This is a genomic window from Psychromonas algarum (assembly GCF_004376845.1).
GTDB lineage: Bacteria > Pseudomonadota > Gammaproteobacteria > Enterobacterales > Psychromonadaceae > Psychromonas.
The window spans coordinates 1-40,752 of sequence record NZ_SNUW01000016.1 but is presented as its reverse complement, the minus strand read 5'-3'; the positions used below and the strand labels follow the sequence as shown (position 1 = coordinate 40,752).

Here is a 40,752-nt window from a genome sequence, read left to right as displayed (position 1 = left end):
TTTTATGCTTGGCGACAATAGCGCTGTGGTACCACCTGATCCCATGCCGAACTCAGAAGTGAAACGCAGCTGCGCCGATGATAGTGTGGGGTCTCCCCATGTGAAAGTAGGTCATCGCCAAGCGCCTGATTAAATGAACCCTGTTGATTAACATCGACAGGGTTTTTTTATATCTAAAATTTAGTGATGTGCTAGCATCGTCTCATAAGCGGCGGAGCTCTGCGAACCCTTTCAATCAGCAATCTTGCAATATATTCAGAACAATTCCTGATGATACCAATTCCGTTAATTATCTTATCAGGTTCATCCAATCTCTAGTGCCTATCTTCTTTACTCTTTTAACATCACTTACAAACTCATACCAAGCAATACTGATGGTATTAATCCGTCTGCAGGTTTTTTTCGTAAATGATAGCCTGAATACGGTAGGTGAAGCTTGTAGGCTAGAACCCTCTACTTTATGTAAATATAGTTGCAGTGATTTAATATTCAGGCATTATTTAATATTTTCTACTCACCAATGAATCATTCATGTGGATATTTTATGTCTAAGCAAGCCACTAACGGCGCTTTAACTCGCCAGACCTTTCTCATTTTCTTTTCTGCTGTATTTTTACCAATGTTTTTAGCTGCTGTGGATCAAACTATTCTAGCAACGGCTACCCCAAGTATCGTTGGGGATCTTGGACAATTACATTTATCATCATGGATTGCGATAGGTTATTTATTAGCCACTGCTGCATCAGTTCCTATTTATGGTTGGTTAGGCGACCGTTATGGACGACGTAATGTTTTAAATTGGGCATTGATTATTTTTTGTATTGGTTCAATTGCAGGTGCATTAGCTAATACTATGCCTGAAATGATCATGGGACGCGTTATCCAAGGTCTTGGCGGCGGTGGGTTAATGAGTTTATCTCAGGCTTTAATTGCTGAGTTGATCCCACCTAGAGAGCGAGCTAAATACCAAGGCTATTTTGCTGCTATGTTTGCCTGTGCAAGTATAGGTGGACCTGTGATTGGTGGTTTTGTTGTTACTCACTATTCGTGGCATTGGTTATTTTGGGGGAATATTCCATTGGCTTTGATTGCAGTTTTGCGTTTATTAAAACTAACTTCTACACAAACCGCTGAAAACAGAAGTAAGCCTATAGATTGGATTGGCTTGATTGTTTTTCCAATGTTGTGCACTGTATTTTTATATTGGGCTTCCGTTGGCGGACAAAGTTTTGATTGGTTCTCTTTAACAAGTAGCTATTATGTGTTCCTTGTTATGATATTAGGGGGTATTTTTCTTTATAATCAACGCCATCATTCATCACCATTTTTGCCTAATAAATTACTCACCAATAGAGCTATTTACATCCCTTTGACGACTTCAATGTTATTTGCCGCTTGTATGTTTGCTTTGATATTTTTTCTACCTATCTATTTACAATTAGGTTTAAAAACTAATGCGGCAACTTCTGGCTTATTATTATTACCTGTTACTGCAGGGAATATAATTGGTGCATTATGTAGTGGGCGTATTATGGCAAAAACAGGTATTCCCAAATGGATACCTGTCGTTGGTATGTCCTTATCAACAATAGGTTTTATTGCTTTAGGTAGTGTCTCACCATCTCCAGTATTAATAAGTGTGCTAGGTATGTTGTGCGGTATTGGTTTTGGTACCGTAATGCCAACAACTCAATTGGTAATACAAACTGTTGGTGGGAAAGCCAATGTGGGAACGGTTACTGCGCTTGCGTCTTTATGTCGTAATTTGGGGGCTGCGATAGGAACGGCTTTATTTGGTGTGCTTATATATAGTTTATTACCTCACTTTGATCATAATACAAGTATTGAAACTCTTTTAAATGGTCCAAAAGAGCCTATTATTGATGCATTTCAAACTAGTTTTTATGTTGCGGCTATCTTTGCTGCGTTAGGTGCTATTAATGCTGCTCGTGCACCTATTATCTCTCTTGGTAGTGAATGATCTGCTCGTAAATTTTAGTTAAAAAAATGCCGCTCATCATTGAACGGCACTTAATAATTTTGTTTGGGGTATTTTAACGAGTACCGAATACTACGATAGTTTTACCATGAGCAGAGATAAGACCCTGTTCTTCCAACATTTTTAAAATTCGGCCAACAGTTTCACGTGAACAACCAACAATCTGTCCAATTTCCTGACGAGTAATTTTAATTTGCATACCGTCTGGGTGAGTCATTGCATCTGGTTGTTTTGCTAAATCTAATAATGTATTAGCAATACGTCCTGTTACATCTAAAAATGCTAAGTTACCTACTTTTTGGCTTGTAACTTGTAATCTATTTGCCATTTGACGTGAAAGGCGCATTAAAATTTCTGGGTTCACTGTGATTAATTGAGTGAATTTTTTATATGAAATTTCAGCTACTTCACATGCTGATTTTGCTTTTACAGATGCGCTACGAATAGGGTTTTCTTCTTTGTCGAATAGACCTAATTCACCAATGAAATCACCTTGGTTCAGGTAAGATAAAATCATCTCCTTACCATCTTCATCTTTAATCACAACTGCAACAGAACCTTTAACGATAAAATATAGCGTATCGGCTTTTTCACCTGCATGGATAAGCATACTTTTTGCTGGGTACTTATGTGTATGGCAGTGTGATAAAAACCATTCTAACGTTGGATCGGTTTGAGGTTTGGTAATGATCATAAACTTCCCTTAATCTGTAGTGAATAGCTAGACGCTATTACTTTCCTATATTATACGAGTAAAACTTTGTATGTGAATTGTATCGCTTTTTCAAACATATCTATAATCTTTATAGGCAATAGTTCTGTTATAAATATGACCTTGGTCATAAACAAGCTTTAATTCTATTTGTGTTGATTATTTAAGTACTAAATTTTTTTAAAAAATAAAATTAGAAATGCTTATTCAACTTTTCTTTGTTGAAACTCGTGTTTACTAATTAAAGAGACACTTTCAGTTAATTCTGAATAAATAATATAGACTTCTTCATTTTGTAATTGTAGTAAAATTTGTTGTGTTTTTTGCTGTAATGAATATTCAACTTCACCATAATCAGTGCCTTCTCTCAAAGCATATTGCTCAATAATGTTATTTAGTGTTATTTCGTCGAGCTCTTGATAGGGTATGATCATAAAAAATTCCATGTAATAGTTTATTTAACGATACAGTAATTTATAGGTGATGTATGAGTTTGTTAGAAGACTTATTAGAAAATAATGAACAATGGGCAGCTGATCTTCTTAAAGAAGATCCTTCTTTTTTTGCTCATTTAGCAGAGCAACAATCACCTGAATACTTGTGGATAGGTTGCTCTGATAGCCGCGTTCCTGCTAACCAATTACTGGGGTTAATGCCTGGAGATGTTTTTGTACATCGTAATATCGCTAATTTAGTAATACATACTGATTTAAATTGCATGTCAGTCATTAAATATGCCGTTGATGTTTTAAAAGTGAAACACATTATTGTGACGGGGCATTATGATTGTGGTGGTATTAATGCTGCAATGCAAAAACAGTCATTTGAGTTAATTGATGGTTGGTTAAGAAACATTAAAGATATTTATGTAAATCATTTAGACCATTTTAATGAATCAATGACGGAAAAAGAGAAGTTAGATTATTTAACGGAGCTTAATGTTATAGAGCAAGTTAAAAATGTATGTCATACAACCTGCGTTCAACAAGCATGGGGGAAAGGACAAGAATTGACGATACATGGTTTAATCTATTCAGTAAAAAATGGCCGCTTAAAAGACTTAAAGGTTAATTTTAACAATATAGATAATATTAATGATTTGTATCATATTAGCTAGCTAACCTTGTACTAGACTATCATCTTACTTAAATTTAATACTTAAAAGGAATTAAAATGAATAAAAAACTAATAGGGCTCTTATTGTTAGGAATGCCATTATGGGCTAATGCTGGTGATATTGCTGCTGGTAAAGCTAAGTCTGCTGTTTGTACCATGTGCCATGGTGCTGATGGTATTGGTACTGCACCTATTTATCCTAACTTAAAGGGTCAGAAAGAAGCTTATCTTAATGCTTCGTTAAAAGCTTATAAAGCATCACAACGAAAAGGTGGTATGGCTGCTCTTATGAATGCACAAGCTGCCGCATTAAGTGATGAAGATATTGCTAATCTTGCTGCTTATTATTCTTCTTTATAATAAAGCTATAAGATCAAGAATGGCCTCAATGAGGCCATTTACAATTTTTACTTCTAAAAGTAAAAAATTATAGGTCGTCAGAATGACCAGATAAGTATTTAGCAACACCCTCAGGAGATGCTTCCATACCTGCTTTATCTTTAGCCCACTGTGCTGGACAAACTTCACCGTGCTCTTCGTGGAATTGTAATGCGTCAACCATACGTAACATCTCATCTATGTTACGACCCAGAGGTAGATCATTTACTACTTGATGACGTACAACACCATTTTTGTCGATTAAGAAAGAACCACGTAATGCTACGCCAGCTTCTTCTAGTTCAACATCATATGCTTTACAAATTTCATGTTTTACATCAGCTACTAGTGGGTATTGAACTGCACCGATACCGCCATCATTGATCGCAGTGTTACGCCATGCGTTATGAGAGAATTGTGAATCGATTGAAACACCGATTACTTCAACACCACGTGCTTGAAAATCACCAAAACGCTTATCAAAAGCAATAAGTTCAGAAGGGCATACAAAAGTAAAATCTAATGGGTAGAAGAAAATAACTGTTTCTTTACCATTAGTGAATTCTTTTAAATTAAAGCTATCAACAATTTCGCCGTTTCCTAATACTGCTGCTGCTGTAAAGTCGGGAGCTTGCTTGCCTACTAATACCATGTAATGTTCCTTTATTTTATCTAGTTTAAGTACTGCGATTGTTTGCTTTTTCATTCAGAATAGCAAAGACAGAATGCGTTAAATTACCTATTTATACGAATTGTTTATATCAATCAAATTGATAGTCATAGGCTATTAATAAGTTGCATCTTATCTACTAAAACATAACCTTAATATTCTATTTAGTAAACAAACAACGCTCTATTTTGAGTATTCAATACTGTTAATTTTTTATTATGGATTTCTAGAGTATTTACTAAAGTCTGGTTTGCGTTTTTCATTGAATGCGTTACGGCCTTCTTGACCTTCTTCACTCATATAAAATAGCATGGTTGCATTGCCGGCCAGTTCTTGTAAACCTGCTTGTCCATCACAATCTGCATTAAGTGCAGCTTTAAGGCAACGTAATGCCATCGGGCTATTTTGTAATATTTCACGACACCATTTCACTGTTTCTTTTTCAAGATTTTGTAATGGTACGACAGTATTTACTAATCCCATATCAACAGCTTCCTGTGCATCATACATGCGGCAAAGAAACCAAATTTCGCGTGCTTTTTTCTGTCCGACAATACGAGCCATATAACTCGCACCCCAACCACCATCAAATGAACCAACTTTAGGCCCTGTTTGACCAAATTTTGCATTATCAGCTGCGATAGTGAGGTCACACATCATGTGTAAAACATGGCCACCACCAACAGCATAACCTGCAACCATAGCAATCACTGGTTTTGGACAAGTTCTGATCTGACGTTGAAAATCTAGTACATTTAAATGATGTCCACCTTCTTCATCTTTATAACCTGAATCGCCACGTACGCTCTGGTCTCCACCTGAACAAAATGCAAGATCTCCTTCGCCTGTTAAAATAATGACACCAATTTTTTGATCATAACGAGCATCATTCAGTGCTTGCATCATTTCATTCACTGTTTGTGGACGGAAGGCATTGCGAACTTGGGGACGATTAATGGTGATTTTAGCGATACCATCTGCTTTGTGATAATAAATATCTTCAAATGCTAAGCTGCTGCTTTGCCATTCTATTGCTGAATATAAGTCTGCTTGGTTCATAATATTTCTCGTGTTAAATAATATTGATTAAATAAATATTTTTTTAATGTTATTCGCATAATTTACTGGGGCATGTTGATGCGTATTGTGTCCTAATCCATTAAAACAATGAAAATTTAAGGTATCGGTTGCAGGAATAGATTCTGCTAATTGCTTAAATTTTATATCCTTTTGTCCATAAAAATAGGTAATAGGCAACTTGGTTTCTGCTAAAAATGTACTTGCACAAACTTGATGTGCGAGACTTGTTGAGAGCAGCATACTTGCAAGCGGTACTCCATAATTATGGCTTCGTTGTTCAATAATAAAATCTTTTCGTTCATAGTTTAGGTCATCAAAAATAGCTTGCTCATACCATTGGTATAAACTTTCTTCTACAGATTGTGTTGCAAAGCGTTCAGCCCAAGCAAGATCAAATTGGTAACGATTCGTTTTATCTGTTTCATTATCTAATCCAATATGAGATGACTCTAGGATTAAATGTTGTAAACGAGGGTCGTTTTGACTACGGGCATAATCTAATGCGATACGACCACCTAATGAGTAACCTATTAAACTATATGCTTGAATATTTAGTTGTTCTAAAGTGAAGGCTATTAATTTATGGCAATTTTCAAAACCATTAGTAATAGATGCAGTTGTTGCAACAGAGCGGCCATGCCCGGGTAAATCAATAGTTACACAGTGAAATGAGTCTTTTAACTGATCAATGGTAGTTTGCCAATCTTTACGGTTACCTAGAAAACCGTGTAAAAATACAAGGGTAGGATTTTCATTTGAACCTTGTTGTTCACTGTATAGCGGCATTTTTTACCTCATCTTTTATCTTGGATAATTGTATTGGTGTTAGTTGATTGTCTACACACACTTCAATCAAGGTCACTTTATTGTGCTTATTTTTTATAATCGCATTTTGATATTGTTTCTGAAATTCAGAAAAAGTCTTAGGTTGGTAATAATTAATTGAAAACTGATCGCAGATCTGTTGAAAATTTAAGCCGTGCGGTAATTGATAGAACTGTTGTTGATGTGCTGCAGGAACGGGTAATAAATTGAAAATACCGCCACCATCATTATTAAGTAATACAATCACAAAAGGTTGTTGTAATTGATTCAGTAGGGTTAAAGAATTTAGGTCATATAAAAAGGATGTGTCACCGATCAGTAGATTGGTTATCGCAGAACTATTTTTTGCGATACCAGCAGCCGTTGCTATTAAACCATCAATACCGCTCGCTCCTCGGTTGCTAAATATTGTTGCATTTGATTGCGCGAACATATCCGCTAAACGGATCGCTAAACTGTTCCCTAAAACGATATTACCCTGACTTTGATTAAGTAAATAAGTACTACTATTAATTTCACTTATTTTGTTATCTATTAAATAAGGTTTTATTACTTTTTCTAATGTCGCTTGATAAGTTTGAATTGCTTGCAACCAATCGTTGTAGATCTTTTTGCTATTAATCACTTGTTTGATAAAAGTCGCTGCACCACAAACAAAACGTTGTTTGATGCAATGTGAAGCATCTATTCTGTTTTTATGTTCAGATATTAACCAAACAGGTCGCGTACTTTTTTTAATAAACTGGTTTAACCGTTTACTAATTAAATGGTCTGAAAATTGTAAAATAAGATCAGCTTGTTGGATCAGATTTTTAAATTGCTCGTTTTCTAATAATAAGTCATAACCATGACTATTTACTTCTGTACCTTGTAAATGGGATTGCACATCAGCAAATAAAGGAAGTTGAAATTGTTGGCAGAATTGTTGAATTTCCAATGCTTCTTTTTTATCTTTAATACGCCCGACAATAACTAATACTTTGGTTGCAGCTATGTCTATTGGCTGATTATTCAGCTGCGTTGTTGTTGAATGATAAATAGTGAAAGGGGTATCTTGTATCAGCCAATCTTTTAAACTGCTTAAATAATTTGTGAAGTTAGTTTTTTCTGCTGCGGGATAAAATGGCTCTGGTATCGCCATATTAAAATGGATCGGTCCAATATTTGATTGTTGTTGAAATAGACCTTGGTCAAGTGTTGTTAATAAAAAATTACTTTCGACCGATATACTTGGGCTAGGTATCTGAGCAAAAAACACTGGATAATCTGCAAAAATTTTATATTGTTCGATTGCTTGGTTAGCGGCACAATTAATTAATTCTGGCGGTCTATCTGCAGAGATAACAATTAATGGGATATGGCTTTGTTTGGCTTCAATGACTGCGGGATATAAATTAGCCACAGCAGTCCCGGAAGTAGTGATGATCACAACTGGTTTTGATTTTGCTTTACTTAACCCGAGTGCTAAAAATCCTAATCCTCGTTCATCAAAGTGGATATGTGTTTTTGCTTTAGGATGATTAGCGGCAGCTAACGTAAAAGGTGTCGATCGAGAGCCAGGAGCGATACAAAAATCATCTATATCATGACGAATTAATTCTTCAATAAATAAGTTTGCCCATAATAAATTAATATTATGGTGTTGATCAGGGAAGGCATATTGTTTATCTACCTGAGTCATTTATTATCCTTTATCGTGCGCCTAAAATAGTTAATATAGTTTGTATTTTATTATCGAGTTCTTGCCATTCTTGCTCTGCAATGGAGCCGGTGACAATACCTGCTCCAGCAAATAATTTAATATTGTTTTTACTGACCAGTGCACTTCTTATTGCGACGCTAAAATCACTTTCTTGCTCACTTATACAACCAACTGCTCCTGCATACCAGCCTCTATTATAGGGCTCATTATCATTGATGAATTGTAAAGCAGGTAGTTTTGGGGTGCCGCCAACCGCAGGAGTAGGGTGTAGTTTGTATAATAAATCAGAGTCTTTTGTTTGTTGTGTTAATTGAGCTGTAATAGGTACGCATAAATGTTGTACATGCTGTAGCTGTAATACATGGGCAGGTGAAAAACTGACTTCAGCTTTAAGTTGTTTTAAATTAGCGATGATAAATTCTTGAACAAGATAGTTTTCACGATCTATTTTTTTATCGTTAAGCAAACTTTGTAAGAGTAAATTATCTTCTCGTTTATCACGACCTCTGTTTACTGTGCCAGCTAATGCTTCTGTTGTTAATTGCTGTTGTCGGCGAGAATACAGGCGCTCAGGAGAGCAGCTAATAAAACTATGTTCTTGAGAAAGCTGAAATACATAATGGAAACTATTAGGATTTGCTTGCTGCCATAACGCCATAATATCCCAAGTATTTAAAAGACCATCAAAGGTTAACTCTGTTTCTCTCGATAATACAACTTTTGGCAATAAGGCTTTATATTCTATCGCTAATTCAACTAAACTTGCCCACTGTGTCTGATTTGGGCTGTCATGGCGTTTTATTTGTTGCTGTGTAAATGCAGATAAAGCTTGAGGAGGTTGCAGAGCTTGTATTATATGGATACTTTTTTCTACTGAATTGGTCCCATTAAAATGAAATACTGCTTGCCATTGCTCACTGGTATTATCGGTTTGATTGAATAAGGACGATGATTGAATGTGTTGAAATACAAGCAATGGACGAATGAATAAAGTCGCAGGAAAATCAGACCATTGCTCGCCTTGCTGTTGAAAAGCTAGCCCCCCTAAATACAATGCATTATTATCTGCTTTTGGAATATGCTCTAAAGTTTCAATTGCTCCAAAGCTTGCTAAGGTTGTCGTTTGCTCTTTATTTTGCCAATAAATGGTCGGTAATAAACAACAATTTTTTGGCTGGGCTGTTGTTTGTCCTTTTAATAAAGGTAACAATGGCAAGGAATCAATAGTGACCGTTAAGTTTTTTGTTGGAAATAGTCCATGATCAAGGCTAAATGATTGTAATTGCTGTACTAATATTTTTTGTAATTGTTGAAATTGGTGCATATTTTCGAGCATAAGTCGGTTATATATTTATCCATCCATATTGGTTAATGTAACGCGATCTTAACCTTATTCCTAGTACTGTTAACAACAATCATCATTTTATAGGATTTTTAGTGAAGTTATTTACCGTCTGGATCGAAGCGTTACGTTTACGCACCTTACCATTAGCTGCTGCATCTATCATAGTTGCTGCTGGTTTAGCTGTTCAATATCAAGTTTTTAATCTTGGCATCTTTTTGTTATCGCTAACTACTGCTTTGCTATTACAAATTTTATCTAATTTAGCGAATGATTATGGTGATGCAATGACAGGAGCGGATGAGCAACGAGTTGGACCACAAAGGGCTATGCAAAGTGGTTTAATTACCGCCGTGGCGATGAAAAAAGCAATTATTATAGCGGTCATTGCTTGTTTGATTTCAGGGATCACTCTGCTAAGCATTTCATTTACTAATGATATTGCTCGCTGGTTAACCTTTTTAGGGTTAGGCATTGCCGCTATTATTGCTGCCATTACTTATACCATGGGAAGACTACCTTATGGTTACCGATCAATGGGAGACCTTGCCGTATTCATTTTCTTTGGTTTATTAGGTGTTTTAGGAAGTTTTTACTTACAAGCTTTGGTTTTGCCTGCTGTGCTTATTTTACCTGCTATTAGCGTTGGTTTATTAAGTGCTGCGGTTTTGAATATCAATAATATGCGTGATGTTTACCACGATAAAGCGGCTAATAAAATTACCTTAGTTGTATTATTAGGCCGTGAAAAAGCATTTAAATACCATTTATTATTATTGACCGGTGCGATGCTATGTAGTTTTTTATATATTTATAGCTTGGAAGATAGTCAAGTCTGGCAATATCTGTTTTTATTGATTGCTAGCCCACTTATTAAAAGCTGCATACAAATTTCTAACGCGATTAAAGGTGATGATCGAAAAGGGACTGTATTTAATGAACAACTCAAAAATACAGCAATAAGTACCTTTGTATTTTCATTATTATTCTCGATTGCACTTATTGCTTAAAGCGTTTAAATATTACACTGACTACTGTTTTTAATTGCAGTGGTTAGTGTTTTTACCTGCCTTTTTATAAAAAATGATGAAATAAAGCCGAAAAAAACAACATATTTGCCATTTTTTCCAAATTCTGTGTTCTGTTTAACTACAAAAATTGTATAATGCCGCGGGAATATAGCCCCTAATTTTTTACATACAGAGTATAAAAAATGACAGATTTAAGTAAATACAGAAACATTGGTATTTTCGCGCATGTTGATGCGGGTAAAACCACTACTACAGAACGTATCCTGAAACTTACTGGCCAGATCCACAAAACTGGTGAAGTACATGACGGCGAATCTACAACGGATTTCATGGAACAGGAAGCTGAGCGCGGTATTACTATCCAGTCTGCTGCTGTAACTTGTTTCTGGAAAGATCACCGTTTTAACGTTATCGATACTCCTGGACACGTTGACTTCACAGTTGAAGTATATCGTTCACTTAAAGTACTAGACGGTGGTGTTGGTGTATTCTGTGGTTCTGGTGGTGTTGAACCTCAATCAGAAACTAACTGGCGTTATGCGAATGACTCAGAAGTTGCACGTATTATCTTCGTAAACAAATTAGACCGTATGGGTGCTGATTTCTACCGTGTTGTTAAGCAAACTGAAGACATTCTTGGTGCTAACCCACTAGTTATGGTTCTACCAATCGGTATCGAAGATGATTTCTGTGGTGTTGTTGACCTATTAAGTCGTCAAGCATACGTTTGGGATGACACTGGTCTTCCTGAAAACTACTCTATCCAAGATGTTCCTGCGGACATGGTTGATCAAGTTGAAGAGTACCGTGAAAAATTAATCGAAACTGCTCTAGAGCAAGACGAAGATCTTCTAATGGAATACTTAGAAGAAGGTACTGAACCTTCAATTGAAGAACTTAAACGTTGTATCCGTGCTGGTACTCGTACAATGGACTTCTTCCCAACTTACTGTGGTTCTGCATTCAAAAACAAAGGTGTTCAACTTATCCTTGACGCTGTTGTTGATTACTTACCTTGTCCTACAGACGTTGATCCTCAACCTCTTACAGATGAAGAAGGTGAGCCAAATGGTAAATTTGCACTTGTTTCTGCTGACGAAACATTTAAAGCTTTAGCATTTAAAATCACAGATGACCGTTTTGGTTCATTAACTTTCGTACGTATCTACTCAGGTACTCTGAAGAAAGGCGATACAATCATGAACGCTGCTACAGGTAAAACTGAGCGTGTTGGTCGTATGTGTGAAATGCAAGCTGATGATCGTAACGAACTTACTTCTGCACAAGCGGGTGATATCATCGCTATCGTTGGTATGAAGACTAACGTTCAAACTGGTCACACATTATGTGATCCAAAAGATCCAATCATTCTAGAAGCAATGGTTTTCCCTGAACCAGTAATCTCTATCTCTGTTACACCAAAAGATAAAGGTTCAACTGAGAAAATGGGTATTGCTATCGGTAAAATGGTTGCAGAAGATCCAACATTCCGTGTTGAAACTGACCAAGATTCAGGTGAAACAATCCTATCTGGTATGGGTGAGCTTCACTTAGATATTAAAGTAGATATCCTTAAGCGTACATACGGTGTTGATCTAGTTGTAGGTGAGCCTCAAGTTGCTTACCGTGAAACAATTACACAAGCTGTTGAAGATTCTTACACGCATAAGAAACAATCTGGTGGTTCTGGTCAATTCGGTAAAATTGATTACCGTATTAAACCTGCTGAGCCAGGTACTGGTTTCTCATTCAAATCAACTGTTGTTGGTGGTAATGTACCTAAAGAATTCTTCCCTGCTATCGAAAAAGGTTTCGAAGGCATGATGGATACTGGTGTACTAGCTGGTTTCCCTGTACTAGACGTTGAAATTGAACTTTACGATGGTGGTTTCCATGCCGTGGATTCATCTGCAGTAGCATTTGAATTAGCAGCTCGTGGTGCGTTCCGTCAGTCTATCCCTAAAGCAGGTGCACAACTTCTAGAGCCAGTAATGTCTGTAGACGTATTTACTCCTGATGATCACGTTGGTGATGTTATCGGTGACCTTAACCGTCGTCGTGGCATGATCGCTGGTCAAGAAGCGGGCGCAACGGGTGTTCGTATTAAAGCTGACGTACCTCTTTCAGAAATGTTTGGTTACATCGGTTCACTACGTACAATGACTTCAGGTCGTGGTCAGTTCTCTATGGAGTTCAAAAACTACATGCCTTGTCCTACTAACGTAGCAGAAGCAGTAATTGAAAAAGTTAAAGCTGATAAAGCTGCTGCTAAGAAGTAATTCTTAACTAGTTAGACTTTTTTATAAGCCCCGATGGTGAAAACTATCGGGGCTTTTTTGTATCTGCTAGTTTGTGTTAGCTAAAATTTTTGAGCGTTCACTTCAGTTCTCTATGGAGTTCAAAAACTACATTTTTTGTTATAAATATGATACTGAACTCTCTATTTTTTATTTATTGATGAGACTTGTTTAATTTCCTGGTTAATTCTTCTATACTGCGCGCATCTTGTCGGAGTGCTAATGGGGATTTCCCAAAGGCTGAGACCACATTAGTTAACCATATTTTAAATAGTTAACGTGGGATCCGTGGAACCTGATTGGGTTAATACCTACGAAGGGAACAAGTAGAAAATATCTATCTATTTTCCATTCTTGGATATTTTTTAACTTCCACACTTATTCGACAAGCACTCTTTTAAATCTTTTTATAATAAACTAGGTAAAGAATGCTATGTCTAAAGATATCAACTCAACATTAAAAACCACAGATCGTAAAGGCCTATCCCGTCGTGAATCACGTCAAGCGGCACAAGACTATATTCAAAATTTGAATAATGAGTCTTATCCAAATTCAGAAAAAATCTACATTGATGGTGAAATTCACCCAATTAAAGTTGCCATGCGTCAAATACATCAAACAGATACCTTTGTTGGTGGCACTGAAGAAAATCCTGTCTTTGAGAAAAATGAACCGATCCCTGTTTACGATACATCAGGCCCTTATACTGATCCGAATACTAAAATTGATGTTCATGCTGGTTTACCACGTTTACGTGAAGCATGGATTGCAGCGCGTGATGATGTTGAAACGTTAGAAGGTGTGACATCTAACTTTGCTCAAGAACGCTTAGCTGATGAATCTTTAGATGAATTACGCTTTGCTAATTTACCTAAACCATTACGTGCTAAAAAAGGTCAATGTGTTACACAAATGCATTATGCTCGTCGTGGCATTATCACTCCTGAAATGGAATACATCGCAATTCGTGAGAACCAAGGGCGTGATCGTGTTAAGTGTGAAGCATTGCATTTTCAACATGCAGGTCAAAGCTACGGTGCGAATTTACAAGACAGAATTACCCCTGAATTTGTTCGTTCAGAAGTGGCTATGGGGCGAGCGATCATTCCATCAAATATTAACCACCCTGAATTAGAGCCAATGATCATTGGTCGTAACTTTTTAGTTAAAGTTAACTCTAATATCGGTAATTCATCAGTGAGCTCGTCTATTGAAGAAGAAGTTGAGAAGTTAGTATGGTCAACGTTATGGGGCGGTGACACGGTAATGGATTTATCAACAGGACGTAATATTCATGAAACACGTGAATGGATCTTACGTAACTCGCCTGTACCAATCGGTACGGTGCCTATTTACCAAGCATTAGAAAAGGTAAATGGTGTTGTTGAAGATTTAACGTGGGAAGTATTCCGCGATACATTGATTGAACAAGCTGAGCAAGGTGTTGATTACTTTACTATTCATGCAGGTGTACTATTACGTTTTGTCCCTATGACAGCTAAAAGAGTGACGGGTATCGTTTCACGTGGTGGTTCAATCATGGCAAAATGGTGCTTGACTTATCACAAAGAAAATTTTGCATACGAATATTTCCGTGAAATCTGTGAAATTTGTCAGCAGTACGATGTGGCATTATCACTAGGTGATGGATTACGTCCAGGATCTGTTGCTGATGCTAACGATGAAGCACAATTTTCTGAATTAGAAGTATTAGGTGAATTAACCAAAGTAGCGTGGGAATACGACGTTCAAGTTATTATCGAAGGTCCTGGTCACGTACCAATGCAAATGATCAAAGAAAATATGGATAAGCAGTTAACTGAATGTTTTGAAGCTCCTTTCTATACATTAGGTCCATTAACAACTGATATTGCACCGGGTTACGACCATATTACATCTGGGATCGGTGCCGCCCAAATTGGTTGGTACGGATGTGCAATGCTTTGTTATGTAACACCTAAAGAGCATTTGGGTTTACCAAATAAAGATGATGTGAAAGTAGGATTAATTACTTATAAGATTGCTGCTCATGCTGCTGATTTAGCAAAAGGTCACCCTGGCGCGCAAATTCGTGATAACGCGTTATCTAAATCCCGTTTTGAATTCCGTTGGGAAGATCAGTTTAACTTAGGTTTAGACCCTGTAACATCACGTGAATACCATGATGAAACATTGCCACAGGAATCTGGTAAAGTAGCTCATTTCTGTTCAATGTGTGGTCCTAAGTTCTGTTCAATGAAGATCACGCAAGATGTTCGTGATTTTAGTGATAAGTTGGATTCAGGTGAGATCTCTATCAAAATCTTAGATGAAACCATCACTATGACGGCAGAAGAAGGCATGGCGTTTAAAGCCAAAGAATTTAATGAAAGTGGTGCTGAAATTTATCAACCACCTGTGCTTGATAAAGCGTAATTGCAGTGAGGTTTAGTTCCACTCGTGCTAAACCTCTTTGTGTTAACCTTCATTAAACAATGAATAAAATAAGTGGTTAGTGATTAAACACTAACCATGCATAACTAAAGGTTAAATATGAATAACATAGTGTGGACAATTGCTAGTTCTGATTCCAGTGCTGGTGCAGGTATTCAAGCCGATCTTTTAACTTTTCATGATTTAGGTGCCGATGGATGTTCAGTGATCAGCGCGGTCACTGCGCAAAACTCTTTATCTGTGAAGTTAGTCGAAAGTGTCTCTGAAAAAATGTTCACACAGCAGTTAGCCAGTTTAGCGGAAGATATGCCCGCTAAAGTGATTAAAATTGGGCTGATTGCAAGTGTGGAACATGTAAAAATTCTTGCACAGCAATTAGCGCTTTATAAACAAACGTGGACACATAAACCGTTTGTTATTTATGATCCTGTTGCAGTTGCTTCTACTGGCGATGATATGACGGAAGAGGGCATAACAGCAGTTATTAAAACGGAATTATTACCACAAATCGATCTATTAACACCCAATGCTAATGAAGTATTAAGCCTCTCTGGACACGCATTGATTTCCGGTGAGTCATTTAAACCAGCTGCTGAAAAACTGATCAGCATGGGCTGTGGCAGTGTATTAATTAAAGGTGGTCATTTTGAGCTGGTGGACGAAGTTGCACTTGATTATTGGAGTGATGGGGTGCGTGAAATCGCATTAACTAGTCCTCGTTTAGAAAATGTACATACGCACGGTACAGGCTGTACGTTAGCCAGTGCGATCGCCGCAACCATGGCACTAGATTACTTTATTGAAGATGCATTAGTGCTAGCGAAATCCTACCTCAACCAAGGTTTAAAAAATTCTAAAGCCTTAGGTGTAGGCGAAGGTTCTGTAGCGCATTGTGGTTGGCCTACAGATCGTGCTGATTTCCCTGAAGTGGTATTACCTGAGTCGAAAATTGGTTATGAGTTGGATTTACAAGGCAGTTTAGAAGCGGGCCCTGGATTTGAACCGTGCGACACAATTAAGTTAGGTTTATATCCTGTTTTAGATTCTGTTGAATGGTTAGAGCGTGTATTAAAACTAGGTGTCAAAACATTACAGCTACGCATTAAAGATAAACAACCTGAACAAGTTGAACAGCAAATTATTGATGCGATAGCATTGGGTAAAAAATATAATGCGCGCTTATTTATCAATGATTATTGGGAATTGGCGATTAAACATGATGCTTATGGCATCCATCTTGGTCAAGAGGATATGGATGTAGCTGATTTACCTATGATTGCCGATGCAGGATTACGTTTAGGATTAAGCACACACGGTTATTATGAAATGTTGCGAGCAAGACAACTAAAACCGAGTTATATCGCCCTAGGACATATTTTCGAGACACAAACCAAAGATATGCCTTCTGACCCACAAGGGTTAACGCGCTTGTCTAAGTATGCGAATTTAATGTCTGATATGGCAACGGTTGCGATTGGTGGCATCAACTTAGAACGCGCTCCTGCCGTATGGCAATGTGGTGTTGGCAGTATTGCTGTTGTTACTGCAATTACGCGAGCAGAGGATCCTAAACAGGTTATCGAACGTTTTAATCATATAATGCAATAAAGAGAGTAAACCATGCTGAGTGATGCTGAGCTATTACGATACAGTCGCCACCTTTTATTAGAAGAAGTAGGACAAAGTGGTCAAGAAGCCCTTAAAAAAGCCAGTGTATTAATCATTGGTATGGGGGGATTAGGCTCTCCCGCTGCCTTGTACTTAGCATCAGCTGGTATTGGACATATAGTGTTAAGTGATTTTGATAGCATTGAAGTGAGTAATCTACAGCGTCAAATTACTTATCAAAGTGATGATATTGGCGACGCTAAAGTTGAAGTGACTAAACGTAAACTACAGCAGATTAACCCAGAAATTAAAGTCCGTAGTATCAATAAATCTATGGGGGCAGAACAACTCACGATGGAATTAACCATGGCGGACTTAGTGCTCGACTGCACTGATAATATGGAAAGTCGGCAGCTGATCAATAAAGCCTGTGTTGATACAAAAACACCACTGATTGTTGGTGCCGCTATTCGTCTTGAAGGGCAGTTGATGTTCTTTGATCATCGAGAGGAAAACTCAGCTTGTTATCACTGCTTATTTCCTGATTCTGAAGAGCAAACATTAAACTGTAGTAACTCAGGTATTATCGGTCCGGTGGTAGGAACTATTGGTACATTACAAGCGTTAGAGACGATTAAACACTTTGTGGGATTACCTTCAGGTATTAAAAACAAACTGAAAATATTTGATGGGAAAACCCTAGATTGGCAAACGTTTAACATCAACAAAGATGCTAACTGTGCAGTATGTGGGAAAGGTTAAGCGAAACGCTATTTGGAATAAGAAACAATGAAAATTCAAGTCAATGAACAACCATTAGAACTAACTGACAATATCACTATTGAACAGCTATTAATACACTTAGGCAAGCCTCTTATTGGCAGTGCGGTTGCAGTAAATCAAAGCATCATCACGCGTACTAAGTGGACTGAAACAATTATTAATGAGGGAGATAAAATCTCTCTTTTTCAAGCGATTGCAGGTGGATAAAGCATGTTGTTTAAAGATATGAAAACAAATGATCAATTGATTGTTGGCGATAAAAGTTTCTCTTCTCGCTTGTTTACCGGAACGGGTAAATTTAATGATCAACAAACTATGGTAGCTGCATTAAAAGCGTCGCAATCTGAACTGGTGACCATGGCGTTGAAACGTGTTGATATGCAACATCGTGATGATGATATTCTGGCGCCTTTAATTAAAAATGGCATGAATTTATTACCCAATACTTCAGGTGCACGTAATGCAAAAGAAGCAGTTTTTGCTGCCGAATTAGCACGTGAAGCTTTGCAAACTAATTGGGTTAAATTAGAAATACATCCTGATCCTAAGTATTTACTGCCTGACCCTATTGAAACGTTAAAAGCGGCTGAAATGTTAGCGAATAAAGGTTTTATCGTTTTGCCTTATATTCATGCTGACCCTGTTTTGTGCAAACATTTAGAAGCCGCAGGTTGCGCCGCTGTGATGCCGCTAGGTGCTCCCATTGGTTCTAACAAAGGTATTAAAACGGCTGATTTTTTAGAAATTATTATTGAACAAGCGAATATTCCTGTGGTTGTTGATGCAGGATTAGGTAGCCCATCTCATGCGACTTTAGCGATGGAAATGGGGGCCGATGCCGTATTAGTGAATACTGCCATTGCAGTATCTGGAAATCCTGTCGCAATGAGCGAAGCCTTTGCTAAAGCAGTGCAAGCTGGGCGACAAGCATACTTAGCTGGATTAGGCGGTCAAAGCACACAAGCAGTTGCATCAAGTCCTTTAACTGCATTTCTTGAGGCAAGCCTGTGACCTTTAGTGAAAAAATAAAAGAATATCAGTGGGATGATATTCGCATGTCTATTTATGCAAAAACAGATGCGGACGTACAACGTGCATTATCCAAATCTCGTTTAAATTTAGAAGACTTTAAAGCTTTAATTAGCCCCGCTGCGGAACCTTATTTAGAGCAAATGGCGCAGAAATCTCAACAATTAACTTTGCAACGCTTTGGTAAAACCCAGCAGTTTTATATCCCTCTTTATCTCTCTAATATGTGCAGCAATATTTGTACTTATTGCGGTTTTTCAATGCATAACGCGTTGCGTCGTAAAACCTTAGATATGCAAGAAATTGAAAATGAATGTTTAGCCATTAAAAAGATGGGATTTGATCATATCTTACTGGTGACAGGAGAATCTGAACGCAAAGTAGGAATGGATTATTTCAAGCAAGCGTTACCTGTGATTAAGAAACACTTCTCACATATCACCATTGAAGTGCAGCCATTAGATAAAGATGAGTACAGTGAGTTAATTGATTATGGTGTTGATTCGGTATTAGTGTACCAAGAAACCTATAACCCAGTGACTTACGCTGAGCATCATTTAAAAGGTAAAAAATCTGATTTTATTTATCGTTTAAATACACATGATCGTTTAGGCGAAGCTGGTATTCATAAAATGGGGTTAGGTTCATTAATTGGGTTGGAGGAGTGGCGAACAGATTGTTTTTATGTTGCGGCGCATCTAACTTACCTTGAGAAAAAGTATTGGCAAAGCCGTTATACCATTTCATTCCCTCGTTTGCGCCCTTGTGAAGGGGGGATGGAAATCAAATCCGAGATGAATGATAAAGAGTTAGTACAACTTATTTGTGCTTATCGATTGTTTAATCCAGAAGTAGAGTTGTCACTGTCTACTCGTGAGTCAGAGCATTTTCGTAATCATGTATTGCCATTAGGCATTACTTCATTGAGTGCAGGATCAAGTACGCAACCAGGTGGTTATGCAGAAAAAGCAGAACAAGCCTTGGAGCAATTTGAAATAAGTGATGAACGTTCACCTGCCTTAATGGCGGAATTAGTAAAAAATCAAGGTTATGAAGTGGTTTGGAAAGACTGGGATCATAGCTTAACTGGAAAATAATTAGGTATTTTTGAGGTTTAAAGTTAATTACTTTATGGCTATAAATTCATAAGGAGCTATATCCTTATAACCAATTTAATGGTTTAAGTGTGATCTGGTTAACGTTTATTGATTGAGTTACTTAAATAAAGGCACAGTGTTTTTTATTTTTTTGTGTCTTTTATGTCTATAATGAAAAAACTGATGATTTATGTAATTACTTATAAATCATGTGTTTGTAGTTGAGTTTTATTTCTAATATCATGCTCGCAGAATAATAGTTATAACATTGTTCACATTTTATTTGTTTTCGTTGTGACCTTTGTTTGACTAACGATGTTTTTATTCATCTGCTAGTGTCTAGATATCGATATAAATCGACATAAATTTTTTTAATAAGTTCAATAGATTTTTGAATTAAAGCTAACCAATAATAAAATTAAGGAAGAACTAACCATGAAAAAGACTCTTTTAGCTATCGCAATTCCTGCTGCATTATTTGCTAATGCTGTAAATGCCGTTGAACTATACAACCAAGATGGAAACTCATTCTCTGTTGGTGGTCATGTAGCTGCTGGTATCACAGGTTCAGATGAAGGAAAAACAGAAGTAAATTCTGTTTCACCACGTATTAACTTTGAAGCTAAGCGTGATTTAGGAGATGGCTTTGTTGCTCATGCAAAAGCTGAGTGGTCAATCAACTTTTTAGACGGCGGTGCTAACGCACTTTCTACTCGTCTTGGTTATGTTGGTGTGTCACATGATACATATGGTACTGCTGATGTAGGTACTCAATGGGCACCTTACTACGACGTAGCGGGTGTTGCTGATATGCCTATCGCATTTGCCAATGACTTCCTATACGCTGATCACGGTAACCTTGGTACTGCTCGTGCAGACAAAATGGTAAGTTACCGCAATAGCTTTGAGTTTGGTGAAGATAGCTCTCTAAGCTTTGGTTTAGGTGGTCAAGGTTCACATGCTGGTGATGCTTCATCTCCACAAACTACTCAATATGGTGCGCGTTACCAAGCAGGTGCTACGTTAGCAATGTTTGGCGCTACATTAGGTTATGCATATAATACAGGTTCTGTTGACGTACCAACTGGTGATAAAGATGCAACAACTCAAGCATTATCTGCTAGCTACGGTAGCTACGGTAGTGGTTTATACTTAGCTGCAGTATTTGCACAGAACAAAAACGTATTAGATACTTCATATGAATCAGATAACGTTTACGCAAAAACAAATAACTATGAAGCATTAGTTGCATACGCATTTGATAATAGTCTAAACATCAGCCTTAACTATGAAATGGCTAAAGATGAAGCTGGTAGCGATGGTAAATTAGCTAGCCAATCTGCAATCCAAGCTGAATACAACTTTGCTCCACAAGTAATCGGTTATGTTGGTTACCAAGTAGACTTAGGTAGTGATTTAGCTGCTCATAAAGATAATAACGTATGGATGTTCGGTGGTCGTATCTTACTATAATTAGTAAACCACATTTAACTCCATTTGAGCCTTCGTTTTAACGAGGGCTTTTTTGTATCTATAAAACAGTCTTTCATTTATTTATTACTTCGGTTTACAATCAGCTTATTAGCAAAAGCTACCTTCACAGTGGAAATAAAATGCCAGAGCAAGAAGAACAAGAAATATACGCAACTTTAGTAGAAGTTAATCAAGAGCCTACAGAGTTATACAAAATCCTAAAAATCGGTAACTTAGTTTCTGGTGGTGGTGAAGCGAAACAAGTGATCAGTGAAGGTTATGTTTTCTTGAATGGTGAAGAAGAGACGCGTAAGCGTAAAAAAGTGTATGCAGGTGATCTTGTTAGCTTTAATGGCGAATACTTACAAGTTGCTTTAAAAGGACAAACAGAAGACTACGAGGTTGTACAGACAAGTACAATGGATGAAATTGATTTTAGCTCAGAGACCCCTCAAAAAGAAAACCAAGCAAGTATTAAAGAAAGCGCTAAAAATAAGCAACAAAAGAAGCCAACAAAACGTAAGCCTATTAGTTTCTAGAATAGCTGATAGTTGCTGTTGATAGCTGAGAAGGATTTAAGTTCTCTTTATAATGGTGGTAAAAAGCCATGACTTTCACAACATATTTTCGTGTTTCAGGATAAGGTGGAATTTGACGCTTATAACGCCTTACCGTACCTTCTCCTGAATTATAAGCAGCCAATGCCAAGTCTTTAGTCTGAAACTCTTTTAATAACTTTTTCAAATACAGTGCGCCTGCAAAAATACTTTGCTCTGGATTAAAAGGGTCATCAACTCCAAATCGTTTGGCTGTCACTGGCATTAACTGCATTAACCCTTGAGCTCCAGCAGAAGATACTGCTTTACGTTGGTAGTTTGACTCTGCCGTAATAACAGCATGTAAAAATTCGGGTTCTAATTGATGTTTATTTGCAGCTGCCACAATTAACGAATGGTACTTATTTTGTAATATTTTACGACGTGGTAATTTTACTTCGCTATAACTTTTTTCTTTCCAATTTTTAAAGTTAGGCGGTGGGTTATTACTTTCACTACGTAATAATAATTTATAATTTTTATTTACCTTTTTCTCTGAGAAATGCTGATTACCTTTACTATCAATATACATATAAATATCTGCATACACATTGCCCATTAAGCTAAGTAAACTGAGTAAAATACAAAATTTCAATATTACTTTCATCTTATTGCTCCTCGGCAGTGCTACTCATTACTGCTGCTGAGTTTGTCGTTAATACTTTTGTTTCAATACCTATTGAAGATGCATCAGAGGTTGCTGCCGGTTTTTTATCTGCATTTTTTAACCCTTTATCACCTGGGTATAAATAACGAGCATAATCCAATGTTTGTGCTGCTTTTTCTGCTTGCTTGTCAAACTTATAAGCGATATATAAAAGGTGTAAAAAGTAAGGCTTTGGTGTTCGTTCAATGGTTTTTTCTAACTCAACAATTATTTTCTCTATGGCCTCAGTATTTTTAGTTTGTATTGCTAAAGTTAAACGGAAATTATAAAGGTGGAAAGCAAAATTATTATCAAATACTAAAGGATTTACAATATCCATTAATACACGAATATCTCGATCCTTACTGCGTTCATACTCTGTGACCTTGGCGATTGTATATAAATTGGTGAGCATGAATATAGCGGTGAAAAGTGGAATTAATACACCTGCAACACGTAAAAAGAAAGTGGGTGCAAAGTGTTTTTGATTAACGGTTTCTGATTCATAATCCACATAAAAGACTAATACCATTAAAACAAACCAATGTAATGCAGAGTGGTATAAGGGGTACTCAGTTTGAGTATGTAGCGCAATAGGAGTAACTAAAGCAAGTAATGCTAATGCTTTGTTGAGCTTAAATGAACGTAATAAAAACAGAAACGCAAACACTAATAACAACATGCCTAAAATAGGGGCAATACCACCTTCAACGGCCCAAAATAGTAGATCGTTATGTGGATGAGTAAGTACTGAAACTTCTGGTTTTGACTCTCCATTTGCAACTCTTTCTGCTGTATGGAATAAGTATTCTTTTTCAAAACTTCCGTAACCATAACCTAATAAAGGGTTTTCTTTTACCATATCCCAGCTATTGCTGTAATAAACTAATCGTTGTCCACCTTCTGCGAGGCTATCAACATTACGAGCACCAAGTGCATCACCTTTCATTGAAGCAAAACCTAATCCCAATAAAATTGCGACGACAAATAAAGAAAAACGTTTTTTATTAGTTTGCCAAGCCCAAGGTAATAACAAAATTAATGCAATCGCACTACCTAAGTAACCAGTGCGAGACATCGCAATGGTAATGACCCAGATATTGAGCATTGCTGTTAATAATAGAAATACCTGTAGTTTTTTATTATTAATTATTTGTAATAAGTAACCACTTAAAATCAATGTGGTTGCCATCAAACTAGCTAATACATTAGGCTGCTGGAAAATGCCATAAGGGCGTCCATAACCGACGTTATAACCAAATATATTATTAGCGGGTAATAGGTAATCTTGCATCAAGCTATAACAGGCTTGTATAAAACCTGCTAATACAATTAAAAGTAATAACTTGTTAACTTGCTGACGAGTAAAGCTAAATTGCTGTAGGCTGAGAAATAAGAGAATACCTGCAAATAACCCTAATAATCGGGTATAGCTTTGATCTGCTAAAATATTATTAGGGTAGAAAATAGGCAGGCAGAATAACCCTAATGCAATAAAAATAATGGCGGTATATTTTGAATAAAAAATAGTTTGTTGAGCGGTGATTTTCCATAAACCTAAACCAATAAGAATAGAGAAAAATATCCATACAACGTTATTAACTGCCAGTTCTAATCCACTACCTCCTTGGTTATGCTGGAAATAGTGCGTACCAAGCCCCATTAAAAGCGCAAAGCTAATTAAAAACGCACGTGCTAATTTTTGTTGTAAGTCCATTTATCTCTCATTACTTATTGTATTGTTCTGCCGTTATTTTTCTAATATCGGTTTCAAGAATTGGCCTGTGTAACTTCCTTTTACTTTAACCACTTCTTCTGGTGTGCCTGTGGCAATAATTTCACCACCACCATTACCGCCTTCTGGACCTAAATCAATGATCCAATCAGCTGTTTTAATCACATCTAAATTATGCTCGATAATAACTAACGTATTACCTTTATCGCGCAAAGTATGAATGACTTTTAGTAACTGAGCAATATCATGGAAGTGTAAACCTGTGGTTGGTTCATCAAGAATATATAAGGTTTTACCTGTATCACGTTTTGATAACTCTTTTGCTAGTTTCACGCGCTGGGCTTCACCGCCAGACAATGTTGTCGCTGCTTGCCCTAAACGAATATAAGATAAACCGACATCCATTAATGTTTGTAATTTACGAGCGATAACAGGAACAGGCTCAAAGAATTTAAAGGCATCTTCGACTGTCATATCCAATGTTTCATGGATATTTTTTCCTTTGTATTTTACTGATAAAGTTTCACGGTTGTAACGCTGCCCTTTACAATCATCACAAGGCACATAAACATCCGGTAAAAAGTGCATTTCCACTTTGATCATGCCATCACCTTGACATGCTTCACAGCGCCCACCTTTTACATTAAAACTAAAGCGTCCTGGTTTATAACCGCGAGAGCGTGATTCTGGTGTAGCGGCAAATAATTCGCGGATAGGAGTGAAAATACCAGTGTAAGTTGCAGGGTTTGAACGTGGCGTTCGACCAATTGGGCTTTGGTTAATATCAACTACTTTATCTAGTTGTGATAAACCACTGATACTTTTATGTTTTGCTGCTTGTATGGTGGTGGCTTTATTAAGTTTAGTTTGTGCTAATGGGAATAAAGTATCATTGATCAAAGTTGATTTACCTGAGCCTGAAACACCAGTCACACAGGTTAATACTCCAATAGGTAATGCTAAATCAACAGATTTTAGATTGTTTGCACTCGCTGCATTTAGTTTGATCCACTTTCCTGTTAAAGGTGTTCGTTGGGTTGGGATCTCAATTGCTTTTCGTCCACTCAAATAATCGGCTGTCAGAGAGTTTTTACTTTTTAATATTTTTTTATAATTACCTTCTGCAATAATTTCACCACCGTGAATACCTGCACCAGGGCCAATATCAATAATATGATCAGCTTGACGAATAGCATCTTCATCATGCTCAACCACAATGACGGTATTACCTAAATCTCGTAAATGCGTGAGTGTTTTAAGTAAGCGTTCATTATCACGTTGATGCAAGCCAATAGAAGGTTCATCCAACACATACATAACCCCCATTAACCCAGCTCCAATTTGACTAGCTAATCGAATGCGTTGTGCTTCACCGCCAGATAGTGTTTCAGCACTACGTTCTAAGCTAAGGTAATTGAGCCCAACGTTAACTAAGAAACTAAGTCGCTCTAAAATTTCTTTGAGGATTTTTTCGGCTATTTGTGCTTTTTGTCCAGTCAGTTGTATGTTTTTGAAAAATTGCTCTGCATCTGCAATAGATAACTCTGAAATATAAGCTAAATTAACGTCATTAATAAAAACATGGCGAGATGATTCTTTTAATCGAGAACCCCCACAACTTGAGCAAGATTGACGGTTCATGTATTTACTTAAATATTCACGCATTGCTGGTGATTCAGTTTCTTTATAACGACGTGCTCGATTAGGTATAACACCTTCAAAAGCATGCAATCGAGAAACTTGATCGCCTTTATCATTACTATAAATAAAAGCGACTCTTTCTGTACCTGAACCATTTAAAACAATTTGCTGTTGTTTTTTAGTTAATGATTTAAATGGAGTGGTTAGTGAAAAATTATAATGCTCTGCGACTGCAAATAACATTTGGAAATAGTAGTTAGATTTACTACTCCAACCTTCAATTGCACCCGCAGCTAAACTTAATGAACTATCTGTGACAACGCGAGCTTCATCAAAATATTGTTCAATGCCTAAACCATCGCAAGTTTCACAAGCGCCTGCGGGATTATTAAAGGAAAATATACGAGGTTCTAATTCAGAAATGCTGTAACCGCAGTGTGGACAAGAAAAATTAGCAGAGAAAAGTTGTTCTGGTTGGCTATCATCCATATAAGCTAAAATGGCAGAGCCATTGCTTAAACCTAATGTTGTTTCTACAGATTCTGCTAATCGTTGCTTTAAGTCATCACGTACTTTAAATCGATCTACCACAACTTCAATGGTGTGTTTTTTATGTAATGCTAATTTTGGTGGATCGCTTAAATCACAAACATCACCATCAATTCGCGCACGTAAAAAACCTTGCGCCGCTAAACTTTCGAATGTTTTAACATGTTCTCCTTTACGCTCTTTTACAATGGGCGCAAGCAGCATCATTTTACTGCTTTCAGGATGCGCTAAAATAGCATCAACCATCTGACTTACCGTTTGTGCATGTAATGTCACTCCGTGTGTCGGACAACGGGGATCGCCGATACGAGCAAACAATAAACGTAAGTAATCGTATATTTCAGTAATAGTGCCCACAGTTGAGCGAGGGTTGTGGGATGTTGATTTTTGTTCAATTGAAATTGCTGGAGATAAACCTTCTATATGCTCCACATCAGGTTTTTCCATTAATGATAAAAATTGACGAGCATAAGCAGATAAGGATTCAACATAACGGCGTTGACCTTCTGCGTATAAAGTATCAAAAGCTAATGAAGATTTTCCCGAGCCAGAAAGGCCGGTGATCACAACGAGTTTGTCGCGTGGAATGGATAAACTTATATTTTTTAAGTTATGGGTTTTTGCTCCGCGAATTTCAATATTATTCATTATTTTTCACTCACTAATACTTTTGAAGACAGCTATTATAGCTTGTTGAATTATTACCTGTAGAGATGTTTTAAAGTCAAATATTGACCGAGATAATACACTGTAAATTATTACAGTGGTAGTGTTGGGCTAAGCTTGCATGATAAAAATGTTAAATGAAGATTGGTCAAGTCTCTATTTTAATGTATTAATATAACTTAATAGGAGAGAAAAATGGCAGATCTTCATGTTAAAGAAAAATTAACCCCAGTAGATATTATTAGCATTATTAGTTATCGCACAGGTATGGTAGTCACTGTTTTTGCATTAATTGCTTTGGCATTGCAGCAGCTTTATTATCCATTTTGGTATAAATATGCGCTAGTATGGTTAGCGCTCTCGGTATTTTTGCAAGCGGCTAATCTACATATTTATAATAAAAATATTCGTTATATTTTAGTCACCAGTGCATGGCTTGGTGTTTGGTTAATTTCGTTAAGTTTAATTAGTAGTGGGATCGTTATTGCGCATTTGAGTTTATTGGCTCTTTTAATATGTTGTGCAGGTATTAGTTATAAAGAAAGCCTTTGCTTTTCATTACCTATTTTAAAAGTTAACCCATTATTGTTAATTGCTTTTGCTGGTTGTTTAATTTTATCCCTACATTTATATGCAGCAATTTTGGCACTATTAAGTGCAATATTGACGGGGTATATGGCTTATAAAAAAATACGTATGCCTTTACATCATGATCTGGGGGATAGAAGTAAATATGAGGTTTAGTAATATCTAACACTTTAAAATAAAACAAGTCGCGTTAATGCGACTTGTTTATATAGCAAACACAATAAATGGCTTATCTATTTTATTTGTTAAAACATCCCACTTCTTTGCTGTAAATGCCCGTAAAGGTAATAGCCATTTACGCCTTGAATTGAACTGTTTTTTCAGTACAAAATGTAGATAACATATTTAATTTAATCGGTATTAAAATCTTTATTTGCTGATGATTATGCAATAATTAATACTGCATTTTTACCACCATCATTCATTCCATTATCGGTATAGCTATCAGCATCTTCTGGCAATAATGTTGATTCACTACCATCTTCAGAAATCACTTTATAAATAAACTGAAAACCTTGACGATCGATTGTTGAAATATTTTCAGCAACTTTAAACTTGCCATTTTTAAACTTTTTAAATTCTATTTCTTGCCAGTCATTGTGTTCAGATAACAGGCTAATGCTTTGTGCATTATTTGCTTGTTCTTTAGTAATTTCAAAAGTGACTTTAACGATGGGTTTATTTTTTAATAACTGCTTTTTAATGCTCATGTCTGCTCCTTGCGAATAGTAACTCCAAGTTTAATTTACTGTAAATTTTGTACAAATTCTAGTCACTTAATTGCAGCAAACTTAATACAGATTAAATTGTTGGTTAATAATTCCTTGAGTGAAGCTTTTTTTGAGATAAAAACCACGAGGACGTACTTTTATTAGCTGTCCTTGATCACCATAGGCATCGGTAAGCGATTGACCATTTGCAGCTTTAGGGCGAAGTTGTAATACTTGGCCATCACGTGCGCTAATCTGCTCTATTTTTCCAAGCGCAATTTTTTCCATTAACTCATCCCAATCTTGCTGCATTAATTGTTCTTGTATTGGAGAAGCTGTCCATAAAAAACCATTACCTACAATCCGCTCAGCAAGAGAGATTTGTCGCTCACCTTGTACAGGTAACCACAAGACTTTGCTTAATTTGTTACGAATATTACTGTTGTGCCAGGTTAAATGTGTTGTATGTAAAATAGGTGTGCTACAAACAAAGGTGGTTTCTAAAACTTTACCTTGTCTATCAATAGGAATTGTTTTTAATTCTATCCCTAAATGTTTGAAGTCTTGTTCAGGTTTACTGCCAGCGGTTGCACCAAGGTGCCATTCGATGAGTTGTCCAACCCAACCTTTATTTTTACGTAGATCTCTAGGAACAGGAATATTGGCTATTTCAGCTAATTCAGATAATGAATAACCAGCAATTGCTTCACAATATTCTAATAACTGGCTTTCAGATGTGGGAGTTGCTTTCATGGTTATTCTCTATCGGCATAAATAAACTATTTTTTATTGTACGTGCTTTTCATATTTTAGGTTATTCATAGTTTTAAAAGGAACTTACACAGAGTTATGCACAATTTTAGTGGATAAGTGAAGTATTGGATAAGTTCTTATTTTAATTTTTAAAAATGACTTTTAATAGCCTAATAAGTTGTTTTTATGTCTGTTTTTTAAACAATAAATTGCTTTTAAATAGTTGATGAATACTTTTTGAACAGTGAAGATATGCACATTGCATTGTGAATTAAAAATACTGGATCTAATAACAGGGATCTAATTTTTTACACTTTTCAATTAATGTAACTTATTGTTTTTTATTAAAATAACTCTAAATTAATTATTTTAATAAAGATCTTGATGTTTATGATGTATTCTTAACTATTTACTTCTGTTTAATTGTACACATACTTATGCACAGAATTAGTGGATATATTTAATAATGCATTTTCTATAAACGTGACCTAAGTAGGAGAGCTTACTTTTTTTATAGTGTATCAGTTTGATGGTAGGGGCTTTCTGTGAAAGAATGCAGCATAATTATAATTTCGTCCATTCTGCTTTGTCGTTTATTTACTTGTGTATAAATAGGATGGATCTTAACCTTATTAAGGTTGTTAATGATTGACGTTGATGGTTACCGTTCTAATGTAGGTATCATCATTTGTAATAAAAATGGTCAAGTATTGTGGGCTAAACGTTTCGGACAGCACTCATGGCAATTTCCACAAGGTGGAATTAAAGAAGGTGAAACACCTGAACAAGCTATGTATCGAGAATTGTACGAAGAAGTTGGCTTAAAGCCTGAACATGTAAAAATAGTTGCTAGTAGCCGCCAATGGTTACGTTATAAATTACCTAAACGTTTGGTTCGTTGGGAGTCTCCCGCCCCTGTATGTATAGGTCAAAAACAACGCTGGTTTTTATTACAATTGATTGCAGAAGAAGAGCAAATTGGGTTTGAGTCTTGTGGCCATCCAGAATTTGATGATTGGCGATGGGTTACTTATTGGTATCCTGTTCGTCAAGTTGTGTCATTTAAACGTGACGTATACCGTCGAGCCTTAGCTGAATTTTGTCATGCAGCTTTTGCTCTTATGTATAACAAAGATAAAAAAAGAAATAAACGACCTCGTAGAGGTTCTTTCAAGCGCTAAATACTTTCTGGTTATTATCCATTATTAGATAGGAGTGTTTTATGTTAAGCCAACTTCGTCAAATCGTAGAGCAATTCGGCGAGGCAAATACACTTCCTGACGCTATGAATTTATTAGTACAACAAACTAAAGCAACAATGAATTTGGATTGTTGTTCTATTTTTATCACTAATAAAGAAACAAAAAAGCTGACATTAATGGCCAGCGAAGGATTAGCAAGCCAAGTGGTTGGCGCAACTCATTTTAACTTCGATGAAGGTATCGTTGGTTTGGTTTATCAAAAAGGTGAGCCAATTAATCTAGCTAATGTTTCTGAACATCCGCAATTTAAATATTTACCTTCTTCCAATGAAGAGTTATTTAATTCTTTTTTAGGCACGCCTATTATCCACAAACGCCAAGTGCTTGGTGTGTTAGTTGCTCAACAATCTTCACCGCGTTTATTTGACAAACTTGAAGAGTCTTTTTTAGTTACTTTAGCAGTACATTTAGGCAGTGTTTTAAGTAATACAATCCTCGATTTACCTGATAAAAAAATTAAAAAGAATCGCTCGATTCAATTACAAGGTAGTCCTGCAAGTCCTGGGATTTGTATTAATAAAGCGCATGTTTTACAAACTCATTTGTTATTAAGTGATATTGAAATTGAAGTCACTGATCAAGCTGATCATGAAATGAAATTATTTAATAACGCCGTGCAAATGTGTGCCGATGAGTTTTCTAATGTTTCTATCACATTAAAAGAAAAAGTCTCACAAGATGCTTTTATGCTGTTTGATGTTTATGGGCATTTATTAAAAGATAAAGCATTGTTAGCTGCCGTTGAAGGGCAAATTTTTCAGCATAACCTGACGGCTAAAAGTGCTATTAAAAAGGTTGCGGAAGGTTATATCAAACAATTTGAAAGTATGAATGATCCATACTTAAAAGAGCGTGCTGTAGAAGTGAGAGATGTAGGGCAACGTTTGTTATATCATCTTTCTAACCGTAATGAAGAAAAGCAGCACTTTCCCGATCCCCTTATTCTGGTGGCAGAAGAAGTTACCATTTCAATGCTTGCAATGATCCCGGCGGAAAAACTGAAAGGAATTGTATCTGTACGTGGCGGCTTGAGTTCTCATGTTGCAATCCTCTCTCGCGCTTTAGGAATTCCTGCTGTATTAGGGGCGCCATTAAGACTCAAAAATATACATTATAAAAATATTATTATTGATGGATATGCAGGCACCATTATTGTTGAACCAGAGCATACTTTGGTTTCTCAATATCAAGTATTGCTTGATGAAGAAAATGAACTGAAAGAGTTAGTTGATTTAGGGGCTAATCAGGCTGCGATGACCAAAGATGGTTGTGAGGTTGAAGTCTTATTAAATACTGGACTAAATATCAATTCTGATGTTTTTAATGAGCAGCATTTTTCTGGTATTGGCTTATATCGTAGTGAATTACCTTTTATGTTAAGTAATGCATTCCCTACAGAACAACAACAAGCTAATACTTACCGCCGAGTGTTTGAACAATGCAAAAACCTACCGGTGACTATGCGCACTTTAGATATTGGTGGTGATAAGCAACTAACTTATTTCCCTATTAATGAAGAAAATCCTTTCTTGGGTTGGCGTGGCATTCGATTAACATTAGATCATCCTGATATATTTCTTGTACAAATTCGGGCTATGTTACGCGCTAGTATTGATACTCAAAATCTACGTATTATGTTACCTATGGTAAGTTCTGTTGGTGAAGTAGAAGAAGCAAAACGTCTTATAATACAAGCATGGCAAGAGATCTGCGTTGAACAAGAATTCTCCAGCGAACAATTTCCTTTGCCAGATATTGGTGTAATGATTGAAGTGCCTTCAGCTATTTTTATTATTGACCAATTGGCACCGCTGGTGGATTTTTTCTCCATTGGGAGTAATGATTTAACTCAATATCTATTAGCTGTTGACCGTAATAATAGCCGTGTTGCCGATCTTTTTGATAGTTATCATCCTGCGGTATTACAAGCAATGCAGTTGATACTACAACAGAGTCAGAAAAATAATGTAGAAGTGAGCATTTGTGGTGAACTTGCGGGAGATCCTATTGGTGTTCTGATCCTATTGGGGCTAGGTTATCGCAAGTTAAGTATGAATGCTTTTAATATGAATAAGGTTAAATACCTATTAAATAATGTCACTATTTCTGAACTAGAGGCTTGTACTAAAGTCGCTCTTAATGCTCATGATGGTGCATTTATCAAACAAACCTTTGTAGATTACTTAGATGAAAAAGGGCTTGGTGGTTTTGTGCGTGCAGGTAATAAATAATCACATATAAAAAAACCGAGCAAATAAGCTCGGTTTTTTTTATTGTTCGTATTTATAAATAACTAAATTGTTATTTAGTTAAGAATGCTTTTACTTCTTCTGCACGACAAGCTGCAGCAGTGAAGATAACATCTGTTGAGCTGTTTAATGCAGTTTCTGCTGAATCTTGTACAACACCAATAATGAAACCAATTGCAACAACTTGCATCGCTACTTCATTTGGAATACCAAATAGGCTACATGCTAATGGGATCAGTAATAATGAACCACCGGCAACACCTGATGTACCACAAGCTGAAATCGCAGCAACAACACTTAATAAGATTGCAGTTAAAATATCAAACTCAATACCTAATGTATGTACTGCCGCTAATGTTAATACAGTGATTGTAATTGATGCACCCGCCATATTAATCGTTGCACCTAATGGAATTGATACAGAGTAAGTATCTTCATGTAAATCTAATTTTTTACATAATTCCATGTTAACAGGGATATTTGCAGCTGAACTTCGAGTAAAGAAAGCTGTAACACCTGATTCTTTTAGACATTTAAATACAAGAGGGTAAGGATTAGTTTTTAATTTCACATAAACGATCAGTGGGTTAACAACTAACGCAATAAACAACATTGAACCAAGTAATACAATCAATAGATGAGAATAGCTTAGTAATGATGATAGGCCTGTGCTTGCAACGGTTGATGCTACTAAACCAAAGATACCAATAGGTGCAAAACGGATCACTAGGTGTACTATTTTAGAAATAGCTTCAGCAAGGTCGTGAAGCATATTTTTAGTTGATTCATTAGCATGTTGTAACGCTAAACCTAAACCTACAGCCCAAGCTAAAATACCAATGAAGTTTGCTGTTACTAATGCATTAACTGGATTATCAACCACTTTAAATAATAAAGTATTTAAAACTTCTACAATTCCTTCTGGTGGAGTCACTGTAATGTTGCTTGTTACCAAAGTTAGTGAAGTAGGGAAGAAGTAACTGAACAATACAGCACTAATAGAAGCTAATAAGGTACCGATTAAGTATAAATTTAATACTGGTTTAACGTTGGTTTGAACACCTTTCTTTTGGTTTGCAATAGAAGAAGCAACAAGTATAAATACTAAAATAGGTGCGACAGCTTTTAATGCACTAACAAAAAATCCACCTAAAAAAGAGATTGATGGCACACTTGCTGGAGCAAAAGTCGCAAGGCAGATACCTGCAATAATACCAACAACAATTTGCAGTATTAAACTACCGTTCATTATACGTTGGATAAGAGTCGGGTTGGCACTCATAAATATGTCCTATTTGTATTTGCAACGTTAATAATACCTTTTATTAATCGTTTGCTAATTAGTTGCTTAACTTTTTGTTAAAGCAATGGGATAACAGAAAAATCTGTGATTTTTCATCATGGATAATAATGTCGCTATTGTAATGATGAATATGATATTGAAATTAACATGGATCAGAGTTTATCGTGAAAATTAGAATAAATTATTACGCATCTAACTGTCAGTAAAGAGCAATAATAAATAAGCAATGAATGGTTAAAAATTCGTTGTTTATTTAAATTTAAAGCACTTTTATTGATTTCGTGTCATTGGGCGGGATTAAATCATTTTTTGGCGCATAGTTCATCCCTATTTAAGGCCTAATTTTATTTGGCTGATTATTTAATATGCTAAGCATGTTAAATTTCTCCACAATAAGGTTAGTTAAGTACTACTTTGTTTCTCTATTTGTTGCCAACTCAATTTTCTCTCTTGCTTGATTACGTTATGATATAGCCCTTAAATTTTTAATCAGAGCAAAATATGTCATCTCATTATGTATTACCCTATATTGATCCTATCGCTATCAGTATTGGTCCCTTAGATATTCGTTGGTACGGACTGATGTACCTTGTTGGTTTTGCATTTGCATATTGGATGGCAAACCGTGTTTGTGATAAATCCAACGGTGTTTGGACTCGAGAACAAGCAAGTGATCTATTGTTTGCTGGATTTATGGGGGTTATTTTAGGTGGCCGTATCGGTTACGTATTGTTTTATCAATTCCCAACCTTCTTAGAGAATCCTTTGTATATTTTTAGAATATGGGAAGGTGGAATGTCGTTCCATGGTGGTGTGCTAGGTGTTGTCACTGCCATTATTATTTATGCAAAACGACATAATCGCTCTATTTTATCTGTTGGTGATTTTATTGTGCCGCTATTACCTGTTGGATTAGGGGCAGGGCGTATTGGTAATTTTATTAATTCAGAATTATGGGGGCGTGTAACTGATTTACCTATTGGTATTATTTTCCCTAATGCAGGCCCTCTTGCGCGTCATCCTTCACAGCTTTATGAATTTGCATTAGAAGGTGTTGTTCTCTTAATCATGCTATTACTCTTTATTCGTAAACCTAAACCGGCTGGTTCGGTCGCAGGGTTATTTTTGTTAGGTTACGGTGTATTCCGCTTTATTATTGAATTTGCACGAGAGCCCGATGCGCAATTAGGTTTATTGACTATGAATTTAAGTATGGGACAACTTCTTTCGTTGCCAATGATTATCATTGGTGGATTATTAATGATTTATGCTTATAAAAATAATCCTGTTGAAACAACTAAAGGTGAACAGTCATGAAGCAATATTTAGACTTATGTCAACGTATCATTGACCAAGGCACTTGGATTGAGAATGAGCGTACAGGTAAACGTTGTTTAACTGTGATTAATGCAGATCTAGAATATGATGTTGGCAATAATCAATTTCCAATGATAACAACCCGTAAAAGTTATTATAAGTCTGCGATAGCTGAATTTTTAGGGTACATCCGTGGCTATGATAATGCTGCTGATTTTCGTGTATTAGGTACTAAAACATGGGATGCGAATGCTAACCTGAATGAAGTTTGGTTAAATAATCAACACCGTAAAGGTGAAGATGATATGGGTAGAGTCTATGGTGTGCAAGGGCGCGCATGGGCAAAACCTGATGGCAGCACTTTGGATCAGTTAAAGAAAATTGTAGATAATTTAAAAAATGGCATTGATGATCGGGCAGAAATTCTCACTTTCTATAATCCAGGTGAATTTGATATGGGATGCTTGCGCCCTTGTATGCACACTCATACATTTTCATTGTTAGGTGATACTTTATATTTAACCAGTTACCAACGTTCTTGCGATGTACCATTAGGGTTAAATTTTAATCAAGTTCAAGTATTTGCTTTTTTAGCTTTAATGGCTCAAATTACCGGTAAAAAAGCAGGCAAAGCCTATCATAAAATAGTGAATGCCCATATTTACGAAGACCAACTGCAACTGATGCAAGATGTACAATTAAAGAGAGAGCCTTTTCCATCTCCACAATTAAAAATAAACCCTAATATTAAGTCGCTTGAAGATTTAGAAACATGGGTAACGATGGATGATTTTGAAGTAGTGGATTATCAATGCCATGAACCAATCAAATATCCATTTGCAGTATAAATAAACAATATTAACCGCAAAAAGCTCACTTTATTTGGTGAGCTTTTTTATGCCTGTCTTAAAAATCATAATTTCAGTTAAACCAATCACAAGTTAAAAATGAAAGACTTTTATTGATATTGCTAATACCGATGGTCTATTTATAAATATAAATCACAGAAGAAAAATTGCTTTACTTGAATTTCTATCCAACTCCTTGCATTTGTATTACTATTGGACAAGATTTATTGAAAGGAAGGAACCCCATGCAGAACGCATTCGTACAAATCGCAGGAGCAAAACGTAGTTTACATGTGCAAGTTGCGCGTGAAATCGCACGTAAAATTCTTTCAGGTGAAGTTGAAGAAAATGAAATTATTCCTGGTGAAATGACGCTATGTGAACAGTTCAAAGTAAGTCGTACTTCCTTGAGAGAAGCAATTAAATTATTGACTTCAAAAGGTTTATTAGAATCAAAGCCTAAAGTTGGTACTCGTGTAACATCGCGAGAAAACTGGAATTTTTTAGATTCACAGCTTTTAGATTGGTTAACTGATTTAGGTGATAATGATGCGGTATATCGTGATTTTTTATCACTGCGTAATGCATTAGAGCCAGAAGCGGCTGCATTAGCTGCTAAAAATGCCACCGCACAGCAGCGTATTGCTTTATCGGCTACTTTTCAGCAAATGGATGATATTGCTAAAGATTTTGATGTTGCTAGTTGGACTGATGCCGACATGGAATTTCATCGTTTAATTTTTCTTTCAACAGGCAATAGTTTTTATTTACCGTTTGCGAATGTTTTGTGCACCATGTTTAAAAGTTTTATAAGCCACTCCTCTGTAAAGGGCAGTACTTGTATTAATGAACATAGAGCAATTTATTCAGCGATCATGGCGGGTGATGCAAATAAAGCTCGCCAAGCAAATATCGACTTACTGAATAAAAGTAAACGTCGCCTTCCTTCAAGCCATTAAGTTTTATTCAGCGATTATTTGCCATAGTTAACTTAGCAGTATCATTCTTCTGTTAAGTTAATATTTTCATTCCTGTGATTTTCACTCTGTGTGTCTTCTTATATCAACTATTTAGAATATGTTGTGATCAATGTTTTATTTTATATTGTATGACAAATTGATTTGCGTCGATTATAGTGACCTAGTTAACACAAGCTTGATTTAATGAGTGGATTTCTGACTATATTAACTAGCAGATTGTTCAATAAAAAGGCCGCTAATAGTGTGCCTTTTAACAGTCTGATGATTTACTAATAAAAATATCATATAACCATGATGTTAAACAAATCACGAAAGCAGAAATTATTAGGCTCTTTAAAGTGACTCTATAAGCTGAGTGTAGACAGGCGTTAATATTTAAGCCATTCTCTATCAATAGAGAGTGGTTTTCATTATGCCTCGTTGTATTTTAAAGGATTGTTTATGTCTCAAACATTAATTCCCAATATTCGTGATTTTCTTGCCTCAATTGACCCTTTTGATAAATTACCTAAAGAGTTACAACGTAAAATTGCTTGTTGTATTAATATTACTTACTTAGCCAAAGGCGAGCAGGTTCACTTTGGCGGAGAGCATGAACTTCGTTACCTTTATGTTATTCGTACTGGATCTATGGAACAGCGTAAACATAACGGTATGTTGCGAGCTAAATTAGGTGCTGAAGACTTATTCGGTTTCACTTTTTTAGATGAAAGCCAAACAGAACTGCAAGAAGGTTACAGTGCGACAGCCATTGAAAATACCTTATTATATTTAATTCCTCACTCTGATTTATTAAGCCTACTTGAAGAATATCCTGATTTTGCTGAACACTTTGCGAGTAACGTACAAGTACGTTTACATTCTGCATTGGATGTTGTTTGGTCAGATAGTGAAAAAGGGGTTTTTGTTAAAAAAGTATCTGAAGTTGCTAGTAATAAAATTGTGGTTGTTGACTCTAGTACGCCCATTAGAGAAGTAGCAAGAGAAATAATGGATGTGTGTTCACCAACAGCGGTAATAAAAGAAAATGGTGAAATTATTGGTTTAGTGACTGACCGTGATATGACTAAACGAGTCATTGTTGCGGGTTTAGATATTAATCGTCCAGTCAAAGAAATCATGACACCTCATCCATTAACTGTTGCACCTTCTGATTTAGTTTTAAAAGCGTCATCAATGATGATGCAAAATAATGTGCGTAGCTTACCTGTTGTTGATGGTAGTAATGTTGTGGGCGTTATAACCACAACTCATTTAGTGCGTAATAATAAAATTCAGGCTGTTTTCTTAATTGAAAAAATAAAATATGCCAACACCATTTCCGACCTAACAGCATTAACATCTGAGCGCCAAGCTATTTTCGAAGCGTTAGTAGAAGGTCAAGTAAGTGCAGATATCACTGGTCATGTAATGACCATGATCATGGATTCATATAACCGTCGCTTACTACAAATGGCTGAAGATCATTTTGGTGAGCCGCCATGTGATTATGCATGGATTGTAGCGGGTTCTCATGCTCGTAATGAAGTGCACATGCTGTCAGATCAAGACAATGCCATTATTTTATCTGATGATGCAACTACCGAAGATCGCGCTTATTTTAGAGAATTAGCCGAGTGGGTATGTAACGCACTTGATGCTTGTGCATTCCCATTATGTACGGGTAAATTTATGGCGATGAACCCTAAATGGTGTATGCCATTAAAAGTGTGGAAAGCCTCTTATAGCAAATGGGTTTCTAATCCTGAATATGACAGTTTATTAAATGTAACGGTATTCTTAGAAACTCGCTGGTTGCACGGCAAAGAATCTTTTAATACTGAACTACAAAAGCATTTGTTTGATTCTATTCAGAAATCTCATGTATTCTTATCTTCATTAGTACGTGACTCGGTATCTGTTAATCCACCTTTAGGGATCTTTAATTCACTTGTATTAGAAAAAAGTGGTGAAAACTCTAAAACATTAAATATCAAACGTTATGCTATTAACTTATTAGTTGATTTAGCGCGAATTTATGGTCTGTCGTCGGGTTCAGAAACCGCAGAAACAATGGCGCGTTACAACCATGCTTATGAACATAAATTATTAAGTGAAGATATGCTTAAGAATGTACAGGGTGCATTCCAATTCTTAACTCAGATACGTTTATCGCAGCAATTAATGGCATTAAAAGAGGGCAGAGTGCCTGATAATAATATTGATCCTAATTCATTTGGTAGCTTTGAAAGAAAGCATTTAAAAGATGCATTTAGAATTATTGCCGATTTACAAGAATACACAAAACTGAAATTTACCCGCGAATAATGGTTTGCTCACTGCAAAGTGAGCTATCAAAAATAATGCGTCGATTAAGCAATTGCTATAAATATTAAGTTTAAAAGGGAAGCTATGAGTACTATCTTTAGTTACTTTCATCCATTAAATAAGTTGAAGCGAGAGCGTGAGGCTTATCTTGCAAAATATAAGCTACCAGATAACTTAAAAGCGTTATTGTTAGCACCTTTACCTGAATTAGATGATGATATATTTTCGCTAGATTATTTATCGGTAGATTTTGAAACATCAGGTTTTGAGCCTAAAACAGATTCTTTATTAAGTGTTGGTTATTTACCTCTGATTAAACAGCAACTGATATTAAGTCAGGCTGAAGAAACCTTTATCTTTTGTGCTGAACATATCAATGCAGAAACAGCCGTTATTAATCATATTGTGCCTGAAATGCTCGAGCAAGGATTACCTCTAAAAGTGGTTATGGATGAATTACTTGCGAAGTTTGTTGGTAAAGTGATCCTTGTGCATGGCAGTATTGTTGAGAAAAGCTTTTTAAATTATTACATCGAACAAGAGTATGGTTTGCCACCATTGCCATTGTTATGGGTGGATACGCTACAAATTGAGAAATCTCTGCATATGTATAAAAACAATTCAGAGACGGCAGACTTTCGTTTAGGATCAATCCGTGAGCGTCATAATTTACCGGAATATTCTGCACATGGTGCCTTGGTTGATTCATTAGCAACAGGTGAATTATATTTAGCGTTGCTGAAGTTACTTTTTGAAGGGACAGATTCAAGTGTCCGGCACATGCACTTTGATTATACGAGACCGATTTAAACTGAATTGATCTGATATTAAATAAAACGCAGAATAAAAAATCCGGTTTAACATTTTGTTAAACCGGATTTTTTATGGCTTAAATTAACTTTATTTAACGAATAATGTTAACCGGGCCAGTCCAAGTGATTGTTTCACCATTAATAGTAACTTCGCTGGTGGTTACCTCATTTACCCCTACAGCATTGCTTACACACACGTTGATTTGTGTTTCAT

34 protein-coding genes, 1 rRNA gene and 1 riboswitch are annotated in these 40,752 nt (G+C 36.2%); of the genes, 22 read left to right on the top strand and 13 right to left on the bottom strand.

The genetic code is table 11. The features are described 5' to 3' along the window. Window positions 1–7 precede the first annotated feature (7 nt). Window positions 8–123: ribosomal RNA gene (gene rrf, locus E2R68_RS12905) — 5S ribosomal RNA — on the top strand. 421 nt (window positions 124–544) lie between these two features. Then, window positions 545–1,981: an MDR family MFS transporter gene (locus tag E2R68_RS12900; protein ID WP_208380240.1), complete on the top strand. Its 1,437-nt coding sequence runs from the start codon at window positions 545–547 to the stop codon at window positions 1,979–1,981. 73 nt (window positions 1,982–2,054) lie between these two features. Here E2R68_RS12900 and crp read toward each other — a convergent pair whose 3' ends face one another. Together crp and E2R68_RS12890 are read right to left on the bottom strand one after the other, a co-directional pair. Then, entirely contained in the window at window positions 2,055–2,693 is a 639-nt protein-coding gene (gene crp, locus E2R68_RS12895; RefSeq protein ID WP_025565472.1) for a cAMP-activated global transcriptional regulator CRP, read from the bottom strand. Window positions 2,694–2,914: 221 nt separating this feature from the next. Then, a complete protein-coding gene (locus E2R68_RS12890; protein ID WP_134278092.1) occupies window positions 2,915–3,145 on the bottom strand; it encodes a YheU family protein in 231 nt (76 codons plus the stop codon). A 53-nt stretch (window positions 3,146–3,198) separates the two neighbouring features. Between E2R68_RS12890 and can the strand changes: the two genes are divergently transcribed. Both can and E2R68_RS12880 read left to right on the top strand, forming a co-directional pair. Beyond that, window positions 3,199–3,828 (top strand): carbonate dehydratase, encoded by a 630-nt coding sequence (gene can, locus E2R68_RS12885; protein ID WP_134278091.1) that lies wholly within the window; start codon window positions 3,199–3,201, stop codon window positions 3,826–3,828. A gap of 56 nt (window positions 3,829–3,884) precedes the next feature. Next, entirely contained in the window at window positions 3,885–4,187 is a 303-nt protein-coding gene (locus E2R68_RS12880) for a c-type cytochrome (protein ID WP_134278090.1), read from the top strand. A gap of 67 nt (window positions 4,188–4,254) precedes the next feature. On the opposite strand, the gene E2R68_RS12875 is transcribed toward E2R68_RS12880, so the two are convergent. The 5 genes from E2R68_RS12875 to E2R68_RS12855 all read right to left on the bottom strand — a co-directional run bounded on the left by E2R68_RS12875 (window position 4,255) and on the right by E2R68_RS12855 (window position 9,806). Beyond that, complete coding sequence (locus E2R68_RS12875; protein ID WP_134278093.1) at window positions 4,255–4,857, bottom strand: peroxiredoxin C; 603 nt, start codon at window positions 4,855–4,857, stop codon at window positions 4,255–4,257. A gap of 234 nt (window positions 4,858–5,091) precedes the next feature. Continuing rightward, window positions 5,092–5,934, bottom strand: a complete 843-nt coding sequence (gene menB / locus E2R68_RS12870) for a 1,4-dihydroxy-2-naphthoyl-CoA synthase (protein ID WP_134278089.1) — start codon at window positions 5,932–5,934, stop codon at window positions 5,092–5,094. 27 nt (window positions 5,935–5,961) lie between these two features. Then, window positions 5,962–6,741, bottom strand: coding sequence for a 2-succinyl-6-hydroxy-2,4-cyclohexadiene-1-carboxylate synthase (gene menH / locus E2R68_RS12865; protein WP_134278088.1), 780 nt, complete (start codon window positions 6,739–6,741; stop codon window positions 5,962–5,964). After that, entirely contained in the window at window positions 6,725–8,461 is a 1,737-nt protein-coding gene (menD, locus tag E2R68_RS12860) for a 2-succinyl-5-enolpyruvyl-6-hydroxy-3-cyclohexene-1-carboxylic-acid synthase (protein ID WP_134278087.1), read from the bottom strand. The genes menH and menD overlap by 17 nt, the downstream gene beginning before the upstream one ends. 10 nt (window positions 8,462–8,471) lie before the next feature. Beyond that, a complete protein-coding gene (locus tag E2R68_RS12855; protein WP_243834685.1) occupies window positions 8,472–9,806 on the bottom strand; it encodes an isochorismate synthase in 1,335 nt (444 codons plus the stop codon). Between the two features lie 113 nt (window positions 9,807–9,919). On the opposite strand from E2R68_RS12855, the gene menA reads away from it, so the two are divergent. The 10 genes from menA to E2R68_RS12805 all read left to right on the top strand — a co-directional run bounded on the left by menA (window position 9,920) and on the right by E2R68_RS12805 (window position 22,115). Next, a complete protein-coding gene (gene menA, locus E2R68_RS12850) occupies window positions 9,920–10,834 on the top strand; it encodes a 1,4-dihydroxy-2-naphthoate octaprenyltransferase (RefSeq protein ID WP_134278085.1) in 915 nt (304 codons plus the stop codon). 203 nt (window positions 10,835–11,037) lie between these two features. Further along, window positions 11,038–13,134 (top strand): elongation factor G, encoded by a 2,097-nt coding sequence (gene fusA / locus E2R68_RS12845; RefSeq protein WP_134278084.1) that lies wholly within the window; start codon window positions 11,038–11,040, stop codon window positions 13,132–13,134. Between the two features lie 220 nt (window positions 13,135–13,354). Next, window positions 13,355–13,491, top strand: a riboswitch (TPP riboswitch). Between the two features lie 94 nt (window positions 13,492–13,585). Further along, complete coding sequence (gene thiC / locus E2R68_RS12840; protein ID WP_134278083.1) at window positions 13,586–15,568, top strand: phosphomethylpyrimidine synthase ThiC; 1,983 nt, start codon at window positions 13,586–13,588, stop codon at window positions 15,566–15,568. A gap of 117 nt (window positions 15,569–15,685) precedes the next feature. Continuing rightward, entirely contained in the window at window positions 15,686–17,194 is a 1,509-nt protein-coding gene (gene thiE, locus E2R68_RS12835) for a thiamine phosphate synthase (RefSeq protein ID WP_134278082.1), read from the top strand. Window positions 17,195–17,206: 12 nt separating this feature from the next. Further along, window positions 17,207–17,956, top strand: a complete 750-nt coding sequence (locus tag E2R68_RS12830; RefSeq protein ID WP_134278081.1) for a HesA/MoeB/ThiF family protein — start codon at window positions 17,207–17,209, stop codon at window positions 17,954–17,956. Window positions 17,957–17,983: 27 nt separating this feature from the next. Beyond that, window positions 17,984–18,184, top strand: a complete 201-nt coding sequence (thiS, locus tag E2R68_RS12825) for a sulfur carrier protein ThiS (protein WP_134278080.1) — start codon at window positions 17,984–17,986, stop codon at window positions 18,182–18,184. 3 nt (window positions 18,185–18,187) lie between these two features. After that, window positions 18,188–18,988, top strand: a complete 801-nt coding sequence (locus tag E2R68_RS12820; protein WP_134278079.1) for a thiazole synthase — start codon at window positions 18,188–18,190, stop codon at window positions 18,986–18,988. Beyond that, complete coding sequence (gene thiH / locus E2R68_RS12815; RefSeq protein WP_134278078.1) at window positions 18,985–20,103, top strand: 2-iminoacetate synthase ThiH; 1,119 nt, start codon at window positions 18,985–18,987, stop codon at window positions 20,101–20,103. The genes E2R68_RS12820 and thiH overlap by 4 nt, the downstream gene beginning before the upstream one ends. Window positions 20,104–20,538: 435 nt before the next feature. Beyond that, entirely contained in the window at window positions 20,539–21,576 is a 1,038-nt protein-coding gene (locus E2R68_RS12810) for a porin (protein ID WP_134278077.1), read from the top strand. A 140-nt stretch (window positions 21,577–21,716) separates the two neighbouring features. Beyond that, window positions 21,717–22,115: an RNA-binding S4 domain-containing protein gene (locus E2R68_RS12805; protein ID WP_134278076.1), complete on the top strand. Its 399-nt coding sequence runs from the start codon at window positions 21,717–21,719 to the stop codon at window positions 22,113–22,115. Here E2R68_RS12805 and E2R68_RS12800 read toward each other — a convergent pair. From E2R68_RS12800 to uvrA, 3 genes are read right to left on the bottom strand one after another with little or no spacing between them, the layout of a single operon-like run. Then, on the bottom strand, window positions 22,105–22,779 hold the full coding sequence (locus E2R68_RS12800; RefSeq protein ID WP_134278075.1) for a lytic transglycosylase domain-containing protein: 675 nt from the start codon (window positions 22,777–22,779) through the stop codon (window positions 22,105–22,107). The genes E2R68_RS12805 and E2R68_RS12800 overlap by 11 nt on opposite strands. Window position 22,780: 1 nt before the next feature. Beyond that, window positions 22,781–24,535 (bottom strand): PglL family O-oligosaccharyltransferase, encoded by a 1,755-nt coding sequence (locus E2R68_RS12795; RefSeq protein WP_134278074.1) that lies wholly within the window; start codon window positions 24,533–24,535, stop codon window positions 22,781–22,783. A 33-nt stretch (window positions 24,536–24,568) separates the two neighbouring features. Next, window positions 24,569–27,391, bottom strand: coding sequence for an excinuclease ABC subunit UvrA (gene uvrA, locus E2R68_RS12790; protein WP_134278073.1), 2,823 nt, complete (start codon window positions 27,389–27,391; stop codon window positions 24,569–24,571). A 213-nt stretch (window positions 27,392–27,604) separates the two neighbouring features. Here uvrA and E2R68_RS12785 point away from each other — a divergent pair, with 213 nt between their 5' ends. Further along, window positions 27,605–28,153 (top strand): hypothetical protein, encoded by a 549-nt coding sequence (locus tag E2R68_RS12785; RefSeq protein ID WP_134278072.1) that lies wholly within the window; start codon window positions 27,605–27,607, stop codon window positions 28,151–28,153. A gap of 227 nt (window positions 28,154–28,380) precedes the next feature. Here E2R68_RS12785 and E2R68_RS12780 read toward each other — a convergent pair whose 3' ends face one another. Together E2R68_RS12780 and mutH are read right to left on the bottom strand one after the other, a co-directional pair. Beyond that, the gene (locus tag E2R68_RS12780; RefSeq protein ID WP_134278071.1) at window positions 28,381–28,707 is read right to left on the bottom strand and encodes an early set domain-containing protein; all 327 of its coding nucleotides are present in this window, start codon (window positions 28,705–28,707) and stop codon (window positions 28,381–28,383) included. A gap of 81 nt (window positions 28,708–28,788) precedes the next feature. Then, window positions 28,789–29,460, bottom strand: a complete 672-nt coding sequence (gene mutH, locus E2R68_RS12775) for a DNA mismatch repair endonuclease MutH (RefSeq protein ID WP_134278070.1) — start codon at window positions 29,458–29,460, stop codon at window positions 28,789–28,791. A gap of 644 nt (window positions 29,461–30,104) precedes the next feature. On the opposite strand from mutH, the gene rppH reads away from it, so the two are divergent. After that, entirely contained in the window at window positions 30,105–30,641 is a 537-nt protein-coding gene (gene rppH / locus E2R68_RS12770) for an RNA pyrophosphohydrolase (protein ID WP_134278069.1), read from the top strand. A 41-nt stretch (window positions 30,642–30,682) separates the two neighbouring features. After that, window positions 30,683–32,953, top strand: a complete 2,271-nt coding sequence (ptsP, locus tag E2R68_RS12765; protein ID WP_134278068.1) for a phosphoenolpyruvate--protein phosphotransferase — start codon at window positions 30,683–30,685, stop codon at window positions 32,951–32,953. Between the two features lie 70 nt (window positions 32,954–33,023). Here the strand turns inward: ptsP and sstT are convergent, their stop codons facing one another. Next, on the bottom strand, window positions 33,024–34,253 hold the full coding sequence (gene sstT / locus E2R68_RS12760) for a serine/threonine transporter SstT (protein ID WP_134278067.1): 1,230 nt from the start codon (window positions 34,251–34,253) through the stop codon (window positions 33,024–33,026). Between the two features lie 522 nt (window positions 34,254–34,775). Between sstT and lgt the strand changes: the two genes are divergently transcribed. The 5 genes from lgt to E2R68_RS12735 all read left to right on the top strand — a co-directional run bounded on the left by lgt (window position 34,776) and on the right by E2R68_RS12735 (window position 40,536). Beyond that, on the top strand, window positions 34,776–35,591 hold the full coding sequence (gene lgt, locus E2R68_RS12755) for a prolipoprotein diacylglyceryl transferase (RefSeq protein WP_134278066.1): 816 nt from the start codon (window positions 34,776–34,778) through the stop codon (window positions 35,589–35,591). Beyond that, window positions 35,588–36,439 carry a thymidylate synthase gene (locus E2R68_RS12750; RefSeq protein WP_134278065.1) on the top strand — a complete coding sequence of 284 codons (852 nt, stop codon included), beginning with the start codon at window positions 35,588–35,590 and terminating at the stop codon, window positions 36,437–36,439. Before lgt ends, E2R68_RS12750 begins: the two co-directional genes overlap by 4 nt. A 245-nt stretch (window positions 36,440–36,684) precedes the next feature. After that, window positions 36,685–37,398 carry a FadR/GntR family transcriptional regulator gene (locus tag E2R68_RS12745; RefSeq protein WP_134278064.1) on the top strand — a complete coding sequence of 238 codons (714 nt, stop codon included), beginning with the start codon at window positions 36,685–36,687 and terminating at the stop codon, window positions 37,396–37,398. Between the two features lie 462 nt (window positions 37,399–37,860). Beyond that, a complete protein-coding gene (locus E2R68_RS12740; protein WP_134278063.1) occupies window positions 37,861–39,726 on the top strand; it encodes a DUF294 nucleotidyltransferase-like domain-containing protein in 1,866 nt (621 codons plus the stop codon). 84 nt (window positions 39,727–39,810) lie between these two features. Beyond that, on the top strand, window positions 39,811–40,536 hold the full coding sequence (locus E2R68_RS12735; RefSeq protein WP_134278062.1) for a 3'-5' exonuclease: 726 nt from the start codon (window positions 39,811–39,813) through the stop codon (window positions 40,534–40,536). The last annotated feature ends 216 nt before the right edge of the window (window positions 40,537–40,752 follow it).

Bases quoted from the DNA above. Each gene is read 5' to 3' on its own strand.
- E2R68_RS12900 (WP_208380240.1), top strand. From the start codon at position 545: ATGTCTAAGCAAGCCACTAACGGCGCTTTAACTCGCCAGACCTTTCTC.
- crp (WP_025565472.1), bottom strand. From the start codon at position 2,693: ATGATCATTACCAAACCTCAAACCGATCCAACGTTAGAATGGTTTTTA.
- E2R68_RS12890 (WP_134278092.1), bottom strand. From the start codon at position 3,145: ATGATCATACCCTATCAAGAGCTCGACGAAATAACACTAAATAACATT.
- can (WP_134278091.1), top strand. From the start codon at position 3,199: ATGAGTTTGTTAGAAGACTTATTAGAAAATAATGAACAATGGGCAGCT.
- E2R68_RS12880 (WP_134278090.1), top strand. From the start codon at position 3,885: ATGAATAAAAAACTAATAGGGCTCTTATTGTTAGGAATGCCATTATGG.
- E2R68_RS12875 (WP_134278093.1), bottom strand. From the start codon at position 4,857: ATGGTATTAGTAGGCAAGCAAGCTCCCGACTTTACAGCAGCAGCAGTA.
- menB (WP_134278089.1), bottom strand. From the start codon at position 5,934: ATGAACCAAGCAGACTTATATTCAGCAATAGAATGGCAAAGCAGCAGC.
- menH (WP_134278088.1), bottom strand. From the start codon at position 6,741: ATGCCGCTATACAGTGAACAACAAGGTTCAAATGAAAATCCTACCCTT.
- menD (WP_134278087.1), bottom strand. From the start codon at position 8,461: ATGACTCAGGTAGATAAACAATATGCCTTCCCTGATCAACACCATAAT.
- E2R68_RS12855 (WP_243834685.1), bottom strand. From the start codon at position 9,806: ATGCACCAATTTCAACAATTACAAAAAATATTAGTACAGCAATTACAA.
- fusA (WP_134278084.1), top strand. From the start codon at position 11,038: ATGACAGATTTAAGTAAATACAGAAACATTGGTATTTTCGCGCATGTT.
- thiC (WP_134278083.1), top strand. From the start codon at position 13,586: ATGTCTAAAGATATCAACTCAACATTAAAAACCACAGATCGTAAAGGC.
- thiE (WP_134278082.1), top strand. From the start codon at position 15,686: ATGAATAACATAGTGTGGACAATTGCTAGTTCTGATTCCAGTGCTGGT.
- E2R68_RS12830 (WP_134278081.1), top strand. From the start codon at position 17,207: ATGCTGAGTGATGCTGAGCTATTACGATACAGTCGCCACCTTTTATTA.
- thiS (WP_134278080.1), top strand. From the start codon at position 17,984: ATGAAAATTCAAGTCAATGAACAACCATTAGAACTAACTGACAATATC.
- E2R68_RS12820 (WP_134278079.1), top strand. From the start codon at position 18,188: ATGTTGTTTAAAGATATGAAAACAAATGATCAATTGATTGTTGGCGAT.
- E2R68_RS12810 (WP_134278077.1), top strand. From the start codon at position 20,539: ATGAAAAAGACTCTTTTAGCTATCGCAATTCCTGCTGCATTATTTGCT.
- E2R68_RS12805 (WP_134278076.1), top strand. From the start codon at position 21,717: ATGCCAGAGCAAGAAGAACAAGAAATATACGCAACTTTAGTAGAAGTT.
- E2R68_RS12800 (WP_134278075.1), bottom strand. From the start codon at position 22,779: ATGAAAGTAATATTGAAATTTTGTATTTTACTCAGTTTACTTAGCTTA.
- E2R68_RS12795 (WP_134278074.1), bottom strand. From the start codon at position 24,535: ATGGACTTACAACAAAAATTAGCACGTGCGTTTTTAATTAGCTTTGCG.
- uvrA (WP_134278073.1), bottom strand. From the start codon at position 27,391: ATGAATAATATTGAAATTCGCGGAGCAAAAACCCATAACTTAAAAAAT.
- E2R68_RS12785 (WP_134278072.1), top strand. From the start codon at position 27,605: ATGGCAGATCTTCATGTTAAAGAAAAATTAACCCCAGTAGATATTATT.
- E2R68_RS12780 (WP_134278071.1), bottom strand. From the start codon at position 28,707: ATGAGCATTAAAAAGCAGTTATTAAAAAATAAACCCATCGTTAAAGTC.
- mutH (WP_134278070.1), bottom strand. From the start codon at position 29,460: ATGAAAGCAACTCCCACATCTGAAAGCCAGTTATTAGAATATTGTGAA.
- rppH (WP_134278069.1), top strand. From the start codon at position 30,105: ATGATTGACGTTGATGGTTACCGTTCTAATGTAGGTATCATCATTTGT.
- ptsP (WP_134278068.1), top strand. From the start codon at position 30,683: ATGTTAAGCCAACTTCGTCAAATCGTAGAGCAATTCGGCGAGGCAAAT.
- sstT (WP_134278067.1), bottom strand. From the start codon at position 34,253: ATGAGTGCCAACCCGACTCTTATCCAACGTATAATGAACGGTAGTTTA.
- lgt (WP_134278066.1), top strand. From the start codon at position 34,776: ATGTCATCTCATTATGTATTACCCTATATTGATCCTATCGCTATCAGT.
- E2R68_RS12750 (WP_134278065.1), top strand. From the start codon at position 35,588: ATGAAGCAATATTTAGACTTATGTCAACGTATCATTGACCAAGGCACT.
- E2R68_RS12745 (WP_134278064.1), top strand. From the start codon at position 36,685: ATGCAGAACGCATTCGTACAAATCGCAGGAGCAAAACGTAGTTTACAT.
- E2R68_RS12740 (WP_134278063.1), top strand. From the start codon at position 37,861: ATGTCTCAAACATTAATTCCCAATATTCGTGATTTTCTTGCCTCAATT.
- E2R68_RS12735 (WP_134278062.1), top strand. From the start codon at position 39,811: ATGAGTACTATCTTTAGTTACTTTCATCCATTAAATAAGTTGAAGCGA.